Genomic DNA, 57000 nt, shown 5'->3' on the forward strand with positions numbered 1-57000 from the left:
GTGGCTGGACTGCCGTGCGGAGACTGGATTGGCAATGCCCTCGCTCGCTGGCCGAGCACCGGTGGGGCAGCGAGCGCAGCGAGCCTTGAACCCGTGAAGAAAGTTGTTACTCAGCGACTGGTGGGATGTGCCAGAGCGGGCCTTGGTATTGCTCCGGGCGGCTGCTGAGCAGGAGGGCTCTGAGGTCCTGGCGCTGCCTGCCGTTGAGGTCGAGTGCTTCGGTGAGGCGGCGGAATGTCGTGTGGGTGACTCCGCGGGTGCGGGCCTGGGCCTCGAACTGGTCGAGTTGGCGGAGAGTCGTCTCGGGGTCGAGTTTCTGCTCAGGCTGGGTGCTGAGCCAACTGGCCTTGTTGCGCTCGTAGTCGATCTCGGAGTAGCCGCAGATTTCGCGGCTGTGCTGCTCCACCTCGTCGAGGGTTTCCGTAACGAGGATGGCGCGGGCGAGCTCGTTGCGGGTGAGGGCGTCGTCCAGGTCGGCTTCGTGGACCGTCGGTCCGTTGTCGGTAAGGGGGACCGGGAGGCCGGCGTCGCGGACCTCGCACAGGCCGCGGATTCCTCGGGCTGTGGCTGCCAGCATGGCCGTCGCTTCCGAGGGGTGCCATTCCAGGACTGAGCTGACCGGCTCGACGTGTTCGGCATTGAGGGTCAGGAGCGTGGGGCCCATGCGGTCGCGCAGGTCCTCGGCGGGGATCTCGCCGTCGAGGCCGGGGCCTGCCACCAGCAGCCGTACAGGCGCGTTGACTTGGCAGCACGCTGCGAGCGTGAGGGCATCGGCGAGTGGGCTGCGCAATGTCGGTTCGTCGCCCCTCGCGAGGATGTCGCCTCCCACGTCCAGCAGGTCGATCGACTCGGGCTCCAGATGCTGGATGAGTTCTTCGAGCTGACGCGTGATGCCCTCGGCACCGTGGTGCGGATCGATCAGGGCGAAGGCCTGCGGGAGCTCCGCAGCGAGCCGCGGGAGGGTCGAGCCTGCGGGAGCTACCGGACGGGCATCGCCGGGTACCACCTGGACGCTTCTCGTCAGAGGGCGCAGGCCGGTGAAGCTCGCGGGACCTCGGGGGCCCGGGACCGGGTCGACCAGGAGGCGATCCCACGCGTAGGTGAAGACAACCGCTGGGCCCTCGTCGCCGTATAGGGCGGCGTCGAGCATTGCGGCGGCGACTGCGTCGCCCCCTCCACCTGCTGCCACGATCAAGCGCGTCACCCGCGTCAGCGTACGGGCTAGCGGCCTGGCCACTCACCCTATAGTGGCCAGAGGTAATAGCCACTTAGGGAAGGGCTCGGATGCCGCAGATTGAAGAGACCCAGCCCAAGTACCTGCAGATCGCGCATCACATCCGCGATCAGATCTTGCGCGGTGACTTGCGGCCGGGGGATGAGGTTCCGTCGGAGAGGCAGCTGGCGGCCGCCTGGAACGTGTCGCGGCCCACGGCTGCGCGCTCGCTGGAAGCCCTGAGTCATCAGGGCCTCGTCGAGAAGCGGCAAGGATCAGGAACGTACGTCCGCAGTCTGCAAGTGAACAGGCGGGCACGGGAGTTGTACGGCCGGGCCAGGCAGACGGGCAAGATCTACACGCCGGGCGAGTACGCGGTCATCACCTCGGCGGGCTGGTTGGACGCTCCCGACTACGTCGCCGAGGCGCTGAACCTGGCACCCGGCAGTCGTGCCGTGCAACGCCGGCGGGTGACCAGCAACGAGTCCGGGCCGATCACGCTCTCTACGTCGTGGTTCGCTGCCGCGGTCGGTGAGCGGGCGCCAAAGCTGCTGGAGCCGGACCGGATTCGGGAGGGCACTTTGATGTACGTCGAGAGCATGACGGGACGTCAAGGCAGCTACGCCGAGGATCGGATGTGCGCCCGAGTGGCCACTGAGGAGGAGGCTGCCGACCTCAAGTTGGCTGCCGATTCGGCTGTGTTGATCGTGCATCACATCGTCTTTGACATGCAGGATCGTCCGCTTGAGTTCGCCGAAGCGACCTACCCGCCTGGGCGTTGGGCCTTCGAGCAGGGCTACCCGATCACGTAGAAACCTGTGGCGCTGTCTGCGAACCACTTGCGCACGCCAAGTGGCCAATGCCACTATCCAGTAAGTGGCTAAGGCCACTTACGGAAGGGGCGCGGACGTGATCAAAGACGGCGCAGGGTTAGCGCGCGACGCGCATGCGCCATGCGTAGGTTGCCGGGGCCGAGGCTGGAAGCGCGTAGGTTCCCGCTCCGCCCTGGCAGCCTCCGCGGCTGACGGTCGCGCTCGCACTACGTCCAAGCGGCGCTGTCTCGACTGCGACGGCACCGGTAGGGAGCAGTGAAGCGCATGACTGATGCCGATGAACGGCGCGACGAAACGGGCTCCGGCCCGGTCTCGATCGGTCGCATGACCCTCTATCCGGAACCCGAATCAGTCGCTCGGGCCCGCCGGTGGTTCCGGAAGTTCCTGGATCCGTACGACCTGTCGTGCTCGCTCGACGACTGCGTCTTGATGATCTCCGAACTCGTCACTAACGCGATCCTGTACGGGGAGGCGGAGGAAGAGTGGCGGGTGCGCGTCGAGTGGTGGCGCGTGAATGCGGCGCTGCGGGTCGACGTCCACAATCCCGGATTTCCGGCGCACGTCAGGATGCGGCAGCCGACCGCCGACGAGGCGCACGGGCGCGGACTCTGCCTGGTCAATGAGCTGTCGGACTCATGGAGCGCTCGGCCCAGTCCCTTCGGCGGCACGGTGGTGTCCTTCCTCGTCGACGGCGCCTGGAAGTCGTGACCCTCGTCGGTCTTGCACGCGAGCTAGCCTGCATGCGTGCAAGCTAGCTAGACTGGTTGACCAGTTGACTAGGCCAATCCGGGACGGCGACGCTATGGCGTACGAAGTGGCTGCACCCAAGTACGTGCGGCTGGCGCAGGCGCTCCAAGGTCGGATCGAGGACGGCACGTACCCGCCCGGCACCCTCATCCCGAGCGAGAACCAGCTCGTCCAAGCCTTCGGCATGTCGCGACCGACGGTCGTTCGGGCCCTCGAACTCCTCAAGCGGGATGGTTGGCTTGAGTCCCGGCAGGGGTACGGCACCATCGTGCGCGGCCGGCCGGAAGCCGTCGAGCAGAAGATCCGGCGTGGTCGCGAAGTGCTGGAGCGCGACGAGTCCCAAGCTGCGGGCCGCCTGGTCGAGGTGAGGGAAGTGCCCGTGCCTCCGCGTGTGGCTTCGCTGCTCGGCGTACCCAGGCGGGTCAAGGTCCTCGTGCGGCGGCTGCTGATCGAAGATGAGGGCGAACCGTTCGAGCTGGCCTCGTCGTACTTCCCTGCAAGTCTGGTCCACGGTACGGACCTTGCCGGCCCCGCGCCCATTCAGGGCGGCCTCCGCGAGCACCTGGAGTCGCGGAAGCGCGTGCGCTTCGACCACGTGACGGAGCGCGTTTCCGCTCGACTGGCGACCAAGGAGGAGGGCGAACTTCTCGGCATGGCTGCCGGGGACGCGCTGCTCAGTGTGCTCGTCGTGGCCTTCGATGCGTCCGGGCAGGCCCTCCAGGTGACCGATGTGCTGCTGCCGGCGGACCGGCAGGAACTCGAAGACACGTACCGGCTCGGCTGAGATCCACCAACTGATCCATCCAGTACGCCACTTGAATCACTTGACAAGTCAACCTGGCATCCCTAACTTCGAACTTGCTAAGTCAACCTGTCAGGTTGGCAGGTGCCCACACAGAGGAGAAATTTCAGTGCGTGTGATGCGAATCGACGCCTCGACGGCCACGATCCTGATGACGGAAGCTCCGGCGCCGAAGCTGCGAGACCGGCAGACCGGTGAGATCGCCAAGGACGCCGTAACCGGCGAGGGTCTGATGACGATCGGCGTCGTCTACATCGACCAGGGGGAGTCCTCCTTGATCTCGGTGACCGTTCCGCAGAGCGGCGTCATGGACGGGCTCGCCGTGGGTGCGCCCGTCTCGCTGCCGGGCCTGGTCGCCCGGCCGTGGGAGAGCGTCTTCAACGGTCAGGCTCGTCACGGCATCGCCTTCCGTGCGACTGCGATCGCTCCCGGCGCGTACCCGGCCGGGCAGGAGGGCTGATCCCGTGGCTGACCTGGTGACGCTCGCCGAACTCGGCGGAGCACTTACCGCCGTTGGCGGGGTGGCCTACACCCGCAAGGCTCACCCCGCCGTCTACTGGTCCATGGTCGGCCTGCCCCTCTCCACGGCGCGGCTGCTGGTCTCGTACGGCTCCACCATGGATGCGTGCGGGCTCACGGTTCCGCCGTCCCGTCTGCGGGCGCTTGCTGTCAGGGCGACCACTCGGCGCGACGTGCGCCCGGTCCCTCCCCGTCGCGGTCTGGTTCGCCCGACTGCGACGGGGCTCCGGGTACGGCTCCGCCTCGCCCCCGGGCAGGAGCCGGCCGACGTGGCTGCCTCGTGCGAACGGCTCAGGCACGCCTGGGGCGTTCACGCCGTGCACGTCCGGAGCATCAAGCCGGGTGTCGTCGAGCTGCTGCTCGTAGGCTTCGACGTGCTGCGGGACGTGAAGATGCCGCGTCGGGTGGAGAGAGACCTACTCGCCGTACCCGTGGCTCTCCGGGAGGACGCGACGCCGTTCGTACGCGACTACCGGGCCATCCCTCACCAACTGGTCCTCGGAGCCACGCTCTCGGGGAAGTCCATGTTCCTTCGCAACCTGTTGGCGGCGCTGGCGGCTCAGCCCGTGGCGCTCGTCGGCATCGACTGCAAGCGCGGTGTGGAGCTCGCTCCCTTCACACCCCGGCTCTCGGCCCTGGCCACGGACCCCGATGAGGCCGCAGAGTTGCTGCCCGTACTCGTACAGGAGATGGAGGACCGGTACGACCTCATCCGGGCCCGGCAGAGCATCGCTCCCGGCGTTCCGGACGAGGAGATCACCTCCGATATATGGGGCTTGCCGGACGACGAACGACCCGCCCCGATCGTGCTCTTCGTCGACGAGGTCGCAGAACTCTTCCTCGTCGCCACACGTAAGGACGAGGAACGGCGCGACGAGATGGTCACTCAGCTGATCCGTCTCGCTCAGCTCGGACGGGCCGCGGGCATCTATCTGGAGGTCTGCGGGCAGCGCTTCGGGGCCGAACTGGGCAAGGGGGCGACCATGCTCCGGGCCCAGCTCACCGGCCGCGTGTGCCACCGGGTGAACGACGAGGCGTCGGCCAAGATGGCGCTCGGCGACATCGCTCCTGAGGCGGTGTACGTCGCGTCCGCCATCGCGCCCGAAGTGCCTGGGCTGGCGGTCGTCGGTGACTCGTCAGGCGGCTGGTCCCGCATTCGCACGCCGTACCTTTCCCTCTCCGACGCTGCGGCGACCTGCCGTGACTCGGCCCATCTCTCCCCGCACATACCAGCGTTGGAGTCTTTCCGGCCTCACGCCTCGGCGGACCTCAGTCCGGTAGCTGGCTGACCGTCCCATCCCCTCGGCTGGCGCGACCGCATCGCGCCGAGTCCCTACCCCCGCCATGCCCGAAACCGAAGGAGTCAGCCGTGCGTGCGCTGCCCGTTCCTGTCGACGCCGTACTGATCCAAGCGGTCATCGCCGCCGCGCTGTCCTTCGCGCATCTCCATGACCTGGCTGTGGCAGCGGGCCAGGACGGCTGGAAGGCGTGGGCCTATCCGGTCAGCGTCGACCTGCTGATGGTCGCTGCGTGGAAGCGGCTGCGGTCGGGGGGTTCCAGGGCCGCTGGCTGGTCATGGTTCCTGGTGGCCATCGCCGCGAGCCTCGGAGCGAACGTGGCCACCGCGGGACTGCTCGACCTCGACAACGTTCCGGCGTGGCTCCGGATCACCGTGGCGGGTTGGCCGGCGGTCGCCTTCCTCGGCGGCACGCTGCTCGCCCACGGGGCCAACGAGCGTACGGAAGCCGTCGACGAACCGGCCGCGCTGCCCGCTGACGAGCTGGATGCGCCCACACTGCCCGCGACTCCCGAAGCACTCCGCACGCCTGACCAGCTCCCGGCCGCTCTCGTCGACCACGCCCGGAAGGTCGCGGCGGAACACCGCACCCGCACGGGATCGCCGATCGACACCGCCACCCTTCGCGCCCGGCTCGGTGTCCCGATGCCGCTGGCCGAGGCCATCGCCGCCCAACTCACCTGACCGACAAGGAAACGCCGTTGCGTCCGTCCACGCTCCGCACGCTCAAGCGCGCGGCCGAACTGACCCGCCAGAACCACTTCGTTGAAGCCGTGCTCCTGGCCGAGCCGGTGATCCTCGGCGCCGACGAGCAGGAAGCCGCCGAGATCCGCCGCTGGCTCATCGACCACACCGCCCAACTCACCCAGGAAGGGACCCACTCATGCCCGCAAAGTCGCGCTTCCGACGCGTGATCCGCGTCGGCCCGGTCCAGGTCGGCACGTACTACGACGGCCGGGGCCGCGAGAAGCACGCCGCTGCCTGTACGGCTCCGCGGTGTGGCTTCTCCACCGACTTCGACAGTCGAGCCGCCGCCGAGCTGGCTGCCCGTACTCACCGCTGTTCCGTCCGCTGAGGAGCTTCCAGTGACCGTGAGTCTGCCGCTCGTCTTCGTCCTCGGCGTCATCGCCTGGGCTGCGATCAAGTTCCTAGGCATCCGCCTCTGGGTCGCTGTCGTGATCGCGCTCTTCGGCTTCTGGCTCTCCCAGACCTTCCTTGCACCGGCGATCGAGTCCGGCACGCGCTCCGGGGTCGACGTCGTCAACGGCACCAACAAGTGAGAGGAGAACTGCCGTGCTGTTCCGCCCGAAACTGCCCGACGCTCCGCCTGTCCCGACCGCGCACCTGATCACCTCGGCGCTGCCTGCCGAGCGGCAGCACTCCGCGGCCGTGTGCGCCTGCCAGCACGCTCCGGTGGCTCCTGCTGCCCGACCGGTCGCCCCTTACGCGGGCCTCGGCGTCGGGGCTGTCGCCGCCGTGCTCGTGGTCGGCGTCGTGCTGACCGCACTCCTGGCCACGGTCGCCATAACGGCTGTGTCCGTCTCCATCGCGGCCCTGGTGCTGCGCTCCCAGCTCAGCAGCGCGCGAACGCGCTGACCGGCCTGCCGGGGCGGCCTCGATACCGCCAAGCATCCCGCCGCCCCGGCAGGCACTGACCCTCCCGACCACTGTCGAAAGGACAGCTCCATTACTACCGGACACACTCCGCCCCCGCTCAAGGACCTGGGCGGGCTCGCCGCACTCGGCAACATGCCTGCCCTTGTCCGTCAACTGCGCGGCCTGGGCGGCTGCACGCACCCCGTGCGCCTCAACGGCCACCGCACCGAACACGAACTCAACCCGCGAACAGGTGAGATCGGCCGGGTCCTGCACCACCTCAACTCGGCAGAGCTCCCGGCCGGCCATCTCCTGGTGCGCTGCAACAACCGCCGGGCGACCCGCTGCGCGGCATGCGCAGAGGTCTACCGCCGGGACACCTACCAGTTGATCACCGCCGGACTGCGGGGCGGCAAGGGAAGCCCCGAGACGGTCGCCCAACACCCCAGGGTGTTCGCCACGTTCACCGCGCCCGGCTTCGGTCCTGTCCACAACCGGCCCACCGGTCGGCGCGGAACCGTACGGCCCTGCAGGTGCGGTGCACTGCACGACCAGGACGACGACGTGCTCGGCGTCCCGCTCGACTCGGCAACGTACGACTACGAGGCCGCCGTGCTGTGGAACGCTCACGCGGGGATGCTCTGGCGGCGCTTCTCCATCTACCTGCGCCGCGAGATCGCCAAGCGCGCCGGGCTCACCCAGCGGGACTTCCCGAAAGCCGCCCGAGTGTCGTTCGCCAAGGTGGCCGAGTACCAGAAGCGCGGCGCGGTCCACTTCCACGCGGTGATCCGAATCGACGGCCCGGAGGGTAGCCAGAGCGCCCCTCCGGCCTGGGCAACTGCTGAGCTGCTCACCGACGCGATCCGAGCTGCTGCTCGCCATGCGGTGGTCAGCGGGCCCGTGGTCGACGGCCGGCCGCACGCCTTCAGGTTCGGTCGGCAACTCGACGTACGCCCGATCCGCTCGGCCGACTTCGAGGGCCCGGCCGAACTGACCGAACGCGCCGTCGCGGCGTACATCGCCAAGTACGCCACTAAGGGCGCTGAGGCAGCGACCGGGACCCTGGACCGCCCGATCAAGTTCTTGGCCGAGCTGGCCCATGCGCGCATCACGGACCACGCCGCGCAGATGATCCGCACCGCCTGGCGACTTGGCGCCCGCAAGGACCTGGCTGAACTGCGGCTGAGGGCCTGGGCCCACATGCTCGGCTTCCGCGGCCACTTCTCGACCAAGACGCGCCGCTACTCCACCACCCTCGGCGCGCTGCGCAATGCCCGAGCGGAATGGAGGCGCGCCCAAGCGCTCGCCGCCCTGCCCGAGGAATTCCGTTCGGTCGAGGTCGACCAGGACGACGAGACGACGTATGTCGTCGCCCACTGGGCTTTCGCCGGTATCGGCATGACCCGCGGCGAGGAATGGCTATCCGCCTCACTCGCCCCCGCCCTCGGTACGGAAGGAGAACCCACCCATGTCTGAGCGGCTTCTGACCGTCGCGCAGGCTGCCGAGCGGCTTGGTACGAGCGAACGCTTCCCCCGTCGCCTGATCGCCGAACGACGCGTGACCTTCGTCAGGGTCGGTCGGCACGTCCGCATCCCGGAAGGCGCTCTTTCGGCGTTCATCGATGCCAACACCGTTCAGCCGGTCCGTCGCCGGCGCTCTCGCTACGGGAGGGCTGTCTGATGGCCAACAAAAAGGGCAGGCGGCGCACGTTCGGTGCAGTACGGAAGCTGCCATCCGGCCGCTACCAGGCTCGTTATCCGGGCGCAGACGATGTGATGAGGCCTGCTCCCGAGACCTTCGAGACTGCCCGTGACGCTGACGACTGGCTCGCCGAAAAGCAGACTGAGATCCGGCGGGGCGATTGGCAGGACCCAGACGCTGGTGCCGTCAATTTCGAGGAGTACGCGCTTCGCTGGGTCAAGGAGCGTCGGCTCTCCGACACCACAGATGAGCTGTACAGGCGGCTGCTGCGGCTTCACATCCTCCCCACCTTCCAAGCTCTGAACCTGGACGAGATCACCGGGCCGCGTGTGAGGAGTTGGCGATCGGAGCGTCTTGACTCGACCGGTGCCGAAACCACGGTCGCCAAGAGCTATCGGCTCCTCAAGGCCATCTTGGAGACGGCCTTCGAGGATGAGCTGATCCGCCGGAACCCCTGCCGTATCCGGGGAGCTGGAAAGGAGTCCGCGGCTGAACGGCCGGTCGCCTCGGTCGACCAGGTCGATGCGCTTGCCGACGCACTCGGGCCCCGCTGGCGGCTGATGGTTTACCTCGGCGCGTATGGACCGCTCCGGCCTGAGGAACAGGCCGAGCTCCGCCGGAAAGATGTGGACCTCGACAACCTGACCGTTCGCGTCCGGCAGGCCGCTCCGGAGCTGACTTCCGGTAAGCGGGCTGAAGGACCGACCAAGTCCGAGGCGGGCAAGCGCCTCGTCGTCCTGCCGGCCTTTCTTCACACCGAGCTGCGACGGCATCTCGACTGGTACGCCGAAAAGGGTCCGGACGGGCTGCTGTTCGTGGGGGAGAAGGGCAAGCCGTTCCGGCGGTCCACCTTCGGGCGGAAATGGCGCAAGGCCCGTGGCACGGTCGGCCTTCCTGACGGCTTCCGCTTCTACGATCTTCGTCACACCGGGCACACCCTCACGACCCGATCCGGGGCGACGCTCAAGGACACGATGGTGCGCGCCGGGCAGTCGACGGAACGCGCCGCGCTGATCTACCAGCACTCCGATCTGGAGCGTCAGAAGGAGGTCGCTGCCGGGCTTGACCAGCTGGTCCGTGGGCAGCGCAAGGCGGCGGACGATCAAGCATCTGGCACGGATCTGGCACGAGACGCTTAGACCGGTCTAGACAACAACAAAGCCCCGGGCCGCTGGCCTGGGGCTTTTCTATGGAGCGGGTGACGGGAATCGAACCCGCGCTCTGAGCTTGGGAAGCTCATGTTCTACCATTAAACTACACCCGCGTAGCGAGCCGTCGACCGGCACCGCATCGGCGCACACTCTACCTCATCGCAGGCCCCCGGCGAATGACGCCGCGGGGCCTGTGTGCTCTCCCGTGGGCCCGATGTAGCTGCGGGGCGCGGGAGTTGAGGCGTACCTTTGAACGACGGAGTGCCGCTCGTGGGTGCGTCCTGTTCATCCCTTAATGTGGGCGTTCGTCCGCATTCTTGGGGAAGGGACTCGATGGACTTGATGGAGCGCACCGTCGTCCGCTGTGCCGAGGGGCACGTCTTCACTACCGCTTCGTTCCCGATGCAGCAGCTCGGCGCCGATCGGATCGGGCCCGGGCGGCTCATCCGGTGTCCGCGTTGTGCTCGGCTTCGGAATGTCGTGCCTGTGGAGCCGGTCAAGCGGTAGGGAACGCGGCGGTCAGGGGGCGCGTGGGGCTGTCCGATTGGGGTGGGCCCGCGCGCTCTGCGTATCCTCGGGGCGTGCTTCTCTCTGACAAGGACATCCGGGCCGAGATCGACGCCGGACGGGTGCGCATCGACCCGTACGACGAATTCATGGTGCAGCCCTCGAGCATCGATGTGCGGCTCGACCGCTACTTCCGGGTGTTCGAGAACCACCGCTATCCGCACATCGACCCCGCCGTCGAGCAGTCGGATCTGACGCGGCTCGTCGAGCCCGACGGCGATGAGCCCTTCATCCTGCACCCCGGGGAGTTCGTGCTCGCCTCGACGTACGAGGTCATCTCGCTGCCCGACGACCTCGCCTCGCGGCTCGAGGGGAAGTCCAGCCTCGGGCGGCTCGGGCTCGTCACGCACTCGACCGCAGGCTTCATCGACCCCGGGTTCTCAGGGCACGTCACGCTCGAGCTGTCGAATCTCGCGACGCTGCCGATCAAGCTCTGGCCCGGGATGAAGATCGGCCAGCTGTGCATGTTCAAGCTGAGCTCGCCGGCCGAGTCCCCGTACGGGAGCGAGCGCTACGGGTCCCGCTACCAGGGGCAGCGCGGGCCCACGGCCTCGCGGTCGTTCATGAACTTTCACCGGACGCAGGTGTGAGCAATGAGTGATGTCCGCGAGAACCTGACGTACGAGGGGTTCGGCGGCGCGATCCGCGAGCTCGCGCAGACCATCGCCGACGACGGCTACGAGCCCGACATCGTGCTCTCCATCGCGCGCGGCGGGGTGTTCGTCGCCGGTGGACTGGCGTATGCGCTGGACTGCAAGAACATCCACCTGGTGAATGTGGAGTTCTACACGGGAGTCGGTACGACGCTCGAAATGCCCGTCATGCTCGCGCCCGTACCGAACACCATCGACTTCTCGGACAAGAAAGTCCTCATCGCCGACGACGTCGCCGACACCGGCAAGACGCTGAAGCTGGTGCACGACTTCTGTGTCGACCACGTCGCCGAGGTGCGCAGCGCCGTCATCTATGAGAAGTCGCACTCGCTGGTCAAGTGCGAGTACGTCTGGAAGCGCACCGACGAGTGGATCAACTTCCCCTGGAGCGTCGAGAAGCCCGTCGTGCAGCGATCTGGGCAGGTCCTGGACGCCTGAGTGCCGCCCGCTCATGACATGCCTGCGGAAAAGGCCCCTACCGGCGCGGTAGGGGCCTTCACGGTCGTACGGGTCAGATCGTGCCCAGCTTGATGATCGACAGCAGGGCGATCAGCTGGATCGCCGACGCACCCAGCGCCTTCGGCCACGGCAGATCGTGCGACTTGCTCACCATCGAGGTGAACAGCGCGCCCGCCGCCAGCCATGTCGCCCAGCCCAGCCCCTGCACCAGGGCGTTCTCGCCGCCCAGGAAGAGGGCGAAGACCAGGCGCGGGGCGTCCGTGATCGACATGATCAGCATGGAGAGGCCGACCGTCGGCTGCCACGCGCCGTCGCCGCCGAGCTGGCGGGCCAGGGTGTGGGTCACCGCGCCCAGGATCATGCCGCCGATGACGAACGCGACCGCCGTCGTCAGTACGTACGGGATGGCCGTGGAGATCGTCGCGTTGATCGTCTCCTCGCGGGCCTTGTCGAAGCCGAACAGCGCGAGCAGGCCGTACAGGAACGTGACGATCAGCGCTGGGCCCCACACGGGGTAGTCGCGCATCTGCCAGAACGTCGGGCCCGGGCGCAGCACGATGCCGCTCAGCAACTGCTTCCAGTGCAGGCGCGGGCCGGCCGGCGCGGGGGCAGCGCCCGCGCGGTAGGTCGCGCCGTTGCCGTACGGGTCCTCGTCGACGCTGAACGCCTGGGTGTGACCAGGGTTGTTGGCCGCGTACGGGTCGGGTGCGGCGGGGTGCTGCTGGTACGGGCCCCCGAAGTACTCCGGTTCGCCGTACGGGCCTTGGGCGCCCCGTGGTTGCTGATGGCCGCCGCCGCCCGCCTGGGGCCAGTTCGGCGGTGGTTGCTGCTGCGCATACGGCGGTGCCGCATGGCCGCCGCCGCCTCTGTAGGGCGGCGGTGCCTGCTGCGGTTGCTGCTGCTGCGAGGTGCGGTTGTCCCGGCCGCGTCCGATCCTGAATCCAGCCACGTAATCGAACGTACCCGGTCCGCGTCCGCCAGGTGGCAGGAGACCGGGAACGGGGGTGCCTTTGCGGCTGAGCTGTGACATCCCCTAGGGGAACCCTGAAGGGGATGCGTACCGGGTAATCCCGCCCCTTGAAACAGGTAAGCGGCCGGTTCTGCCTCGGGGCAGATCCGGCCGCTTACCTGTACTTACAGACGCACGAACTACTTCACTGGTTCAGGCTCCGGCGCGCCCGCCGGCTCCTCGTCGTTCGCCGGGTCCGCCGGAGGCGTGCGCACCGAGTCGAGCAGCAGCTGCGCCACATCGACGACCTGGAGCGATTCCTTCGCCTCCCCGTCGTTCTTCTTGCCGTTCACGGAGTCCGTGAGCATGACGAGGCAGAACGGGCACGCCGTCGACACGATGTCCGGGTTGAGGGACAGGGCCTCATCCACGCGCTCGGTGTTGATGCGCTTGCCGATCCGCTCTTCCATCCACATGCGCGCGCCGCCGGCGCCGCAGCAGAAGCCGCGCTCCTTGTGGCGGTGCATTTCCTGCTGACGCAGCCCGGGGACCTTGTCCATGATCTCGCGCGGCGGCGTGTAGATCTTGTTGTGCCGGCCCAGGTAGCAGGGGTCGTGGTACGTGATCAGACCCTCGACCGGGGTCACGGGGATGAGCTTGCCCTCGTCGATCAGGTGCTGCAGCAGCTGCGTGTGGTGGATGACCTCGAACTCGCCGCCCAGCTGCGGGTATTCGTTCGCGATCGTGTTGAAGCAGTGCGGGCAGGTCGCGACGATCTTCTTCGACGACTTGGGCTTCTTCGTCGACGGGTCTTCGTCGTCTTCTCCGTAAGCCATGTTCAGCATGGCCACGTTCTCCTGGCCGAGCTGCTGGAACAGCGGCTCGTTGCCAAGACGGCGGGCCGAGTCACCCGTGCACTTCTCGTCGCCGCCCATGATCGCGAACTTCACGCCCGCGATGTGCAGCAGCTCCGCGAAGGCCTTCGTGGTCTTCTTCGCCCGGTCCTCCAGCGCGCCCGCGCAGCCGACCCAGTACAGATAGTCGACCTCGGACAGGTCCTCGACGTCCTTGCCGACGATCGGGACCTCGAAGTCGACCTCCTTGGTCCACTCCACCCGCTGCTTCTTGGCGAGACCCCAGGGGTTGCCCTTCTTCTCCAGGTTCTTGAGCATCGTGCCCGCCTCGGACGGGAACGCGGACTCGATCATCACCTGGTAGCGGCGCATGTCGACGATGTGGTCGATGTGCTCGATGTCGACCGGGCACTGCTCCACGCACGCACCGCAGGTGGTGCAGGACCACAGCACGTCCGGGTCGATGACGCCGTTCTCCTCGAGCGTCCCGATCAGCGGGCGCTCGGCCTCGGCGAGAGCCGCCGCCGGGACACCGGCCAGCTGCTCCTCGGACGCCTTCTCCTCGCCCTCCATCGTCTTGCCGCCGCCGGCCAGCAGATACGGGGCCTTGGCATGCGCGTGGTCGCGCAGCGACATGATCAGCAGCTTGGGCGAGAGGGGCTTTCCGGTGTTCCAGGCCGGGCACTGCGACTGGCAGCGGCCGCACTCCGTACACGTGGAGAAGTCGAGGATGCCCTTCCAGGAGAACTGCTCGACCTGGGAGACGCCGAAGACGTCGTCCTCGCCCGGGTCCTCGAAGTCGATCTCCTTGCCGCCGCTCGTCATCGGCTGGAGCGCACCCAGCGCCGTCGAGCCGTCCGCGTTCCGCTTGAACCAGATGTTCGGGAAGCCGAGGAAGCGGTGCCAGGCGACACCCATGTTGGTGTTGAGCGAGACCGTGATCATCCAGATCAGCGAGGTGCCGATCTTGATCATCGCGGTGAAGTAGATCAGCGTCTGGAGCGTGGAGACGCTCAGGCCGTCGAAGGTCAGCACCAGGGGGTACGAGACGAAGTACGCCGGCTCGTAGTGCTCCACGTGGTGGATCGCGCCCTCGAGCCCGCGCAGGGCGAGGATCGCGAGTCCGATGGTGAGGATGACGTACTCGACGAAGTACGCCTGCCAGGCCTTGGAGCCCGCGAAGCGCGACTTGCGGCCGGCCCGCGACGGCAGGTTCAGCAGCCGGATCGCCATCAGGATGACGATGCCGACGACGGTCATCAGACCGATGAACTCGATGTACATCTCGAACGGCAGGAAGCCGCCGATGATGGGCAGCGTCCAGTCGGCCTGGAAGAGCTGGCCGTATGCCTGCGCCAGGGTGGGCGGCAGGGTGAGGAAGCCGATCGCGACGAACCAGTGGGCGAAGCCCACGATCCCCCACCGGTTCATCCGGGTGTGGCCGAGGAACTCCTTGACCAGGGTGATCGTGCGCTGCTTCGGGTTGTCGGTACGGCTACCCGCAGGCACGGGCTGGCCGAGCCTGACGAACCGGTAGATCTGCGCGACTGCTCGGGCGATGAGCGCAACGCCGACCACGGTCAGGACCAGCGACACGATGATCGCGGCGAGTTGCATTGGGGGCTCCTCGGGCCTGCGAGGTGGGGAATCCAGCACTACTAAGCGGTAACTTATTCAGTTCGATGCTGAGGGTACCCACTTATTCCGCCGCACTGTAGCCGGGCAGCCGGTGATCTGTGTCGCTCAGGCAACCCTGACCGGGCGGGCCGCGCGGCGTCCGGCGAGGGCGGTCGGCAGGGTGCGGGCCAGGATCAGCATGTCCAGTCCCAGCCAGTGTTGCTCCACATAGTGCAGATCGAGCACTGCCATCTCCTCCCAGGGGAGTTCCGAGCGGCCGCTGATCTGCCACAGCCCGGTGATTCCGGGGCGTACGCCGAGCCGTGCCCGGTCCGCGTGGTCGGAGTCGTCCGGGCCCGTCGGCCGCGGGCCGACCAAGGACATCTCGCCGCGCACCACATTGATCAGCTGCGGGAGGGCGTCCAGGAAATAGCGGCGCAGCAGTGGTCCGACGGGAGTGGGGCCAAGATCGCCCGACCGCTTCGTACGGAACGTCAGCATCGCAAACGAACGGCCGCCCAGGCCGGTGCGGTCCTGCCGGGTCAGGATGCCGCCGGGGGAGGTCGCCGCGACGGCGGCGGCGACAGCGAGCAGCAGGGGGGACAGGAGAAGCAGCAGAATCAGACAGCCCGCCAGGTCGACGGCTCGCTTCGCAGGCATGGATCCAGGCCCTTCATCACGATCTTCATCACGATCTTCACGATCTTCGTCACGATTGGTGTCTCTTGACCGTTTTTTGCGGCTATGACTCTCGCAGATGAAGGCCGGTTGAGCCGAAGCGCCACGCGTGTGCCACGGTGGCCGCGCAAGCTGCACGTAAGCGCCGGATAAAAGTTGAGTGGGGTCGACTCATGTCTGTTGACTCGTTGGAGCGGGTCATGCATCCTTGAGCCAGATCCACTCAAGTAGTCAGCTGGAGGAATTGAAATGGCACGTGCGGTCGGCATCGACCTGGGCACGACTAACTCCGTCGTCAGCGTTCTGGAGGGCGGCGAGCCCACCGTCATCACCAACGCCGAGGGTGCCAGGACCACGCCGTCCGTCGTCGCCTTCGCGAAGAACGGTGAGGTGCTGGTCGGCGAGGTTGCGAAGCGTCAGGCAGTCACGAACGTCGACAGGACCATCCGGTCGGTCAAGCGCCACATGGGCACCGACTGGAAGATCGAGCTCGACGGGAAGACCTTCAACCCGCAGCAGATGAGCGCCTTCATCCTGCAGAAGCTGAAGCGCGACGCGGAGTCCTACCTCGGCGAGAAGGTCACCGACGCGGTGATCACTGTCCCGGCGTACTTCAACGACTCCGAGCGCCAGGCCACCAAGGAGGCCGGCGAGATCGCGGGTCTGAACGTCCTGCGTATCGTCAACGAGCCGACCGCGGCCGCCCTGGCCTACGGCCTGGACAAGGACGACCAGACCATTCTGGTCTTCGACCTCGGCGGCGGCACCTTCGACGTCTCGCTGCTGGAGATCGGCGACGGCGTCGTCGAGGTGAAGGCCACCAACGGTGACAACCACCTCGGTGGTGACGACTGGGACCAGCGCGTCGTCGACTACCTGGTGAAGCAGTTCGCCAACGGGCACGGGGTCGACCTGTCCAAGGACAAGATGGCTCTGCAGCGTCTGCGCGAGGCCGCGGAGAAGGCGAAGATCGAGCTGTCGTCCTCGACCGAGACGACGATCAACCTCCCGTACATCACGGCCTCCGCCGAGGGCCCGCTGCACCTGGACGAGAAGCTCACGCGCGCCCAGTTCCAGCAGCTCACCACGGACCTGCTCGAGCGCTGCAAGACCCCGTTCCACAACGTCATCAAGGACGCCGGCATCCAGCTGTCCGAGATCGACCACGTGGTGCTGGTCGGCGGCTCGACCCGGATGCCCGCCGTCGCCGAGCTCGTCAAGGAGCTGACCGGCGGTCAGGACGCCAACAAGGGTGTGAACCCCGACGAGGTCGTCGCCATCGGCGCCGCCCTCCAGGCCGGTGTCCTCAAGGGTGAGGTCAAGGACGTCCTGCTCCTCGACGTGACCCCGCTGTCCCTCGGTATCGAGACCAAGGGCGGCATCATGACCAAGCTCATCGAGCGCAACACCACGATCCCGACCAAGCGTTCCGAGATCTTCACGACGGCCGAGGACAACCAGCCGTCCGTGCAGATCCAGGTCTACCAGGGCGAGCGTGAGATCGCGGCGTACAACAAGAAGCTCGGGATGTTCGAGCTGACCGGTCTGCCGCCGGCCCCCCGCGGGGTCCCGCAGATCGAGGTCGCCTTCGACATCGACGCCAACGGCATCATGCACGTGACGGCGAAGGACCTGGGCACGGGCAAGGAGCAGAAGATGACCGTCACCGGCGGCTCCTCGCTGCCGAAGGACGAGGTCGACCGGATGCGCCAGGAGGCCGAGCAGTACGCGGACGAGGACCACCGCCGCCGCGAGGCCGCCGAGACCCGCAACCAGGGCGAGCAGCTCGTCTACCAGACGGAGAAGTTCCTCAAGGACAACGAGGACAAGGTCCCGGGCGAGGTGAAGACCGAGGTCGAGATCGCCGTCGGCGAGCTGAAGGAGAAGCTCAAGGGCGAGGACACGGCCGAGATCCGCACGGCGACCGAGAAGCTCGCCGCGGTCAGCCAGAAGCTCGGCCAGGCCATGTACGCCAACGCCGCGCCCGACGGTGCCGCCGCTGCCGGAGCCGACGCCCCGGCCGGCGAGCAGGCCAAGGCTGAGGACGATGTCGTCGACGCCGAGATCGTCGACGACGAGAGGGACGCGAAGGGTGGTGCCGCGTGACGGAGGAGACCCCGGGTTTCGACGAGAAGCCTGACGTCCCCTCCGGCGCCACCTCTGACGACGCCGCCGAGTCCGCCGAGTCCTCCCAGAAGGAGGGCGCGGCGGCCTCGGCAGGGGACGCAGCAAAGATCGCCGGCCTGACGGCGCAGCTGGACCAGGTCCGTATGGCGCTCAGCGAGCGCACGGCGGACCTCCAGCGGCTCCAGGCCGAGTACCAGAACTACCGCCGTCGTGTGGAGCGCGACCGGATCACGGTCAAGGAGATCGCCACGGCGAATCTGCTGACCGAGCTCCTGCCCGTGCTCGACGACATCGGCCGCGCCCGTGACCACGGGGAGCTGGTGGGCGGGTTCAAGTCGGTCGCCGAGTCCCTCGAGACGGCGGCGGCCAAGATGGGCCTGCAGCAGTTCGGCAAGGAGGGCGAGCCCTTCGACCCGACGATCCACGAAGCCCTGATGCACTCGTACGCACCGGATGTCACCGAGACCACGTGCGTCGCGATCCTGCAGCCTGGGTATCGCATCGGCGAACGGACCATCCGCCCCGCGCGGGTGGCGGTGGCCGAGCCCCAGCCGGGTGCGACCCCGGCGGCAGGCAAGGAAGAGACGGTGAACGACGAGGAGAGCGGTGGCCCGGACGAGGGCTGACGCAATGATCGTCCGAGAGGAGGGACGTCGATGAGTACGAAGGACTTCGTCGAGAAGGACTACTACAAGGTCCTCGGCGTCCCCAAGGACGCCACCGAGGCCGAGATCAAGAAGGCGTACCGGAAGCTCGCCCGCGAGTACCACCCGGACGCCAACAAGGGCGACGTCAAGGCGGAGGAGCGCTTCAAGGAGATCTCCGAGGCCAATGACATCCTCGGCGACCCCAAGCGGCGCAAGGAGTACGACGAGGCACGCGCTCTCTTCGGCAACGGTGGCTTCCGCGCACCCGGGTCCGGCGGTCCCGGTGGCTCCTTCAACTTCGACCTGGGTGACCTCTTCGGGGGCGCCCAGGGCGGCACGCAGGGTGGCGCCGGGGGCTTCGGCGGCGGTATCGGCGATGTATTCGGCGGCCTGTTCAACCGTGGCACCGGCACGGGTACGCGTACCCAGCCGCGCCGCGGCCAGGACATCGAGTCCGAGGTGACGCTCAGTTTCACCGAGGCGGTCGACGGGGCCACGGTCCCGCTGCGGATGTCCAGCTCGGCGGCGTGCAAGGCCTGTTCGGGCACCGGCGACAAAAACGGTACGCCCAGGGTGTGCCCGACCTGTCTCGGCACCGGCCAGGTCTCGCGCGGCGGCAGCGGCTCCTTCTCGCTCACCGACCCGTGCGTAGACTGCAAGGGCCGCGGGCTGATCGCGCAGGACCCCTGCGACGTGTGCAAGGGCAGCGGGCGCGCCCGCTCCTCGCGCACCATGCAGGTCAGGATCCCCGCGGGCGTCTCCGACAGCCAGCGGATCCGGCTGCGCGGCAAGGGAGCCCCGGGCGAACGGGGCGGCCCGGCGGGCGACTTGTACGTCGTCGTGCATGTCGACCCGCATCCGGTCTTCGGCCGCAAGGGCGACAACCTCACGATCACCGTCCCCGTCACCTACGCGGAGGCGGCGCTCGGCGGCGAGGTGAAGGTGCCGACCCTGGGCGGTCCGCCGGTCACGCTGAAGCTGCCCGCCGGGACGCCCAACGGCCGTACGATGCGGGCCCGCGGCAAGGGCGCACTCCGCAAGGACGGCACCCGCGGGGACCTGCTGGTCACCGTCGAGGTCGCCGTGCCCAAGGACCTCGGCGACAAGGCGAAGGAAGCGCTGGAGGCCTACCGCGAAGCCACCGCGGACGAGGACCCGCGGGCCGAGCTGTTCCAGGCCGCGAAGGGAGCATGAGATGGACGGCCGGACCGGACGCAGCCGCAATCCCTACGAGCTGACCGAAGAGTCGCCGGTGTACGTCATCTCGGTGGCGGCCCAGCTCTCGGGCCTGCATCCGCAGACTCTTCGGCAGTACGACCGGCTCGGTCTGGTCTCCCCGGACCGCACCGCGGGCCGGGGCCGGCGCTACTCCGCCCGCGACATCGAACTGCTGCGCACCGTCCAGCAGTTGTCGCAGGACGAGGGCATCAACCTGGCCGGAATCAAGCGCATCATCGAACTGGAGAACCAGGTCGCGGCGCTCCAGCAGCGGGTCGCAGAGCTGTCGACGGCCGTCGAGGGCGCGGCGGCGGCGATGCAGCAGCGCGAAGCCCAGGTGCACGCCTCGTACCGGCGCGATCTCGTGCCGTACCAGGATGTGCAGCAGGCGAGCGCGCTGGTGGTCTGGCGGCCCAAGCGGTCTGAGTAGGGCAGGAGTTGTACGGCCGAAGGGGCCGGAGAGCGCGTCGCTCTCCGGCCCCTTCCGTATGCGCCAGATGATCAATTTCGGGATGAAATGAAACGGAGCTCCGGCCCAGGAGGCCGACCGCGAGATCAGGACGACCTTCTGCGTACCGTCGAAGCCCGCCCCGGCGTGCGGCGGACGCCGGGGCCGTCGCGGTCAGTCCTCGTGTTCCAGAATCCCCGACTGTGCGATGAGATAGCCGAGTTGGGTCCGGCTGCCACTGCCCAGTGCGGAGCCCAGCTTGGCGATGTGCGCACGGCAGGTACGGACGTTCATACCGAGGCGCCGGGCGATGGCCTCGTCGACATGCCCCTCGACGAGGAGCTTGGCGATCGAGCGCTGGACGCCTGTGATGCCGTCCAACTGGGGCCCGTAGGAGATCTGTTCCTCCCACGGGATGCCGTGCAGCCAGAACTGCTCGAAGACGCCGACGAGATACTCGACGATGCCCTTGTGTCGCAGTTCCAGGGCGGACAGACGGTCGCTGCTCGCGGGTATGAAGGCCACTTTCCGGTCGACGATGATCAGCCGGTCGATGATCTCCTCCAGCGTGCGCACCTCCACGCCGGACGGGCCGACCTGTTCCATGTAGGACAGCGTGGTGGGGTGGTGGCGGGCCGTGTGCTGGTAGAGCGTGCGCATCCGTACGCCGCGGTCGATCAGCGGCTCCACGCGGCGCAGCGCCTTCTCCAGGATGTGCGGCTGTCGCCCGCTGCCGGGCTGGACAGTGAGAAGCTCCTCGGTGCAGTCTGCGGTGACTTGGTCGAGGGTTGTGTTGATGCGGTTGAGGCCCTCGAGGACGGTTATCCCTTGTGGGACCGTGGAGTTCTGAGCGGTGAACGCCATGAATGGCTCAAGAGCATCGGTCAGAGCGACAGTTCGTCGTCGGCGCTCTTGGATCTCCCGCTCGATGGGGTGTATCAGCTGTGTCAGCGCAGTGGTCGGCGGGACCGGGCGGAGCCACTGGGCGTCGTCGGGATCCGGGTGCAGCAGGGCCAGGTCGAAGAGACAGGGCGTGAGTTCCGCTTCTGACCGGGCTATTCGCCCGGTACGCAGCGCGGTGATGTAAAGACCCTTCCCCGCCTCGCACAGCTCGCCGTCTGCGTGAGGGTGTCCGGATTCGCCCTCATTAGCTGGCATATGTACCCCCTCAGGCTCCTGCATTACAGGAACATGATGCCTGCCGTCGCTGGTGCAAGCGTTCGGAGTGAGACATCGTCTTATGCGCGGGGGAGGAGGAATGATCAAAAGAGGTGGAGATCACCCATGTCTAGGACGCTTCGTGCTCTTTGTGCTCTTGCCATAGCGGCGGCCGCGCTCGGTGCGGTGGCCTCCGGTGAGCCCTCCTGGGGTAGCTCTCCCGCCGACGCGGTGACGGCAGCCCCTGGCGAACCTTCGTGGGGCTTCGCTCCCGCGGACGCTGTGGCCAAAACGCCCGGAGAGCCTTCGTGGGGTGTCGGTCCGGCAGTCGTCACGGGTACGAACGGTGAGCCCTCCTGGGGTGTCGCTCCGGCCCGCACGGACGCATGACCGTTCCACCGGACGACCGGGTCTTCCGGCGTGAGATGGCTACGGCTTACAGATCGGGGTGGCATTTCATCGACCTCGTCACGGCAATCCCCCACCGTGGCGACTCGTTGATGGTCACCCTCTTCGGAGAGCCGATTGTCGTGGCACGCGAGGAGGACGAGGACGTCCGCGCGTATCGGTGCCTTCGCCGGCCCCGTGGAGCTCCGCAGCCCGTCCGCTGTGCCATCCGGTACGGCATGATTTTCGTCAATCTCGACCAGCGGGACCATCAGTTGGTCGAGCCCGATACCACCACCGCCACCCCCCGCAGTGCCTGAGCGGTTCCCCCGTCGTTGTAAATCGCTCGGGCGCTTCCCCCACACAGCGGCGCCATCGTGGACCTGAAACACGATGGCGCCGCTGTGCTTTTCTGTTTCCCCGGGGCCGCGGCTTCCCGGGCTTTCCCGGGGCCGGGTCAGGCCCGGCCCATCGCCCGTGTCAGGGCGATCTCGATCAGCACCCGGTCCGCGTTCGGGGTCGGGTTGCGTCCGTAGCGTTCCGCGTAACGCTCCACCGCCTCCGCGATGAGCTCCGGCTCCGTACGGACCGTCGCGCGGCCCTCCAGGGTCGCCCAGCGCCCCCTGTCGACCTGGCAGACCGCGACCGGCGCCCCGTCGGGGCCCGCTGCCAGGATGTTGTCGACCTTGTGGCTGTGCTTGTTGGTGATGACGCGGGCGAGTCCGCCCTCCGGGTCGTAGGTGACACCGACCGCGACGACGTGCGGGGTTCCGTCCTGGCGTGGGGTCGTCAGTGTGCACATGTGGTACTCACGCCAGAAGTCGAGATAGGACGCGTCGGGGTTGCGGGGGTCGATGGCCATGCCCGGAACCTACACAGGCGGCGGCTGTTCCGCGCTGGGTTGAGTGGAATAGACTCAACTTTGTGTAGGTTAAATGAGTCAGCGTTGAGGGAACAGCCCTACCCGCAAGGACGCAAGGAGGAGAGACCGCACGTGGACGCCGAGCTGACCAACAAGAGCCGGGATGCAATCAACGCCGCCACCACCCGGGCCGTGTCCGAGGGGCATCCCGATCTGACCCCCGCGCATCTGCTGCTCGCGTTGCTCGCGGGCGCGGACAACGAGAACATCATCGACCTGCTGGCCGCCGTCGACGCGGACCAGGCCGCCGTGCGCTCCGGGACCGAGCGGGTACTGGCCGCGCAGCCCAGCGTGACGGGGTCCACCGTCGCGCCACCGCAGCCCAACCGGGAGTTGCTCGCCGTCATCGCCGACGCCGCGCAGCGGGCCAAGGAGCTCGGGGACGAGTATCTGTCCACCGAGCATCTCCTCATCGGCATCGCCGCGAAGGGCGGGCAGACCGGGGAAGTGCTGGCCAAGCAGGGGGCCACGGCGAAGAAGCTGCTGGACGCGTTCGAGAAGGCAAGGGGAGGGCGCCGGGTGACCACCCCCGACCCCGAGGGGCAGTACAAGGCACTGGAGAAGTTCGGTACGGACTTCACCGCGGCGGCCCGCGAGGGCAAGCTCGACCCGGTCATCGGCCGGGACCAGGAGATCCGCCGGGTCGTCCAGGTGCTGTCCCGTCGTACGAAGAACAACCCGGTGCTGATCGGCGAGCCGGGCGTCGGCAAGACGGCGGTCGTCGAGGGGCTGGCGCAGCGCATCGTCAAGGGCGACGTGCCCGAGTCGCTGAGGAACAAGCGGCTGGTGGCGCTCGACCTGGGCGCGATGGTGGCGGGCGCGAAGTACCGCGGTGAGTTCGAGGAGCGGTTGAAGACCGTCCTCTCCGAGATCAAGGAGAGCGACGGGCAGATCATCACCTTCATCGACGAGCTGCACACCGTTGTGGGTGCGGGCGCCGGTGGGGACTCCGCGATGGACGCGGGCAACATGCTCAAGCCGATGCTGGCGCGCGGTGAGCTGCGGATGGTGGGCGCGACGACGCTCGACGAGTACCGCGAGCGGATCGAGAAGGACGCGGCGCTGGAGCGGCGCTTCCAGCAGGTGCTGGTGGCCGAGCCGACGGTCGAGGACACGATCGCGATCCTGCGCGGGCTGAAGGGCCGTTACGAGGCCCACCACAAGGTGCAGATCGCGGACAGCGCGCTGGTCGCGGCCGCGACGCTCTCGGACCGGTACATCACGTCGCGCTTTCTGCCCGACAAGGCGATCGACCTCGTCGACGAGGCCGCGTCCCGGCTGCGGATGGAGATCGACTCCTCGCCCGTCGAGATCGACGAGCTGCAGCGGGCCGTGGACCGGCTGCGGATGGAGGAGCTGGCGCTCAAGAACGAGACCGACGAGGGCTCCAAGCAGCGTCTGGAGAAGCTCCGCCGTGACCTCGCCGACAAGGAGGAGGAACTGCGTGGCCTCACCGCGCGCTGGGAGAAGGAGAAGCAGGGCCTCAACCGCGTCGGTGAGCTGAAGGAGATGCTCGACGAACTGCGCGGCCAGGCGGAACGCGCGCAGCGCGACGGCGACTTCGACACCGCTTCCAAGCTGCTGTACGGGGAGATCCCGGGCCTGGAGCGGGAGTTGGAGGAGGCCACGGTGGCCGAGCAGGAAGCGGCCAAGGACACGATGGTCAAGGAGGAGGTCGGCCCGGACGACATCGCGGATGTGGTGGGGTCCTGGACGGGCATCCCGGCCGGACGCCTCCTGGAAGGGGAGACCCAGAAGCTCCTGCGGATGGAATCCGAGCTGGGCAGGCGGCTGATCGGCCAGACGGAGGCGGTCCAGGCGGTGTCCGACGCCGTACGCCGCACCCGCGCCGGGATCGCGGACCCCGACCGGCCCACCGGCTCGTTCCTCTTCCTCGGCCCGACGGGGGTCGGCAAGACGGAGCTGGCGAAGGCGCTGGCGGACTTCCTCTTCGACGACGAGCGGGCGATGGTCCGCATCGACATGTCGGAGTACGGCGAGAAGCACTCGGTGGCCCGGCTGGTCGGCGCGCCTCCGGGCTACGTGGGCTACGAGGAGGGCGGCCAGCTGACGGAGGCGGTGCGCCGCCGCCCGTACTCCGTCGTCCTTCTCGACGAGGTGGAGAAGGCGCACCCCGAGGTCTTCGACATCCTGCTCCAGGTCCTCGACGACGGCCGTCTGACGGACGGACAGGGCCGGACGGTGGACTTCCGCAACACCATCCTGATCCTGACGTCGAACCTCGGCAGTCAGTATCTGGTCGAGCCGCTGACCAGCGAGGAGGAGAAGAAGCAGCAGGTCCTCGAGGTCGTACGGGCGTCGTTCAAGCCGGAGTTCCTGAACCGGCTGGACGACATGGTGGTCTTCTCGGCCCTGTCCAAGGACGAGCTGGTCCACATCGCGAAGCTCCAGATCGACCGCCTCGCCAAGCGCCTCGCCGAACGCCGCCTCACGCTGGACGTCACCCCGGCGGCCCTGGAATGGCTCGCGGACGAGGGCAACGACCCGGCGTACGGCGCCCGCCCGCTGCGCCGCCTGGTCCAGACGGCGATCGGCGACCGCCTGGCCAAGGAAATCCTGGCGGGCGAGGTCACGGACGGCGACACGGTCCGCGTGGACCGCTTGGAGGACGGCCTACTGGTGGGCCCGGCGCAGTAACGGGCCCGCGGCGCGCCGCGACGGGTGAGCGGGGGTGAGGGGCGGGCCCCCGCACCGCCATCCGGCGGCGTGGCTTCCCGAGGGCGCGTCGCGCCGTGGAGCGGCTCGCCGGTGGCCGATCGGCACCCGCGGCCGGGCTCGTCCTTGCGGCGCGAAGCTGCCGCAGCGGGTGCGGGGCCTGGCCGCGCAAGCTGCCCGCCGGTGGCCGATCGGCACCGGCGGCCGGGTTCGGCCTTGCGGTGCGAAGCTGCCGCGCCGGGGTGCGGGGCTCGCCCCGTGTTCCCCTTCCCGCCCGCCTGCCCCGGCAGGGGTTGCCAGTACCCGCCCGACATGGGAGAGGATGGCAGGAACCGTACGAAGGGAAATCCACGGTGACCATCGATCCGTCCTCGATTCCGAATTTCGGGGGCCAGCCCCAGCCTCAGGCCGCAGGACCGGCGGCGGGACCCGTCGTTCCCGACCAGGACCTGGTCAAGCAGCTCCTCGACCAGATGGAGCTGAAGTACGTCGTCGACGACGAGGGTGACCTTGCCGCGCCGTGGGAGGAATTCCGCACGTACTTCATGTTCCGCGGCGAGGACGACCAGCAGGTCTTCTCGGTGCGGACGTTCTACGACCGGCCGCACGCCCTCGAGGACAAGTCCAAGGTCCTCGACGCGATCGACGACTGGAACCGTCGCACCCTGTGGCCGAAGGTCTACACGCACATCCACGAGGAGGAGGACGGCCCCACCACCGTCCGCCTCATCGGCGAGGCGCAGATGCTGATCGGCACCGGCGTCAGCCTGGAGCACTTCGTGTCGTCGACCGTCAGCTGGGTCCGCGCTTCGATCGAGTTCGACAAGTGGCTCGTCGAGCAGCTCGGTCTGGAGCCGGCGGACGCGGACGAGAAGCCCGCCGACGACGCCTGACCCGCCTGGAGGCGGCCCCCGCCGCGCCCTACAGCGCGATCGGGGACAGCGTCAGCAGATACGCCCCGTAGGCGAACGAAAGCCCGGCCAGGACGACGGTCACCACGACCGCCGCCCTCGGCCGGGCTTTCGTCAGTGCGCACGCCGGCGGCAGCAGCAGCGGGAACGCCGGCAGCAGAAACCGCGGCTTGGACTCGAAGAAGCCGGACCCGCCGACCGTGATCAGCACCAGCACCACCGTGTACACGAGCAGCGCCGTCGGCGGCCGGTCCAGCGCCAGCAGCGCGAACAGCAGCAGCGCCGCCACGACGATCAGCATCGCCACCATCAGCGAGAGCAGCGTCGGACGCAGCACGATGTCCCGCACCACCTTCAGCGCCCCGATCCCGAAGTCGAACCGCGAGGTCCACCCCCGCTGCACGGCGAAGTAGCCGCCCAGCGGGTCGTCCGTGCGGAAGCCGACCCACAGCACATACCCGCACCAGCCGAGCGGAGCCAGCGCGGCGCCCGCCCAGATCCGTCCCAGCGCGCGGTCGCGCTCACGCCGCCGGTACGCCCGGACCAGTTCGTACGCCGCCACCACCAGCACCGCCGCCGCCACCGCGATCCCATTGGGCCGGGAAAGCCCCGCCAGCGCCGCCAGCACGCCCGCCCACACCCAGCGCCTTGTGAGCACCGCGTACAGCGACCACGCGGCGAACGCGGTGAGCACCGGCTCGGTGTACGCCATGGACAGCACGATCGAGTGCGGCAGCAGGCCCCACAGCAGCACCAGCACGGTCGCGGTGCGCCGCCCGTGCAGCCGCTCCACGACCGCGTAGATCCCCCACGCGGACGCCGCCGCCGCGGTCCAGGAGATCAGCAGCCCCGCCGTGCCGCTGGTCACCGGCAGCACGGTCGTCACCGCCCGGACCAGCGCCGGGTAGAGCGGGAAGAACGCCAGATCGCTCTGGACCGCGCCGTCCGGCCAGTACAGCGTGCGGCCGTAGCCGTGCTCGGCGATCAGCATGTACCAGTCGGAGTCCCAGGCACGCGCCACGATCGCCCGCGGCGAGCGCCCGAGGTGCCAGGCCCAGCCGGCCATCACCAGCAGCCCGGTCAGCCGCGCAGCCGCGAACAGTCCCAGAGCGGGGGCGGCTCGCAGCAGCGCGGCGCGCCAACGGGGAACGGGCCGGGAGCCCTGTGCCGGTGCGCTGTCGAAAGTCTCGGCGGACAGGGGGCACCTCCGGGCGCGCACAGGGTCGGTCAACCCGACCATGAGCGGCCAAGGCACCGCGCGCGAGCGCTGAGCAGCCGGACAGGGCCGGTTCTTACCCGGTCGGCCGAACGGACGCGTGTCGCCCGTGACAGCGGACGCTTCGGCCGCTAAAGAGGCGGCCGAGAGCCGGCCGTTGGGGAGCGGGCCGCCAGAGTGCCCCTGGAGGGCGTCACCGCCTGGTCAGCGGCTCCGGTGAAGGCTTGAACACGCTCACTGGTAGGCCGGTGTTCCGCGTGGTGCCTATCGTGAGGGCCGAATCTCCTGGTTGGTGGACTCGGGAAAGCGGGATCGCATGAACACGGTGGGGACGGCCGAGGCGCGCGGCGCAGTGGGCTCGGCAGGCTGGAGCCCTGCGGCTCGGGTGCAGGGCATGGGCACGTCGATCTTCACGGAGATGACGGAGCTGGCGCGGAGCACCGGAGCCGTGAACCTCGGGCAAGGGGTGCCGGAGCTGGCCAGTCCGCCCGTGCTTCTCAAGGGCGTGGCGGATGCGGTGCTGGCGGGCAGCAACCAGTACCCACCCGCTCATGGGTTCCCGGCGCTGCGCGAGGCCGTCGCCGCTCATCAGCTGCGCCGGTACGGCCTCGAATACCAGCCTCAGGGCGAGGTGCTGGTCACCACGGGCGCTACGGAAGCACTCGCTGCGGCCCTCCTGGCGCTCTGCGACCCCGGTGACGAGGTCATCGCCTTCGACCCCTGCTACGACGCGTACGCGGCGGATGCCCGGCTTGCCGGGGCACGGCTGGTCGCCGTCCCCCTCGTCCTTGACGGCGCCGCGTTCGCCCTCGACGCCGACGCCCTGCGTGCGGCCGTTTCCCCGCGTACCCGGGTGCTGATCCTGAACACTCCGCACAACCCCACGGGCATGGTCTTCAAGGCCGAGGAGTTGGAAGCCGTCGCGGATGTGTGCCGTGAGCACTCGCTGACGGTGATCACAGATGAGGTCTACGAACACCTCGTCTACAGCGACGGTGCGCGTCATCTCCCCATCGCGGCCCTCCCGGAGATGCGGCAACGGACAGTGGTCATCTCCTCGGCGGGCAAGACCTTCAACACAACGGGCTGGAAGGTGGGCTGGGTCTGCGGGCCCGCGCCGCTTGTCTCTGCGGTGGGCGCCGCAAAGCAGTTCCTGACGTACGCCTCGGGTACTCCGTATCAGGAAGCGCTGGCGCATGCGCTCGGCTCGGTGGAGGAGTGGGCGGGGGGTCTGCGGGACACTCTGCGCCGGAATCGGGACCTGTTGAGCGACGGCCTGGCGGAGGCTGGACTACGGCCCTTCCGTGCCGATGCCGGCTACTTCGTGCAGGCGGACGTGCGGCCGTGGGGCTTTTCGGACGGCGTGCAGTTCTGCCGGGACTTGCCGGAGCGCGCCGGTGTGGTGGCCATCCCTACGTCGGCGTTCTACCTCAGCCCGAATGCTCCGGCCTGGCTGGTCCGTTTCTCGTTCTGCAAGCGCGAGGATTCGATCCGCAAGGCGGTGGACCAGCTGATCAACGCGCGCTGATCGGTGCCGGTCCGAGCCATGCCTCGAAAGGCCTCGCGCGCGAGCACACTAAGGAATCCACCAAGGCGGTCGGTGACAAACTCGTAGACCGCGTAAATGAACGCCCACGCCCCCCGTGAAGAGCCGGCCCTCGCCCGTCCGCAGGCCAGCAATCTTTGGCCGCGGAGCACCTTGCGGTGTTAGAAAGGTCAATGTGGTCAAACGCTCTGACCGATCCCGGAGCGCACCGGTTCGGTCACTGACCGACAAGCATCCCCGGAGCGTCGCCGGGCAGGTCTTCGCTCTACAGGTGGCTGTGGTGGTGCTGCTCGTGGCAGCCGCAATGCTGGCGCTTGTGCTGCAGTCCCGGCACGACACCAACACAGAGGCGAAGCACCGTTCCATTGCCGTCGCGGAAACGTTCGCGCACTCTCCGGGCGTTCTGGCCGCGCTGAGGACCCCTGACCCCTCCAAGGTGCTCCAGCCACTCACCGAGAAGGCGCGGAGGGCGGCCGGCGTGGACTTCATCGTGGTGATGGACACGAAGGGGATCCGCTATACGCATCCCCAGCCGGACCGGATCGGGAAGAGGTTCGTCGGCACCATCGAGCCCTCGCTGGCCGGCCGTGTGTACACAGAGAGCGTCTACGGCCCGCTCGGCCACGAGGTCCAGGCGACCGTCCCCATCTACGATGAAAAGCGCAAAGTCGTCGCCTTGGTGTCCGCCGGCTTGAAGGTCAAGAACGTGACCAGCGTGGTGGACCGGCAACTGCCGATCATCTTCGGCGCCGGAGCGGCCGCGCTCGCCCTGGCCACCGCAGGGACGGCGCTGGTGGCCAGACGGCTGCGGCGGCAGACCCACCGTCTGGGCCCCGCCGAGATGACCCGTATGTACGAGCATCACGACGCCGTCCTCCATGCCGTCCGCGAGGGTGTTCTCATCGTCGGCAACGACGGTCAGCTGCTGCTGGCGAATGACGAGGCCAGGCGGCTTCTGGATCTGCCGCCCGATGCCGAGGGGCGGCACATCTCGGAACTGCCCAGCCTTGATCCCTCCACGGTCGAGCTGCTGACCTCGGGCCGCGTGGCCACGGACGAGGTACACCTGGCCGGGGAGCGGTTGCTTGCGGTGAACCAGCGGCCCACGGATCGTCACGGTGGCCCCAAGGGAACGGTCGCGACCCTGCGTGACTCCACGGAGCTGCGGACGCTGTCCGGCAAGGCGGACATGGCTCGCGAGCGGCTGAAACTGCTGTACGACGCCGGTCTGGGCATCGGCACCACCCTCGACGTGGTGCGTACGGCAGAGGAACTCGCGAAGGTCGCGGTCCCCCGATTCGCCGACTTCGTCACCGTCGACCTGGCCGACCCGGTCCTGCGAGGGGAGGAGCCGGCCGGCACGGGCACGGACATGCGCCGCACCGCCGTCCACGGCATCCGGGACGACCATCCCCTCTATGAACTCGACCGCCTGATCGACTTCCTCCCCTCCACACCGCAGGCACGGGGTTTCGACAGCGGCCGGTCGGAGCTGGTGCCCGACCTGTCCGCCGCGCCCGGCTGGCATGCCCAGGACCCGGAGCGGACACGGATGATCGTCGACTACGGCATCCATTCGCTCATCACCGTGCCCCTCCAGGCGCGGGGCGTCATCCTGGGCGTGGCCAACTTCTGGCGCTCGGAGAAGCCGCAGCCGTTCGAGGAGGACGACCTGTCCCTGGCCGAAGAACTGGTCGCCCGGGCGGCGGTCAGCATCGACAACGCCCGCCGCTACACCCGTGAGCACACCCTGGCCGTGGCTCTGCAACGCAGCCTGCTGCCGCGGGCCCTGCCCGAGCAGAGCGCCCTCGATGTCGCCCACCGCTACCTGCCCGCGCTGTCCGGGGTGAGCGGCGACTGGTTCGATGTGATCCCGCTTCCGGGCAGCCGCGTGGCGCTGGTCGTCGGGGATGTCGTCGGCCACGGCCTGCACGCGGCCGCCACGATGGGACGGCTGCGCACGGCGGTGCACAACTTCTCCACGCTCGACCTGCCGCCCGACGAAATCCTCAACCACCTCGACGACCTGGTCGGGCGCATCGACCAGGAGGAGGACGGGGCGGCGGCCGGTGCGGGGGTCACCGGCGCCACCTGCCTCTACGCGATCTACGATCCCGTCTCCCGGCACTGCGCCATGGCGCGGGCCGGGCACCCCGTGCCTGCGCTGGTCCACCTCGACGGCAGTGTGTCGTTCCCCGATCTGCCGGCCGGGCCGCCCCTGGGCCTGGGCGGTATGCCGTTCGAGACCGCCGAACTGGAACTGGCAGAGGGCACGCAACTCGTCCTTTACACCGACGGGCTCATCGAGGACCGCGCCCGGGACATCGATGTGGGTATGGAGCTGCTGCGTCAGGCCCTGGCGTCCCATCCGGACCGGCCGCCGGAAGAGAGCTGTCGGGCGGTGCTCGACGAGATCCTGCCCGGTCGGCCGAAGGACGACGTGGCGCTGCTCATCGCCCGCACTCGGGCGATCCCGCCCAACAACGTCGCTTGCTGGGACGTGCCGTTCGATCCCGCCGCCGTGGCAGTGATGCGCGCCGCCGTGGCCGAGAAGCTGGACGACTGGGGTCTGTCCGAGCTCGCGTTCGCCATGGAGCTGGTGCTCAGCGAGCTGATCACCAACGCTCTCCGCTACGGCTCCGAACCGATCACGATGCGACTGCTGCGCGACCGCACCCTGACCTGCGAGGTGGCCGACGGCAGCAGTACCTCGCCCCATCTGCGGTATGCGGCCACGATGGACGAGGGAGGCCGCGGTCTGTTCCTCGTCGCGCAGATGGCTGAACGCTGGGGCACCCGGTACACCCCCCAGGGCAAGGTGATCTGGGCGGAGCTGTCGCTGCCCTGATCCGACGGCTGAGTGAGTCTGACGGCGACGCCTTGTCGAACCCCGGCGAGGTCACGACGACCCTCGCCCCGCCCCCGAACAGCGCGAGCACGCAGCCCGGTCCAGGACAGCAGGAGTACCACTCAATCCCGGCTGCGAGAAGACGGCCCTGACGGAGGTCGGTCCGCCTCGCGGCGGGTCACGCAGGCCAGGCGTCAGCCGAACGGACGACCTGGAGCAGGCGCAGAGGCTGATGGAACGAGACGGGTGGGGCGGCAGGATGAGCTGCATGAGCCGCATGAGCACTCTGGACGCCGCCACGACCGCAGACTCCGTTGCGCCGCCGCCCCGTTGGGCGATCTGGGCCGCGCATCTGACCACGTTGGTTGTACTGCCGAGCGGGCTATGGCGGATCGCCCTGGTGCTCGGCTATCCGGCCGGTTACCTGGACGAGAGCTTCGCGGACTTCGAGACGCTCGGCGCGAAGGTCTGGATGCTGACGCTGAGCGTGGTCTGCGAGCTTCTGGCCTTCCTGACGATCGGTCTGGTGCGGCCCTGGGGCGAGGTCGTGCCCCGCTGGATACCGCTGATCGGAGGGCGCGCCGTGCGCCCGGTGGCCGTCGTCGTCGCAGCCGCCCTCGGCGCTGTGGCACTGACCGTGATGTGGGGCAATGTTCCCTGGTGGTGGACGTACCCGCACGATGACATGACGGACACCGGCGACCTCGTGGTCGGCATCCTCTACCAACCGCTGGTCCTGTGGGGCCCCCTACTCGCCGCCGTCACCGTCTCCTACTACCGCCGTCACCGCTCCCCGCGCAGCCGGGACACAGAGTCTTGATCGCAGTCCTGTGCCGAAGCTCTGGAGTTGCTCAAGTCTGCTTTGGGCCCGCGGGGCCGGGGGCATCCCCCTGACACGCAAGACTTCGGGGGAACGGAAGGACGGTGGGGGCAGTGGCAGCTTTCTTCGGGATTCTGATCGTCGGGTTCGTGCTCGTCTTGATCATCAAGATGGCGTCCGGCTCGAAGAGCGGTAAGAGCCGCAAGGGCCGTCGGCGCGGGACCGCGGGTAGTGGTGGCGGCAGCTGGTGGGCCGGCAGCGACGGCGGGGGCTCATCGTGCGGGGGCGGTTCCTCGTGCGGCGGCAGCAGCTCGTCCTGCGGCGGCGGGGGCGGCGGGGGCGGATGCGGCGGCGGAGGCAGCTGACACGGGGCAGCTGGTCCGCAACCACTGAAGGCACCCGGCGGGTGAACTCCCGCCGGGTGCCTTCTTGTTGACCGCCCCAGTGACCTCCCTGACATTTTTTAGTTGAACAGTTGAACCGTGAGGCCCCCGGGGGGATGGAAACCCCTTCAAGTTGGGTAAAAACGCTGTGGGCGCCGCATAGTTCATGATTCCCTCGCTGTCGGAACCTGTTGGAACCATCCAGCCCTCGGACCTGATGTGGACCCGAGCAGGCGGTCCCCGGATCTTGTTCAACTCCCTCTCAGGGGCGCCCCTGGTCCACGTGTCCTTCACCCGCCAAAGCGTGTTTGCGGAGCCGACCCATGCTCACGACCCTCCATACGGCCTACACCGACACCCGTGCCGACGACCTCGCCTGGGCGTTGGGACGGGAGCCGCTGCCTGCCCTGGCCGTCCTCGACCTCGAACTGTCCGGAGCAAAGCTGCAGTTGAGACTGTTGGGCGCGTCCCACCAGGTGCTGCTGGAGGAGGAGCAGGGCAGCTGCTCCGAGACCGTCGCCTGCATGCCCGGCAGCAGTACGCCCCTGCCGCTCGGCGTGGCCAAGCGGCTCGGTGGGTGGGAGTACGAGTTCGCGGCCCGCGTCGAGACGCTCTCGAGGGGCTCCTTCGCGGGGCGCGCGCAGGAGTTGCTCGCGCTGGTCGCCGACCACCCCCAGGGTCTCGCCGGCACGTTTCCCGGCTCGCCGCACGCCTTTACCGCCATGCTGGCGCAGCGGCGCGAGGGCCAGGTGCGGTGGCGCACATGGCACGCATATCCGCAGGAGGGCCGTCTCGTCGTCACCCGTACGCGTGTCGGTGCCCGTATGCCTGCAACGCTGTAGTTATGCCTCCCGCGCTCCAGTAGCACCCTTGTGGGTGACAGGCGGCGCACTACCCCTGACGTAGCGTTACAAACATGATCGATCGGCTGCCGACCTCACCGCCCCCGCAAGCGGTTCGGCTGCCCGTGCGCCCCGACGCCGGCCGGTATCTCGTGTTGACGGCTGTCTTCGTCTGCGCCGCGTGTGGATTGGTGTACGAGCTCGAACTGGTCGCCCTCGCTTCGTACTTGATCGGCGACTCCGTCACCCAGGCCTCCGTCGTGCTGTCGGTGATGGTCTTCGCCATGGGCATCGGCTCGCTCCTCGCCAAGAGGCTGAGCTGCCGGCCCGCGGTCGGCTTCGGTCTGCTGGAGGCGGCACTCGCGCTGGTCGGCGGCTGCTCGGCGATGGTGCTGTACGCCGCGTTCGCCTGGATCGGCGAGTCCCGCGTCGTCCTGGTGTGTTTCTCCCTCGCCATCGGGGTGCTGATCGGCGCGGAGATCCCGCTGCTGATGTCCCTGATCCAGCGCATCTCGCGGCGTGACGCGGAGGGCACGGTCGCCGACCTGTTCGCTGCGGACTATGTGGGGGCGCTCGTCGGCGGACTCGCGTTTCCGTTTCTGCTGCTGCCGTGGTTCGGGCAGCTCACGGGCGCGCTGTTGACGGGCGGCGTCAACGCGGTGGCGGGCGGCGCGCTCGTGCTGTGGCTGTTCCGGCGGGATCTGACGGTGCGTTGGCGCGCGTGGCTGCTCGTCGCCAATGTGACGGTGCTGGCGCTGCTGGCGACCGCGACCGTGCTGGTCGACGACTTCGAGCGGGCGGCGCGGCGGGCGGTCTACGGCGACGAGGTGCGGGTCGCCGTCCACACCGATCTGCAGGAAGTCGTCCTCACCGGCGACTCGTCGGGGCCGCTGGACCTCTTCATCGGCGGGCGGCTGCGGGTCAGTGGGCGCGATGAGTACCGCTACCACGAGGCGCTGGTACACCCGGCGATGCGGGGGCCGCATGCGCAGGTGCTGATCCTTGGCGGGGGCGACGGGCTGGCGGCGCGCGAGGTGCTGCGCTACCCGGGCGTCGAGTCGGTGACCGTCGTCGAGCTCGACCCGGGCGTCGTCCGGCTCGCGCGAACGGATCCGGCGCTGGCCGTGCTGAACGAGTATGCGTACCGGGATCCGCGGGTTCGGGTCGTCGCCGCGGACGCGTTCTCCTGGCTGCGGGAGCCAAGGGGGGCGTACGACGTGGTGATCTCGGACCTGCCCGATCCGGGCATCACGCCGAGCACCAAGCTCTACTCCCAGGAGTTCTACGGACTCACCGCGCGGGTCCTCACGGACGGCGGGCGGCTCGTGGTGCACGCCGGACCGGCGCACTCCCGACCGCATACGTTCTGGACGGTCGAGGCGACACTGCGGGGCGCCGGGTTCGGGACGCGTCCGTACTGCGCCACCGGACGGCCCTCCGGCTTCACGGCGGGCCCGGACCGCTCGACCGGCACGGCGTCCGCGCCGCACGACTGGGGCTTCCTGCTAGCCGGGGCGGGGTGGGCGCCGGGGCTCGGCCTCGACCCCGAAGCGCCGCGGCTGCGGACGCTGGGCCCGTCCGCGCTCGCCGCGGGGGCGCGGGATGCGGAGCGCACGAGGCTGTCGGCGCTGCCGCCGTCGACGCTGGTGCACCCGCGGTACATGGACTGAGCCGTTCATGGACCGAGTCGTACACGGGCTGAGCTGTACCCGGGCCGAGTCGTACACGGGCTGAGCTGTACACGGGCTGAGCTGTACAGACTGAAACGCTGACGTGGCGGTCGTGTCTGAGTAGGCTCGACTTCCATGGAGCATGAGGTGTTCGTTCCGGTTGTGCCAGAGACCGTCCGCCAGGCACTGAGGGACCCTGCCCGGGTCGCCCGCTGCGTGCCGGGGCTCCAACAGGACGCGGACGAGTCGGCAGGCCCGCTCTCCGGCCGCCTGAAGGTCCGCATCGGCGGTCACACGATCACCTACCGCGGCACGCTGCGCATCGTGGAGCAGGGCGAGGTCTTCGCGGTCGAGGGTGAGGGCGTGGAGGCGCGCGGAACGGGCTCGGCGAAGGTGACCCTGACGATCCGTCCGCAACCGGCGGAGGGCGGCACGGCGCTCACGTTCACGGCAACGTCCCGCGCGGAGGGCCGCCTGGCGGAGTTGGATCCCGCACAGACGACCGCGGCGGCCCACCGCCTGCTGGACCGCTTCGCGGACCGGCTGGGTGAGGATGCTGGGACCACGCCGGGGGCTGCGAGTGTGCCGGAGCCCGCGAGCGACGCCCACGATGCGAGCCCGTCCGCTACGGCCGACGCCAACGCGCCCGACGCCACTGCGCCCGACGCCGACGCCACCGCGCCCGACGCGGACCTCGACGACGAGGCGAACGCGTCCGTGTTTGACGCTCCCGTGCCGCCGCCCTCCCTCGATCCCGTCGCAGAGGAGCAGTTCGGCGCACTGGACGGCCCCGACGCAGCGGAGGCGGAGGAACTGCACGAGATCCCCGGCATCCCAGACGAGCCCCCCGCCGAGGCCGCCCACGCACGGCGGACCATGATCGGACGGAGCGCCGAGGAGGTCGATCACGCGCCGCCGCGCGGGCGTTACGCGCCCACGCCCCCGCCCGATGCCGGCGGTGCCGGTGCCACTCTGCGGTGGGTCGCGCCGGCCGCTGCCCTCGCGATCGCCTCCGCCGTGGTCGTCGGACGCGTGCTGCGCCGGCGCAAGTAGTGTCGTGGTGTGAGTAGCAGCGAAGAGAGCATCCGGCTGGCAGCCGGAGACGCCGAGTTGACCGTGCACCCGCGAAACGGCTGCCGCGTCGCGAGCCTGATCATCGGCGGCACCGAGGTGCTGCGCCAGGGGGAGCGGTACGGCTCCTTCCCGATGGTCCCCTGGTGCGGCCGCGTCGCGAACGGCCGGTTCCGCAACGGCGACGTACCGCATCAACTCCCGCTCAACTCCCCGCCGCACGCCATCCACGGCACCGGCCGCGACACCGCCTGGCGCACCGCGCGTACGGCCAAGAGCGAGGCGGCCTTCACATACGACCTCGCCGAGCCCTGGCCGTACACCGGGCGGGTCACCCAGACCTTCGAGCTGGCGGAGAACTCGCTCACGCTCACCATGGGCGTCGAGACGTACGAGACGTCCTTCCCGGCCCAGGCCGGCTGGCACCCCTGGTTCCTGCGCAACCTCGGCGGCGAGGGCGCACCCGGCGAGGACGTGCGCATCGACTTCACCGCCGCATGGCAGGAGGAGCGTGGCGACGACCACCTGCCGACCGGCCGGCGCACCCCGCCCCTCCCCGGCCCCTGGGACGACTGCTTCGGCATGCCCGACGGCGTCTCGGTCACCCTCACCTGGCCCGGGCAGCTGGAGCTCACGATCGCCAGCCGCGCCGAATGGGTCGTGATCTACGACGAGCAGCAGGCGGCCGTCTGCGTCGAACCGCAGTCCGGCCCGCCGAACGGCCTCAACATCCACCCCCAGCTCGTCACCCCGATCGAGCCCCTGGAGATCGCGACGACCTGGAGCTGGCGCCGCCTTTAAGCTCATGGCATGACTGACGTACGCGCCGATCTGCTTCAGCAGATCAAGGACAAGGCCGTGGTGCACGGCAAGGTGACCCTCTCCTCGGGTCTTGAGGCCGACTACTACGTGGATCTGCGCCGGATCACGCTCGACGGCGCGGCCGCTCCGCTCGTCGGTCAGGTCATGTCCGACCTCACCGCGGAGCTGGACTACGACTGCGTGGGCGGCCTCACGCTCGGCGCCGACCCCGTGGCGACGGCGATCCTGCACGCCTCCGCAGCGCGCGGAGAGCGAGTCGACGCCTTCGTCGTACGGAAGGAGGCCAAGGCGCACGGCATGCAGCGCCGGGTCGAGGGCCCGGACATCAAGGGCCGGCGCTGCCTGGTCGTCGAGGACACCTCCACCACCGGCGGCTCCCCGCTGGCCGCCGTCGAGGCCGTACGCGAGGCCGGCGGCGAGGTCGTCGCGGTGGCCACGATCGTGGACCGGGCGACGGGTGCCGGCGAGAAGATCAGCGGTACGGCTGGGGTCCCGTACCTCTACGCGTACTCGCTCGACGAACTCGGTCTCGCCTGAGCGAGGGCTCTGACCTGCGGTGATGGTGAGGGGTGTGGTGTTTCACGTGAAACGCCACACCCCTCACGCACATGCATGCCGCACGCCTGGTGGAGTCGCGCGAAGAGTCTGGAAAGATAGGCGCCGACGATGACGTCGCCCCCAGGTCAGGGCCAAGCACCACACACCCGCACATCACAAGGAGCGGACACATGCCCATCGCGACTCCCGAGGTCTACAACGAGATGCTCGACCGGGCGAAGGCCGGCAAGTTCGCCTACCCGGCGATCAACGTGACCTCGTCCCAGACTCTGCACGCTGCGCTGCGCGGCTTCGCGGAGGCCGAGAGCGACGGCATCATCCAGATTTCCACCGGCGGTGCCGAGTTCCTGGGCGGCCAGTACAACAAGGACATGGTCACCGGCGCGGTCGCCCTCGCCGAGTTCGCGCACATTGTCGCCGCCAAGTACGACGTCACTGTCGCGCTGCACACCGACCACTGCCCCAAGGACAAGCTGGACGGCTATGTCCGCCCGCTGCTCGCCATCTCCGCCGAGCGCGTCGCCAACGGTCAGAACCCGCTGTTCCAGTCCCACATGTGGGACGGTTCGGCCGAGACCCTCGCCGACAACCTGGCCATCGGCCAGGAGCTGCTGGCGCAGGCCGCCGCCGCGAAGATCATCCTCGAGGTCGAGATCACCCCGACCGGCGGCGAGGAGGACGGCGTCACCCACGAGATCAACGATGAGCTGTACACCACGGTCGACGACGCGCTGCGCACCGCCGAGGCGCTCGGCCTGGGCGAGAAGGGCCGCTACCTGCTGGCCGCCTCCTTCGGCAACGTCCACGGCGTCTACAAGCCGGGCAACGTCGTCCTGCGTCCCGAGCTGCTGAAGGACCTGCAGCAGGGCGTCGGCGAGAAGTACGGCAAGACCTCGCCGTTCGACTTCGTCTTCCACGGCGGCTCCGGCTCCACGGCCGAGGAGATCGCCACCGCGCTGGAGAACGGCGTCGTGAAGATGAACCTCGACACCGACACCCAGTACGCCTTCACCCGCCCCGTCGCGGACCACATGTTCAAGAACTACGACGGCGTCCTGAAGGTCGACGGCGAGGTCGGCTCCAAGAAGACCTACGACCCGCGCACCTGGGGCAAGTCGGCCGAGGCCGGCATGGCCAAGCGTGTCTCCGAGGCCTGCGCGGCCCTGCGCTCCACGGGCACCAAGCTGAAGTAAGCGCGCTCTGTACGCAGCCGGGCCCGGCACCCCCTTCGCGGGGTGCCGGGCCCGATGCATGTCCCAGAAGGTTCCATCGTGAACGCCCGGATCCGTGCCCTCCGCCGACTCGTCCGAGCCGGGGGCGGCTGGGATGATCCGGGTATGGACAACAGTCCGGGTGACAGTCCGGGGGGTATCCGGCTCTCCACGGCCACCGGCCGTTGGGTGATTCTCACGACCGTGCTCGGGTCCAGCATGGCGCTGCTGGATTCGACCGTCGTCAATGTGGCCCTGCCCCGCATCGGGGAGGACCTCGACACCGACATGGCGGTCCTCCAGTGGACCGTCAACGCATACACGCTCACTCTGGCCGGGCTGATCCTGCTCGGCGGGGCGCTCGGCGACCGCTACGGGCGGCGGAGGATCTTCGTCCTCGGCACGATCTGGTTCGCCATCGGCTCGCTGCTCTGCGGCCTCGCCCCCAACGACCTCCTCCTGGTGGGCGCCCGCGCCTTGCAGGGCATCGGCGCCGCGCTGCTGACGCCGGGGTCGCTCGCCCTGATCCAGGCGAGCTTCCACCCGGACGACCGGGCCCGCGCGGTGGGGCTCTGGTCGGGGCTCGGCGGCGTCGGCGCGGCGGCCGGGCCGTTCCTCGGCGGCTGGCTCGTCGACGGGCCCGGCTGGCGCTGGATCTTCCTGATCAATGTGCCGCTGGCCGCGCTGTGCGTACCGGTCGCACTGAAGCATGTGCCGGAGTCGCGCGACCCGGAGCACCACGGCCGGTTCGATGTTCTGGGGGCGGTGCTCGGCGCGACGGCGCTGGCGATGGTGACGTACGGGCTCATCGCGCCGCAGGTGTGGGTGGGCGTCGCGGGCGTGGTCGTCGGGGTGGCCTTCGTGGTGGTCGAGCGGCGCCGGCCGGACCCGATGCTGCCGCCGTCGATCTTCCGCTCACGGCAGTTCACCGCGGTCAACCTGGTGACGCTGTGCGTGTACGCGGCCTTCGCCGGGTTCTTCTTCCTGGTCGCCCTGCAACTCCAGGTGGTGTCTGGCTACTCGGCGCTCGGCGCCGGGACCGCGCTGCTGCCCACCACCGTGCTGATGCTGCTCCTGTCCGCGAAATCGGGCGAGCTGGGGGAGCGGATCGGCCCGCGCATCCCGCTCACCGTGGGCCCGCTGCTCTGCGCGGGCGGGATGCTGCTGATGCTGCGCGTGGGAGAGAACGCGTCGTACGTAGGCGATGTGCTGCCCGCGCTGGTGGTGATGGGCCTGGGCATGGTGACCCTGGTCGCGCCGCTGACCGCGACGGTGCTGGCGTCCGTGGAAACCGGGCGGGCGGGGCTCGCGAGCGGCATCAACAACGCGGCGGCGCGCGTGGCCGGTCTGCTCGCGGTGGCGGCGCTGCCGCTGCTGGCCGGGATGGGGCCGGAGGCGTACCGCTCGGCGGAGGAGTTCGGGGAGACGTTCCGGCGGGCGATGCCGATGTGTGCGGGGGTGCTGGTGGTGGGGTCGCTCATCGCCTGGTCGACGGTGCGGAGGGGGGTGCGGGGGGCGGTGGGGCCGCGGCCGGAGTGCAGGGTCAACTGCGGGGTGGTCGCGCCGCCGCTGGAGCAGGCGCCCGCGCCCGAGCACTGACCGGGGGCTCCGCGCCTCAAACGCAGGCGGGGCTGGATTTCGCGTCCGGGACCGCGTCTCAATCGCCGGACGGGCTGAATCTTCAGCCCGTCCGGCGATTGAGGACAACGCCCGAAGGGCGTGCGAGGGTCTGGGGATCATCGCCTCCGGCACGTACCCCCCCGCACCGGTTCCACGGATCCTCATGGACCTGTGACACTGGAACCCATGGTCATCCATGAAAATCTGCTGGGGGGACCTCCCCCGACCCACCTGCCCGACGAACCCGAGCCGCGCGAGCTTCTCGCCGCCGGCACGGACCCGGCCGACGTCGCCGCCAAGTACCCCACCTCCTCGCTGGCCTGGGCCCGGCTCGCCGACGACGCCTTCGAGGGCGGCCGGGTCGTGGAGTCGTACGCCTACGCCCGCACGGGCTACCACCGCGGCCTCGACTCGCTGCGGCGCAGCGGCTGGAAGGGCCACGGCCCGGTGCCGTGGGAGCACGAGCCGAACCGCGGCTTCCTGCGCGCGCTGCACGCGCTGGCCCGCGCGGCTCAGTCGATCGGTGAGCAGGAGGAGTACGAGCGCTGCACGACATTCCTGCGCGACTCGTCCCAGACGGCGGCGGACACGCTGGGCTGAAGCGGCGGACACGCTGAGTCGAAGATGGAACCGAAGGCCCGTATCCCCTGTCTAGACCACCGGATACGGGCCTTCGGCCTGTCGGATCGCAAGCGTGGGAGGTCTGCCGTGGGCAAACGCGCCGCCGCCCGTCGTGGGCGCAGCCGCAGCCGCAGCCGCAGCCGCGGCAGCAGATCCACCCGCCGCCCGCTGGCCCGGATACGCCCGCTCTGCGCGGCCCTGGTCGTCCTCTCGCTCGGCGGCGGCGCCGCCCTCGCGCACTGGCACGGCACCAAAAAATCCGTGCCCGAGACGGCAGACGACCCCATCCGCACCCCCGTGTCCCCGCCCGTGACTCCGGAGGTGTCCGACCCGGCCCGCGCCGACCGCTCGATGCCGGACCAAGGCCGGACGCCCCCGTCTTCCAGGCCGTCCACGCCGAAGAAGCCGCCGGTCAAGGTCCCCGCATCCGGCGCGGGCACCTTCACCACCGCGCAGGCATCCGGCGGCGCCGCCGGTTCGGGCCCGCTGCGCCGCTACCGCGTCCAGGTCGAGGACGGTATCGACATCTCCGCGAGGGACGCCGCAGCCGAGATCCAGCAGATCCTCGCCCACCCGCGCGGCTGGGCCGCGCACGGCCGTGGCTCCTTTCAGCTGGTCTCCGGCGACGCCGAGGCCGACTTCGTGATCAGGATCGCCACGCCGTCCACCGCGGACCAGCTCTGCCTGGCGCAGGGCTTCGACACCGGCGGCGAGCTGAACTGCGAGACCGCCGACGGCGTCGTGGTGAATCTGCGCCGCTGGATGCTGGGCTCGCCGACGTTCGCCGGCCCGGCCGCGGAGTACCGGCATCTGATCATCAACCACGAGGTCGGGCACGAAATAGGCAACCGCGAGCACCTGGGCTGCCCGGGCCCGGGGAAGCTCGCGCCTGTGATGATGCAGCAGATCAAGGGGCTGAACGGCTGCCGGTCCAATGCCTGGCCGTACGACGGGGACGGGACGTACATCACAGGCCCGACGCTCTGACCTGCCCGATGACCCCCGGCTTATGATGCCCGTGGGGACCGGGGCTCCCGAGCCAACAGGAAGGGGCGGACCGCTACCCGGACACGTCGAGGAGACAGCAATGTCACATGACGCGGCCCCGAACCTGGATTTCGCGGGCACCACTCCGTACGAGGACTATGTCCAGGCGGACGTCCTCACCCACCTCCAGAAGCCGCTCTCGGACGACCCGGGAGAGATGGTCTTCCTCGTCACCACGCAGGTGATGGAGCTGTGGTTCACCGTGATCGTCCACGAGTGGGAGACGGCGGCGCGCGCCCTGCGCGAGGATGATCTGCCGGTCGCCCTCGCCGCGCTGAAGCGCAGCACGTACGAACTCGAGTCGCTCAACGCCTCCTGGAAGCCGCTCGCGCATCTGACGCCCTCTCAGTTCAACGCGTACCGCAGCGCTCTGGGCGAGGGTTCCGGCTTCCAGTCCGCGATGTACCGGCGGATGGAGTTCCTGCTCGGCGAGAAGTCCGCCTCCATGCTGGTGCCGCACCGGGGCGCGCCGCGCGTCCACGCGGAGCTGGAGAAGGCGCTGCTGGAGCCGAGCCTGTACGACGAGGTGCTGCGGCTGCTCGCGCGGCGCGGGCTGCCGGTGCCGTCCTCGGTCCTCGACCGGGATCTCTCGCAGAAGTACGAGCCGTCGGAGGAGATCGAGGAGATCTGGGCCGCGGTGTACGGCGGCGCCGACCAGGACACCGAACTGGTGCGCATCGGCGAGGCTCTGACGGATGTCGGCGAGCTGGTGTGGCGCTGGCGCAACGACCATCTGGTGGCGACGCGGCGGGCGATGGGCTCGAAGGCGGGTACCGGCGGTTCGGCGGGGGTGGCCTGGCTGGAGAAGCGGGCCCGCAAGAACGTCTTCCCGGAGCTGTGGACGGCGCGCAGCCATGTCTGAGTCACTGGCCGCGAAGGCCGCGGCGCTGGACGCCGCAGACGAACTGGCCGGGGCGCGCAAGCTGTTCGCGCTCGACGAGACGGTCTATCTGGACGGAAACTCCCTCGGCGCGCTGCCGGCGCATGTGCCCGAGCGGGTCGCGGATGTGGTGACCCGGCAGTGGGGCGAGCTGCGGATCCGCTCGTGGGACGAGAGCGGCTGGTGGACGGCGCCGGAGCGGATCGGTGACCGGATCGCACCGCTGGTGGGCGCGGGCCCGGGCCAGGTGGTGGTCGGCGACTCCACAAGTGTCAACGTTTTCAAGGCGGTTGTGGGCGCGGTGCGGCTGTGCGGGGACGACTCCCGTACGGACGTCGTGGTCGACGCGACGACCTTCCCCACGGACGGCTACATCGCCGAGTCGGCGGCCCGCCTGACGGGCAAACGCCTGGTCCCGGTCGCGCCTGCCGACCTGCCCGCCGCGCTCGGTCCTCGTACGGCGGTCGCGCTGCTCAACCACGTCGACTACCGCACCGGCCGTCTCCACGACCTGCCGTCCCTCACGGCGGCGATCCACGAGGCGGGCGCCCTCGCGGTCTGGGACCTCTGTCACACGGCGGGCGCCCTTCCCGTCGGCCTGGACGCCCACGGCGTGGACCTGGCGGTCGGCTGCACCTACAAGTACCTGAACGGCGGCCCGGGTTCACCGGCGTATCTGTACGTCGCCCAGCGCCACCAGGCCGCATTCGACTCCCCACTGCCGGGCTGGAACTCACACACGGACCCGTTCGCGATGACGGCCGACTTCACGCCGGCGCCCGGCGCGATCCGCGGCCGGGTCGGGACGCCCGACATCGTGTCGATGCTGGCCCTGGAGGCGGCGCTCGACGTCTGGGACGGCGTCTCGATCGACTCGGTACGGGCGAAGAGCCTGGCGCTGACGGACTTCTTCCTGGAGTGCGTCGAGTCGTACGTCCCGGAGGGCCGGGTCACCTCCCTGACCCCGTCGGCCCATGCATCGCGCGGCAGCCAGATCGCGCTGCGCTGCGCGGACGCCCCTTCGGTGATGGAGAAGCTGATCGCCCGCGGGGTGGTGGGGGACTTGCGCAGGCCGGACGTGCTGCGGTTCGGGTTCACGCCGCTGTATGTGGGCTTCGGCGACACAGAGCGGGCGGCTGCGGTTCTGGCGGAGGTTCTTGCCGCCTGACGCCGCGCCGAGCCGACCAGCGGGAGACTGGTACCGTCCCCGCTGGTCAGCTCAATTTCGCGGTCAATTTCGCGGTCAACTTCGCCGTCAGTACCGCGGTCGGCTCCGCGGCCAGTTCCGGAGTCGGTTCCGCGGTCGATTCCGCCACTCCGTCGGAAGGTTGGAGCAGCAATGCCGGACCCCGTCGCCCGTGACGCCGCCGAGGCCGAGTCGGTCTTTTCGCATCCTGCCGTCGCGCCGGACGCCTCCGTCGCGTACGGGGAGCATCCCGACCAGGTCGTCGACTTCTATGCGCCGCGTGGGGAGCAGGCCAGTGCGCCTCTCGTCGTCGTGCTGCACGGTGGGGCGTGGCGGGCAGCGTACGACCGGCAGCATGTCACTCCCTTCACGGACTTTCTGGCCCGGCGTGGGCTCGCAGTCGCCAATGTCGAGTACCGGCGGGGGAGCGAGATTCCGCAGCAGCGGGGGAGCGGGCCGGTGGCCGGGCGGTGGCCGGCGACGTTCGACGATGTCGCCGCCGCGATGGACGCGCTGCCCGGGCTCGCCCGGCGGGCGCTGCCGCAGGCGGATGTCCGGCGCATCGTGGTGACGGGGCATTCCGCGGGCGGACAGCTCGCGCTGTGGGCCGCCGCGCGGCATGTGCTGCCCGTCGGGTCGCCGTGGCGGCTGTCCGCGCCGCCCGCGCTGCGCGGGGTCGTCGCGCTCGCGCCGATCGCGGACTTCGCGCAGGCCGTCGAGCTCGATGTGTGCGGCGGCGCGGTGGTCCAACTCCTGGGCGGGGAGGAGGAGTTCGAGTCGAGGAGCGCGCACGCCGATCCGGCGGCGCTGCTGCCCACCGGCATCGCCACCACCGTCGTGCAGGGGCGCGTCGACATCGTCGTGCCGTATGCCGTCTCCGAGTCGTACGTCGACGCCGCGGCGAAGGCCGGGGAGACCGTCGGGCTCACGCTCCTCGAGGAGGTCGGGCACTTCCCGCTCATCGACCCGGCCGCGGACGCGTGCGCGGTCGTCGCGGAAGAGATCGCCCAGCTCGCCTGGTGAGTACCCGTAATACTTCGGAGCTACCTCACAGGTGCGCTCTCCAGCGGGACGCCGACCACCGGCCGTGATCCATAACTTCTGTTCCAGAGACAGCGTCTGGAACGGAAGGAAGAAACCTCATGGCGTCCCGCCTGCGTCGTACCCTGCTCGCCGCGCTCGTCGCCGCCGCGGTGGCCGTGCCGGTGTCGGCGGCGGCGCGGCCCGCAGCCGTCCCCGCGCCCGCCCCGGTCGCGCTCGCGCCGGTCACCGCCGCCGAACTGCCCGCTCTCGGCAACCGCTACGCAGCCAACCGCGGCAATATCCGCGAGGCCGCGCGGACGGCCGCCGACCACGGCGACCGGGGGAGGGCCGCCCGGCTGCGCGTCATGGCGGACCCGACGCGGCACTTCCTCACCTTCGACGGACGTGACGGCGGCCGCACCGCCGAGGTGTTCGGCGATCTCGCGGGCGCCGAGCGGATCGCCGTACTGGTGCCGGGCTCGGACACCAACCTCGATACGTACGAACGCTTCCGGGCCGGAGCTGCCGCCCTCCACGGCGAACTGGGCGGCCGCGCGGCGGTCGTCGCCTGGCTGGGCTATGCCACGCCGGGGACCGTCAGCCCCGAGGTCCTGACCGAGGGGCGCGCGGAAGGTGCCGCTGGCCAACTGCACTTATTCATAAGCGAGTTGGTAGGGGCAAAGCCCGATGCGCGAGTCGGTCTCCTCTGTCATTCGTACGGCTCCGTCGTCTGCGGGCGCGCCGCCGCCTCCGTCGACGTTGCCGACATCGTCCTCTACGGCAGCCCCGGCGCGGGTGTCGACCACGTGGCCGAGCTGCGCACCCGCGCCGCCGTCTGGGCCGGTCGCGGCAGCGACGACTGGATCGCGGACGTGCCGCACCAACGGCTCGAACTCCTCGGTACCACGGTGGGTTTCGGCGCCGACCCCGTCTCGCCCGGCTTCGGCGCGCGCACCTTCGACGCGGGCGACGGCGGGCACAGCGACTACCTGAAGCCCGGCTCCCCGTCCCTGCGCAACCTCGCCCGGATCGTCCTCGGCCGCGCAACGGAGGTCACCCATGCGTGAGTTGGCATGCCGTATCGACGTGGCCACCCCGCCCGGCCGGGACCGTGCCGTCGACGCCCTGCGGGCGCTCGCGATCCTCGGGGTGGTCCTCGGCCACTGGTTGGTCACCGCCCTCGTCACCGACGGCGGCGGCGTGCTCCACGGCGCCAGCCCGCTCCAGCACATGCCGTGGCTGAGCCCGGTCTCCTGGATCTTCCAGACCCTGGCAGTCTTCTTCCTGGTCGGTGGGCATGTGGCCGCCAAGAACCATGCCGCTGCGCGGGCCCGCGGCACCGGCTACCGGCAGTGGCTGGCTACCCGGCTGGCCCGGCTCTTCGCGCCGGTCGCGGCCGTCCTCGTGCTGTGGGCGGTCGCCGCGATCGGGATGCTCGCCACGGGCGCGGGCCTGCAGACCGTACGCACCCTGCTGACCCTCGCCCTCTCCCCGCTCTGGTTCCTGCTGGTCTTCGCCGCGCTCACCGCCGCCACCCCGCTCGTCGCCAGGCTGCATCCGCTCTGGCCGCTCGCCGTCGTCCTCCACATCGACCTGTTCCGTTTCGGCTTCGGCGGACCGGCCTGGCTGGGCTGGATCAATGTGGCCGCGGGCTGGCTGGTCCCGTGCTGCCTCGGCGCGGCGTGGGCCCGCGGCGGCCTGCGGGGCAGTGCGATCCGATGGGCGCTGCTGCTCGGCGGCGCCGCCGCCACCGCCGCACTCGTCCTGTGGGCCGGCTATCCCGCGTCCATGGTCGGGGTGCCCGGCGCCGAGATCTCCAACCTCAACCCGCCGACCCTCGCAGCCGTTGCCTTCGGGCTCGCCCAGTGCGGAGGTGCCCTTCTGCTGCTCGGCCCGCTGCGCAGGGTGCTTCAAAGACCCGCGGCCTGGGCGGCGGTGGCGCTGGTCAACCTCTCGGCGATGACCGTCTTCCTCTGGCACCAGACCGCGCTGATGGCGGTCACCACGACAGGCCTGCTCGCGGGCGCGCTTCCCGGACTGCACACCGCACCCGACAGCCCGGGCTGGGTGCTGGCCCGCCTTGCCTGGCTACCGGTCTTCGCGCTTGCGCTGTCGGTCTGCTGGGGTGCGTTCCGGCTGTACGAACAGGGGCGGCGGCCCGCCCGCCCGAAGGTGGTGCGCGATGCCTAGGCTTCATCCTGTGGCGGACGAAGACAACCTCAACAGATGGGAGCGCGCGGCTCTGCGCCCTCCTGAGCTGTGGAACTTCGAAGCGATGCCGCTTCCGCCGATGGCCCGCCCCCGCTGGCTCCGCCGGCTGCCGCATGTCCTGATCGGCTACGGCGCCCTCACTCTGGCGATCCTCGGTTCCGACGAACTGGTCTATCAGTTCCGCCTGCACGGCCAGTACGGCATCCCGCTCGGTGTCGCCACCGCCGCCGTGGTCGGGTACGCGATGCGCCGGCCGCTGGCCGCTTGGTGGATGTCGCTGGGGATCGCCGCACTGACCGCGTTCGCCGTGGCCGGTCAACTGCCCGGCGGGCAGCCCTGGCCGTGGACCGTACCGGGTGTCATCGCCAACGCGGCCGTGCTGTTCCTTCTCGCCCTGCGCGTCCGGACCCGTATCGCGGTCAAGGCCCTGGTGGTCACCGTCGGGGTCGGGTTCGTCTTCGACGCCTTCGGGCTCGGGATGCCTCCGTACAACTCGTCGGCCGCGACGGCCGCACTCGTGTACGCGGTCGTGGTCCTCGTCGGTGTATCGCTGCACGGCCGTCGCGAGGCCCGTGACCGGCTCGCCGAGCAGGAGTCGCTCACCGCCGAGGAGCGGTCCCGGCGCACGCTGCTCGAAGAGCGCAACCGGATCGCCCGCGAGCTGCACGATGTCGTCGCCCACCACATGTCGGTGATCTCCATCCAGGCGCAGGTCGCCCCGCACCTCGTGCAGAATCCGTCCGACGAGCTCAAGGAGAACCTGGAGGGCATCCGCGAGAACGCCCTCGAAGCGCTCACCGAACTCCGCCGCGTGCTCGGCGTGCTGCGGTCCGAGAACCCGGAAGGCGCGCCGCACGCACCGCAGCCCACCCTCGACCGGCTGGACTCCCTCGTCGAGAATGTCCGCAACGCAGGGCTGAGCATCACCACCGACAGCTCCGGCGAGCCGCACCCGCTGTCGCCCGGCGTCGAACTGTCGGCGTACCGGATCATCCAGGAGGCCCTCAGCAATGCGATACGGCACGCGCCCGGGTCCGAGGTACGCGTGGAGATCGTGTACAAGCCGAGCGTGCTGGGCGTCCGGGTGATCAACACCGCTCCGGCGAAGCCCGCCCCGCCGTCCCCCGGCGCAGGCCACGGTCTGCTCGGGATGCGCGAACGCGCCGCCATGCTCGGCGGCGGCCTCGCCGCGGGACGCACCCCCGACGGCGGCTACGAAGTCACCGCGCACCTGCCCCTGCAAGTCTCGAAGGACAACGCATGACGATCCGGGTGGTGATCGCCGACGACCAGGCGATGGTCCGGCAGGGCTTCACGGTACTGCTCAATGCCGAGCCGGGCATCGAGGTGATCGGCCAGGCCGTGGACGGCCGCGAGGCGGTCTCCAAGGTCGCCGAACTCGATCCCGACGTCGTCCTGATGGACATCCGGATGCCCGAGCTCGGCGGCATCGAGGCAACCCGCCGGATCACCAGGGCCCCGGGTGCCACCGTCAAGGTCCTCGTGCTGACCACGTTCGACCTGGACGAGTACGTCTACGAGGCGCTGCGCGCGGGCGCGTCCGGCTTTCTGCTGAAGGACGCCTCCGCCGGTCAACTCGCCGAAGCGGTAAGGGTGGTGGCGGCCGGCGACGCGCTGCTCTCGCCGAACATCACCAAGCGGCTGATCACCGAGTTCTCCCGGACGGCCGGTGCGCCGCGCACCCCGCTCAAGGAGCGCGTCGGGGATCTGACGGAGCGTGAGACGGAGGTGCTCAACCTGATCGCACAGGGCCTTTCGAACGCGGAGATCGCCGCGCGGCTGGTGGTGGCGGAGCAGACCGTGAAGACGCATGTGAGCCGGATCCTGGTGAAGCTGGGGCTGCGCGACCGTACGCAGGCGGCGGTTTTCGCGTACGAGACGGGACTCATACGTCCCACCGGCTACTGAACCCACGGTCTTGCCTTGCGGACAGAAGCTGACCGCAAGCCTTCCTACGCTGGCCACATGACGAATCGAGAGAGCACTGAAGGAATCGTCCTGGTCACCGGAGCAACCGGAACCGTTGGCCGCCAGGTCGTCGCCGAACTCCTCCGCCGTGGACACTCCGTCCGTGCCCTGACCCGTGACCCCGCCAAGGCGGACTTTCCGGGCGGCGTCGAGGTTGTGCAGGGCGACCTCACCGACCCCGAATCCCTCGCAGCCGCTCTGGAGGATGTGACCGGCCTTCATCTGATCACCTTCGGCGGGCCGTACTTCGCCCCTCTGGAGACCGGCCCACAGATCCTTGAACTGGCCCGCAAGGCGGGTGTCCGCCGGGTCACCGTGCTGCACGGCGGCGGCCCCAGCCTGCTGGAGGACGCGGTGCGGGCTGGGGGCCCCTCCCACGCCGAAGGCTGTGGGGGAGAGTTCGCGTGGACCGTGGTCATGCCGGTGGAGTTCATGTCGAACGCGCTGGAGTGGGCGGACGGCATTCGCGGCGACGACGAGGTGCGGGAGCCGTTCACCGGCCGGCTGAGCGCGATGGTCCACGAGGGCGACATCGGCGCGGTCGCCGCGGTCGCGCTCACCGAGGACGGCCACGGCGGCCAGGAGTACGTGATCACCGGCCCGGAGGTGCTGACCCTGAAGGACAAGACGGACGCCCTCGCGGCTGCTCGCGGCCGGGAGATCCGGCTCGTCGAGTTGAGCGAGGAGCAGGCGGTCGAGCAGTGGCGGGCGGCCGGCCAGCCGGACGAAGTGATCGGCTTCCTGCTGGAGGCGTACGGGAACACACCGCTCGTCGGACGTACCGTCGTCGACACCGTCGAGAAGGTCACGGGGCGCCCGGCGCGGACCTTCGCCCAGTGGGCGGCGGAGCACGCGGACGCGTTCCGCGCGTAAGAGCGTCCCAGCGCCGAATAGCGTGGGACGCGTTCCGCGCGTAAGAGCGTCCCACCGCCGAATAGCGTCCCGTACCGCTACATACCACCCGTACCGCTTCGTCTCGCTTCGTAGCGACTCGTAGCGCCTCGTAGTACTCAGGACGGACGCGGCAGGATCCGCAGCGATGCTGACGACCGCGTCCGTCCTTCCGCATACCGTTCTGTACGTGACCGAGAAGACCCGCAGCCCCGAGTTCCACCTGGCCATGGGAGCCGTGAGCGGCCTCCGCCAGGACCTCTTCCACGATGCCTTCGCCTACCGCCCCCTGCCGCGCAGGCGGACGGACGGGCCGATCACCCGCCGGCTCCCGGGCCGGATACGCGACTGGGCGGGGTGGACCCCGCACGCCGTGCTCGTGGTCGGGGCGTTCATCGTGCTCGTCGCGGCGTATGTCGCCGGCGACACTGGGGGCGCCGGACCGGAATTCGTCGTGACCGGGTTCGTTCCCGCCGCCGCGATGGTGATGACGCTGCTCAGGCCGGTCGGCGCATGGTGGCTCTCCCTGCTCAGCACACCCGTCGTCGGCGTGCTGGCCAACTACGGGGACGGCTGGCCGTGGACGCCAAGCTCGTTCATGTCGCACCTGACGGTGATGACGGTCGTGGCGGTGCGGACGCGGCCGCGGACCGCCGCCTGGATGTGGCTGCTGACCGCGGCGTACGGATTCTTCGCCGAGGTCCTGCTCTCCCAGGGTGAAATGTCCGACACCCCGCAGATGCTCTTCATCTCGGCGATGGTGCTGCTGGTGACCACCGTGCGGCACGTCCGCCGCGAGGCGAAGCAGGAGGTCGCGGCGCAGCAGACCGTCACGGCCGTCGAACGCGACAGGCGCACACTCCTCGAGGAGCGCACGACCATCGCCCGCGAGCTGCACGACGTGGTGGCCCACCACATGTCGGTGGTCGCGATCCAGGCGGAGGCCGCGCCCTACCGGGTGGAGAACCCGCCGCCCGAGCTGGAGAAGGCCTTCGCCACGATCCGCGAGAACGCGGTGGCGGCGCTGACCGAGCTGCGCCGGGTCCTCGGTGTCGTACGGGCGGAGGACTACCAGGCCCCCGACGCACCGCAGCCGGTGCTCGCAGACATCGAGAACCTGCTCTCCAACGTCCGCGAGGCGGGGCTGGAGGTGGAGAAGACGGTGACGGGCGCGGTCCGCGATCTGCCGCAGGGCGTCGAGCTGTCGGCGTACCGGATCATCCAGGAGGCGCTCAGCAACGCGCTGCGCCACGCGCCGGGGTCCTCGGCGAAGGTCGAGATCTCCTACGTACTCGGCGGCCTGGGCCTGCGCATCGTGAACACCGCGCCCCAGGGCCTGGTCAAGCCGTCGCCGGGCGCGGGCCACGGCATCACGGGCATGCGGGAGCGGGTGACGATGCTGAGCGGCGAGATGACCGCGGAGCCGACGCAGGACGGCGGCTACCAGGTGACCGCCTTCATCCCCGTCGCAGCCGTCCCCACCGACGCCGCCCCTGCCACCGCCACCGAGGAGCCGTCATGACAATCCGCGTTCTTGTCGTCGACGACCAGATGATGGTCCGCGAGGGCTTCTCGGTCCTGCTGAACGCGATGCCCGACATCGAGGTCGTCGGCGAGGCGGTGAACGGCCGCGAGGCGATCGCCAAGGTCGCCGAACTCGCGCCCGACGTGGTGCTGATGGACATCCGTATGCCGGAGCTGAACGGCATCGAGGCGACCCGCGAGATCGCCGCCGCGCACGCCGGGTCCAAGGTGCTGGTGCTGACGACGTTCGACCTCGACGAGTACGTGTACCAGGCGCTGCGCGCGGGGGCGTCCGGCTTCCTGCTGAAGGACGCGTCCGCGCGTCAGCTCGCGGACGGCGTACGGGTGGTGGCGGCGGGCGAGGCGCTGCTGGCGCCGACGGTCACACGCCGTCTGATCACGGAGTTCTCGAAGCTCTCCCAGAACCCGCGCCCGCCGGCCCTGGCCCAGGTGGGCGATCTGACGGAGCGCGAGACGGAGGTGCTGGTGCTGATCGCGCAGGGTCTGTCGAACGCGGAGATCGCCTCGCACCTGGTGGTCGCGGAGTCGACGATCAAGACGCATGTGAGCAGGGTGCTGGTGAAGCTGGGGTTGCGGGACCGGACGCAGGCGGCGGTGTTCGCGTACGAGGCGAGACTGGTCACGCCGGGCTGAGCGTTCCCCCGGAAGCCCGTTGGGGGTCTCCCCCGGACGAAGTCTGAGGGAGTTCGAGGACAACGCCCGAAGAGCGTACGGGGTCTGGGGCTTGCCCCCCAGTTACGGGAAGGGGCGGGACTGGGGAAAGAACACCCCGCCGGGTAGCGTCAGCCCATGGCCGACTTCACCCCCTGGTCACCCGCATTCGTCGCCGACCCCTACCCCGCCTACGCCGAGCTCCGCGCCCGCGGACGCGTGCACTACTACGAGCCCACCCGCCAGTGGCTGATCCCCCACCACGCCGACGTCTCCGCGCTGCTGCGCGACCGCCGGCTCGGGCGGACCTACCTGCACCGTTTCACGCACGAGGAGTTCGGGCGTACGCCCCCGCCCGCCGCGCACGAGCCGTTCCACACGCTCAACGACTACGGGATGCTCGACCTCGAAGCCCCCGACCACACCCGCATCCGGCGTCTCGTGTCGAAGGCCTTCACGCCGCGCACCGTCGAGGCGCTCGTGCCCACCGTGCGCAGGCTCGCGGCCGAGCTTGTCGCCGGGCTCAAGGACAACGGCGGGGGCGATCTGCTCGCCGAGGTCGCCGAGCCGCTGCCGGTCGCCGTCATCGCGGAGATGCTCGGGATTCCGCCCGCCGACCGCGCGCTGCTGCGGCCGTGGTCGGCGGACATCTGCGGGATGTACGAGCTGAATCCGCCGGAGGAGACAGCCGCCCGCGCGGTCCGCGCCTCGGTCGAGTTCAGCACGTACCTACGGGAGTTGATCGCCGAGCGGCGCACGGCGCCAGGCGATGACCTGATCTCCGCGCTCATCGCCGCGCACGACGAGGAAGACCGGCTGAGCGAGCAGGAGATGATCTCGACCTGTGTGCTGCTGCTGAACGCGGGCCACGAGGCGACGGTCAACACCACCGCGAACGGCTGGTGGACCCTCTTCCGCAACCCCGTCCAGCTTGCCGCCCTCCGCGCCGACCACACACTTCTGTCCACAGCTGTGGAGGAGCTGATGCGGTACGACACCCCGCTCCAGTTGTTCGAACGCTGGGTACTCGACGACATCGAGATCGACGGGACCCTCGTCCCGCGCGGCTCCGAACTCGCCCTGCTCTTCGGCTCGGCCAACCGGGACCCGGAGAAGTTCGAGAACCCGGACACCCTCGACCTCGCCCGCGCCGACAACCCGCACGTCAGCTTCGGCGCGGGCATCCACTACTGCCTCGGCGCGCCGCTTGCGCGTATCGAACTGGCCACGTCGTTCGGGGAGTTGCTGCGGGAGGCGCCGACGATGCGGCTTGCGGCGGAGCCGGAGTGGAAGGCGGGGTTTGTGATCCGGGGCGTGAAGGAGCTGCGGGTCGAGCTGTGACCTTCCCCCACCCCGCCCCTTCCCGTAACCGGGGCTCCGCCCCGGACCCGCACGCCCTTCGGGCGTTGTCCTCAATCTCCCCCAGACTTCGTCCGGGGGAGTTTGAGGCGCGTTCCCGGTCGCGAAATCAAGCCCCTCCGGCGATTGAGGCGCCGGGTACGGGGCGGAGCCCCGGTTGCCGGGGCCAGCCCCCCGCCCACCGTCAGGATCAGCACCGGCGCCCACCGAGTCTCCGGCCCCGGCAGCGACGGCAGATGCAGGCCAGCTCCAGCCCGTCGGCCGGAATCCAAGCCGGTCCGGCGCTTGAGGACGCCCGGAATCGAAGCCGGTCCGGCGTTCGAGGACGTCCCGTCTGCGGGACGGGCCGGGGAATCCAAGACGGTCCGGCGTTTGAGGACGTCCCGTCTGCGGGACGGGCCGGGCAAATCAAGCCCGTCCGGCGTTTGAGGACAAACCGTCTGGCGGACGGCCCGAGCCAGAGCGCCGCCGGGTAAATCAAGCCCGTCCGGCGTTTGAGGACAAACCGGCAGCCGGACGGCCCCGGCTACCCCCCCGCGCCCGCCACCACCGCCCCCGACGGCAGCGTCAACCCCCACGCCCCCGCCCGCAGCGTCCACGTCCGCGTCCTCACCGGCCCCGTCACCATCGCGTCCGCCCGGTAGCGGAAGTCCGCCCCCGAGACCGTCACCGTCAAGGCGCGGGCCATGACCGGCTCCGCATGCGCGCCGTGCCGGACGACCACCTCCGCGCGGCCGTCGCCCGCCCGCACCGTCACCGCCTCCACCACCCGGTCCAGGTCCGTCAGCAGCACCCCGTCCGCCTCCACCCGCAGCCGGTGCGTCCGCACCACCGGAGCCGGGGGCGTGCGGACCAGCGTGCGGACCAGCGAGCGGCAGGTGTTCCACACCGACACGCCGTTCGCCCCGGGAGCCGCCCGCGCCGACGTCGCCGGGATCGACAGATCCCCCAGCACGACCCCGTCGCTCTCGTCCACCAGCAGGTCAAGACGGCGTACGGCTCCGTCGAGCACCGCCCGCGCCGCCGCCACCGCTCCCCGGGGCACGCCCAGCGAATGCGCCAGTTCCACGGAGGCGGACGGACCCACCGGCACCAGTGCCAGCGCCCCGTCACCCAGCCAGCGATCCCGGTGCAGCAGAGCCACCGCACGCAGCAGCGCCCGGTCGTCACCGATCACCACCGGCCGCCGCGACCCCCTGCGGGCCAGTGCCCGCGCGAATTCCTCCGGCCCCTCGGGGAGGCAGATCTTCGCCTCCGACCCGCCACACAGCACATCTTTCGCGATCCGCACGGACTCGCCGTCACTTCGGCGGGCGACCGGGTCGATGACCACCAGTAGCTGGTCGTGAGCCGACACCTCGGTCCTTCCTCGGGTAGCATCTTTGTGCAAGAGCCCCTTGCGCTATTGCGCCAGGGGCTTCGTCTATTCCGGGGCAACCGGTCCGAAGACTCAGGCACGGCTCAGGCCCCCTGACCTTGGTCTTGCCCCGCCCGGAAGGGGTGTACGCCTGTGCCCGCACTTGTGCTGCTCGGTGCTCAGTGGGGTGACGAAGGCAAGGGAAAGGCCACCGACCTGCTCGGTGGATCCGTGGATTATGTAGTGCGCTATCAGGGCGGCAACAATGCCGGCCACACGGTCGTCGTGGGCGATCAGAAGTATGCGCTGCATCTCCTCCCTTCCGGAATCCTCTCGCCGGGATGTACTCCGGTCATCGGCAACGGCGTCGTAGTGGATCCGGCGGTTCTGCTCTCCGAGCTGAGCGGGCTGAACGACCGTGGCATTGACACGTCCAAGCTGCTGATCAGCGGTAACGCGCATTTGATCACTCCGTACAACGTCACCCTCGACAAGGTGACGGAACGGTTCCTCGGCAAGCGGAAGATCGGCACGACCGGCCGCGGTATCGGCCCGACCTACGCCGACAAGATCAACCGCACCGGCATCCGCGTCCAGGACCTCTACGACGAGTCGATCCTGGAGCAGAAGGTCGAGGCGGCGCTGGAGTCCAAGAACCAGCTCCTCGCCAAGGTCTACAACCGCCGCGCCATCGAGGCCGGCAAGATCGTCGAGGAGATGCTCCAGTACGCGGAGCAGATCAAGCCGTACGTCGCCGACACCACGCTGATCCTGAACAGCGCGATCGACGAGGGCAAGGTCGTCCTCTTCGAGGGCGGCCAGGGCACGCTGCTCGACGTCGACCACGGCACGTATCCCTTCGTCACCTCGTCGAACCCGACCGCGGGCGGGGCCTGCACCGGCGCCGGCGTCGGCCCGACGAAGATCAGCCGGGTCATCGGCATCCTCAAGGCGTACACGACCCGCGTCGGCGCGGGCCCGTTCCCGACGGAGCTCTTCGACAAGGACGGCGAGGCGCTGCGCCGCATCGGCGGCGAGCGGGGCGTGACCACCGGCCGCGACCGCCGCTGCGGCTGGTTCGACGCGGTCATCGCGCGGTACGCGACCCGGGTCAACGGCCTCACCGACTTCTTCCTCACCAAGCTGGACGTGCTGACCGGCTGGGAGCAGATCCCGGTGTGTGTCGCGTACGAGATCGACGGCAAGCGTGTCGAGGAGCTCCCGTACTCCCAGACCGACTTCCACCACGCGAAGCCGGTGTACGAGTACCTGCCGGGCTGGTCAGAGGACATCACCAAGGCGAAGACCTTCGCGGACCTGCCGAAGAACGCGCAGGACTATGTGAAGGCGCTGGAGGAGATGTCGGGCGCGCCGATCTCGGCGATCGGTGTGGGCCCCGGCCGTACCGAGACGATCGAGATCAACTCCTTCCTCTAGTACGGCTTACGGACAGGGGAGCCCCGGATGGTGCGGGGCTCCCCTGTCGCCCCTCGGCGTTGCGC

54 protein-coding genes and 1 tRNA gene are annotated in these 57000 nt (G+C 69.5%); 46 read left to right on the forward strand and 9 right to left on the reverse strand.

Annotated elements, in window-relative coordinates:
- Positions 1–106: 106 nt before the first annotated feature.
- Positions 107–1204 (reverse strand): DUF1152 domain-containing protein, encoded by a 1098-nt coding sequence (locus ACH492_RS28420; RefSeq protein ID WP_398990517.1) that lies wholly within the window; start codon positions 1202–1204, stop codon positions 107–109.
- An 80-nt stretch (positions 1205–1284) separates the two neighbouring features.
- Here ACH492_RS28420 and ACH492_RS28425 point away from each other — a divergent pair, with 80 nt between their 5' ends.
- From ACH492_RS28425 to ACH492_RS28485, 13 genes are all read left to right on the forward strand, one after another.
- On the forward strand, positions 1285–2025 hold the full coding sequence (locus ACH492_RS28425) for a GntR family transcriptional regulator (protein WP_398990518.1): 741 nt from the start codon (positions 1285–1287) through the stop codon (positions 2023–2025).
- Between the two features lie 285 nt (positions 2026–2310).
- Entirely contained in the window at positions 2311–2754 is a 444-nt protein-coding gene (locus ACH492_RS28430; protein ID WP_398990519.1) for an ATP-binding protein, read from the forward strand.
- A gap of 94 nt (positions 2755–2848) precedes the next feature.
- Positions 2849–3577 (forward strand): GntR family transcriptional regulator, encoded by a 729-nt coding sequence (locus ACH492_RS28435; RefSeq protein ID WP_398990520.1) that lies wholly within the window; start codon positions 2849–2851, stop codon positions 3575–3577.
- A gap of 127 nt (positions 3578–3704) precedes the next feature.
- A complete protein-coding gene (locus ACH492_RS28440) occupies positions 3705–4055 on the forward strand; it encodes a hypothetical protein (RefSeq protein ID WP_398990521.1) in 351 nt (116 codons plus the stop codon).
- A 4-nt stretch (positions 4056–4059) separates the two neighbouring features.
- Positions 4060–5403, forward strand: coding sequence for an FtsK/SpoIIIE domain-containing protein (locus ACH492_RS28445; protein ID WP_398990522.1), 1344 nt, complete (start codon positions 4060–4062; stop codon positions 5401–5403).
- An 80-nt stretch (positions 5404–5483) separates the two neighbouring features.
- The gene (locus tag ACH492_RS28450; protein ID WP_398990523.1) at positions 5484–6095 is read left to right on the forward strand and encodes a DUF2637 domain-containing protein; all 612 of its coding nucleotides are present in this window, start codon (positions 5484–5486) and stop codon (positions 6093–6095) included.
- A gap of 17 nt (positions 6096–6112) precedes the next feature.
- Complete coding sequence (locus ACH492_RS28455) at positions 6113–6325, forward strand: hypothetical protein (protein WP_398990524.1); 213 nt, start codon at positions 6113–6115, stop codon at positions 6323–6325.
- Positions 6295–6486, forward strand: coding sequence for a mobile element transfer protein (locus ACH492_RS28460; RefSeq protein WP_398990525.1), 192 nt, complete (start codon positions 6295–6297; stop codon positions 6484–6486). Before ACH492_RS28455 ends, ACH492_RS28460 begins: the two co-directional genes overlap by 31 nt.
- Before the next feature lie 10 nt (positions 6487–6496).
- Positions 6497–6691, forward strand: coding sequence for a hypothetical protein (locus ACH492_RS28465; protein WP_142214576.1), 195 nt, complete (start codon positions 6497–6499; stop codon positions 6689–6691).
- A 16-nt stretch (positions 6692–6707) separates the two neighbouring features.
- Positions 6708–7007, forward strand: coding sequence for a hypothetical protein (locus tag ACH492_RS28470; RefSeq protein WP_398990823.1), 300 nt, complete (start codon positions 6708–6710; stop codon positions 7005–7007).
- Between the two features lie 153 nt (positions 7008–7160).
- Positions 7161–8483, forward strand: a complete 1323-nt coding sequence (locus tag ACH492_RS28475) for a replication initiator (RefSeq protein WP_398990526.1) — start codon at positions 7161–7163, stop codon at positions 8481–8483.
- Positions 8476–8688: an excisionase family DNA-binding protein gene (locus tag ACH492_RS28480; protein ID WP_398990527.1), complete on the forward strand. Its 213-nt coding sequence runs from the start codon at positions 8476–8478 to the stop codon at positions 8686–8688. The genes ACH492_RS28475 and ACH492_RS28480 overlap by 8 nt, the downstream gene beginning before the upstream one ends.
- Positions 8688–9848 (forward strand): tyrosine-type recombinase/integrase, encoded by a 1161-nt coding sequence (locus ACH492_RS28485; protein ID WP_398990528.1) that lies wholly within the window; start codon positions 8688–8690, stop codon positions 9846–9848. Before ACH492_RS28480 ends, ACH492_RS28485 begins: the two co-directional genes overlap by 1 nt.
- A gap of 51 nt (positions 9849–9899) precedes the next feature.
- Here ACH492_RS28485 and ACH492_RS28490 read toward each other — a convergent pair.
- Positions 9900–9973 (reverse strand) — tRNA-Gly (locus tag ACH492_RS28490).
- A gap of 468 nt (positions 9974–10441) precedes the next feature.
- On the opposite strand from ACH492_RS28490, the gene dcd reads away from it, so the two are divergent.
- Together dcd and ACH492_RS28500 are read left to right on the forward strand one after the other, a co-directional pair.
- A complete protein-coding gene (gene dcd, locus ACH492_RS28495) occupies positions 10442–11017 on the forward strand; it encodes a dCTP deaminase (protein WP_398990529.1) in 576 nt (191 codons plus the stop codon).
- Between the two features lie 3 nt (positions 11018–11020).
- On the forward strand, positions 11021–11518 hold the full coding sequence (locus ACH492_RS28500; RefSeq protein WP_398990530.1) for a phosphoribosyltransferase: 498 nt from the start codon (positions 11021–11023) through the stop codon (positions 11516–11518).
- 73 nt (positions 11519–11591) lie between these two features.
- Here the strand turns inward: ACH492_RS28500 and ACH492_RS28505 are convergent, their stop codons facing one another.
- From ACH492_RS28505 to ACH492_RS28515, 3 genes are all read right to left on the reverse strand, one after another.
- Positions 11592–12488: a Yip1 family protein gene (locus tag ACH492_RS28505; protein WP_398990531.1), complete on the reverse strand. Its 897-nt coding sequence runs from the start codon at positions 12486–12488 to the stop codon at positions 11592–11594.
- Positions 12489–12688: 200 nt separating this feature from the next.
- The gene (locus ACH492_RS28510) at positions 12689–14959 is read right to left on the reverse strand and encodes a heterodisulfide reductase-related iron-sulfur binding cluster (protein ID WP_398990532.1); all 2271 of its coding nucleotides are present in this window, start codon (positions 14957–14959) and stop codon (positions 12689–12691) included.
- A 126-nt stretch (positions 14960–15085) separates the two neighbouring features.
- Positions 15086–15619, reverse strand: coding sequence for a sugar transferase (locus ACH492_RS28515; protein ID WP_398990533.1), 534 nt, complete (start codon positions 15617–15619; stop codon positions 15086–15088).
- Between the two features lie 267 nt (positions 15620–15886).
- Here ACH492_RS28515 and dnaK point away from each other — a divergent pair, with 267 nt between their 5' ends.
- The 4 genes from dnaK to ACH492_RS28535 are packed head-to-tail and all read left to right on the forward strand — an operon-like array spanning position 15887 to position 20059.
- Positions 15887–17743 (forward strand): molecular chaperone DnaK, encoded by a 1857-nt coding sequence (gene dnaK / locus ACH492_RS28520; RefSeq protein WP_398990534.1) that lies wholly within the window; start codon positions 15887–15889, stop codon positions 17741–17743.
- Positions 17740–18390, forward strand: a complete 651-nt coding sequence (gene grpE / locus ACH492_RS28525) for a nucleotide exchange factor GrpE (protein WP_398990535.1) — start codon at positions 17740–17742, stop codon at positions 18388–18390. The genes dnaK and grpE overlap by 4 nt, the downstream gene beginning before the upstream one ends.
- Positions 18391–18420: 30 nt before the next feature.
- Positions 18421–19605 (forward strand): molecular chaperone DnaJ, encoded by a 1185-nt coding sequence (gene dnaJ, locus ACH492_RS28530; RefSeq protein ID WP_398990536.1) that lies wholly within the window; start codon positions 18421–18423, stop codon positions 19603–19605.
- A gap of 1 nt (position 19606) precedes the next feature.
- Positions 19607–20059 carry a heat shock protein transcriptional repressor HspR gene (locus tag ACH492_RS28535; protein ID WP_398990537.1) on the forward strand — a complete coding sequence of 151 codons (453 nt, stop codon included), beginning with the start codon at positions 19607–19609 and terminating at the stop codon, positions 20057–20059.
- Between the two features lie 192 nt (positions 20060–20251).
- Here ACH492_RS28535 and ACH492_RS28540 read toward each other — a convergent pair whose 3' ends face one another.
- Positions 20252–21235, reverse strand: a complete 984-nt coding sequence (locus tag ACH492_RS28540) for a helix-turn-helix transcriptional regulator (protein ID WP_398990538.1) — start codon at positions 21233–21235, stop codon at positions 20252–20254.
- A 386-nt stretch (positions 21236–21621) separates the two neighbouring features.
- Between ACH492_RS28540 and ACH492_RS28545 the strand changes: the two genes are divergently transcribed.
- On the forward strand, positions 21622–21942 hold the full coding sequence (locus tag ACH492_RS28545; protein ID WP_142214562.1) for a (2Fe-2S)-binding protein: 321 nt from the start codon (positions 21622–21624) through the stop codon (positions 21940–21942).
- Positions 21943–22079: 137 nt separating this feature from the next.
- Here ACH492_RS28545 and ACH492_RS28550 read toward each other — a convergent pair whose 3' ends face one another.
- Entirely contained in the window at positions 22080–22484 is a 405-nt protein-coding gene (locus ACH492_RS28550; RefSeq protein WP_398990539.1) for a pyridoxamine 5'-phosphate oxidase family protein, read from the reverse strand.
- Between the two features lie 132 nt (positions 22485–22616).
- On the opposite strand from ACH492_RS28550, the gene clpB reads away from it, so the two are divergent.
- A complete protein-coding gene (clpB, locus tag ACH492_RS28555; RefSeq protein ID WP_398990540.1) occupies positions 22617–25202 on the forward strand; it encodes an ATP-dependent chaperone ClpB in 2586 nt (861 codons plus the stop codon).
- A gap of 371 nt (positions 25203–25573) precedes the next feature.
- Positions 25574–26113: a YbjN domain-containing protein gene (locus ACH492_RS28560; protein ID WP_356230344.1), complete on the forward strand. Its 540-nt coding sequence runs from the start codon at positions 25574–25576 to the stop codon at positions 26111–26113.
- A 28-nt stretch (positions 26114–26141) separates the two neighbouring features.
- Here the strand turns inward: ACH492_RS28560 and ACH492_RS28565 are convergent, their stop codons facing one another.
- Positions 26142–27371 carry a glycosyltransferase family 39 protein gene (locus tag ACH492_RS28565; protein WP_398990541.1) on the reverse strand — a complete coding sequence of 410 codons (1230 nt, stop codon included), beginning with the start codon at positions 27369–27371 and terminating at the stop codon, positions 26142–26144.
- A 292-nt stretch (positions 27372–27663) separates the two neighbouring features.
- On the opposite strand from ACH492_RS28565, the gene ACH492_RS28570 reads away from it, so the two are divergent.
- From ACH492_RS28570 to ACH492_RS28680, 23 genes are all read left to right on the forward strand, one after another.
- A complete protein-coding gene (locus tag ACH492_RS28570) occupies positions 27664–28875 on the forward strand; it encodes an aminotransferase class I/II-fold pyridoxal phosphate-dependent enzyme (protein WP_398990542.1) in 1212 nt (403 codons plus the stop codon).
- Between the two features lie 289 nt (positions 28876–29164).
- Entirely contained in the window at positions 29165–31741 is a 2577-nt protein-coding gene (locus ACH492_RS28575) for a SpoIIE family protein phosphatase (protein WP_398990543.1), read from the forward strand.
- 268 nt (positions 31742–32009) lie between these two features.
- A complete protein-coding gene (locus ACH492_RS28580; protein WP_398990544.1) occupies positions 32010–32561 on the forward strand; it encodes a hypothetical protein in 552 nt (183 codons plus the stop codon).
- A 706-nt stretch (positions 32562–33267) separates the two neighbouring features.
- Positions 33268–33786, forward strand: coding sequence for a DUF2617 family protein (locus tag ACH492_RS28585; protein WP_398990545.1), 519 nt, complete (start codon positions 33268–33270; stop codon positions 33784–33786).
- A gap of 74 nt (positions 33787–33860) precedes the next feature.
- Complete coding sequence (locus tag ACH492_RS28590) at positions 33861–35456, forward strand: polyamine aminopropyltransferase (RefSeq protein WP_398990546.1); 1596 nt, start codon at positions 33861–33863, stop codon at positions 35454–35456.
- Between the two features lie 135 nt (positions 35457–35591).
- Positions 35592–36509, forward strand: a complete 918-nt coding sequence (locus tag ACH492_RS28595) for an SRPBCC domain-containing protein (RefSeq protein ID WP_398990547.1) — start codon at positions 35592–35594, stop codon at positions 36507–36509.
- A gap of 9 nt (positions 36510–36518) precedes the next feature.
- Positions 36519–37328 carry an aldose 1-epimerase gene (locus ACH492_RS28600; RefSeq protein ID WP_398990548.1) on the forward strand — a complete coding sequence of 270 codons (810 nt, stop codon included), beginning with the start codon at positions 36519–36521 and terminating at the stop codon, positions 37326–37328.
- A gap of 9 nt (positions 37329–37337) precedes the next feature.
- Positions 37338–37886: an orotate phosphoribosyltransferase gene (gene pyrE, locus ACH492_RS28605; protein WP_307662087.1), complete on the forward strand. Its 549-nt coding sequence runs from the start codon at positions 37338–37340 to the stop codon at positions 37884–37886.
- Positions 37887–38077: 191 nt separating this feature from the next.
- The gene (gene fbaA / locus ACH492_RS28610; protein WP_307662086.1) at positions 38078–39100 is read left to right on the forward strand and encodes a class II fructose-bisphosphate aldolase; all 1023 of its coding nucleotides are present in this window, start codon (positions 38078–38080) and stop codon (positions 39098–39100) included.
- 144 nt (positions 39101–39244) lie between these two features.
- Positions 39245–40717 carry an MFS transporter gene (locus tag ACH492_RS28615; RefSeq protein ID WP_398990549.1) on the forward strand — a complete coding sequence of 491 codons (1473 nt, stop codon included), beginning with the start codon at positions 39245–39247 and terminating at the stop codon, positions 40715–40717.
- A gap of 207 nt (positions 40718–40924) precedes the next feature.
- Positions 40925–41338, forward strand: a complete 414-nt coding sequence (locus ACH492_RS28620) for a DUF3151 domain-containing protein (protein WP_398990550.1) — start codon at positions 40925–40927, stop codon at positions 41336–41338.
- Between the two features lie 108 nt (positions 41339–41446).
- Positions 41447–42346: a DUF3152 domain-containing protein gene (locus ACH492_RS28625; RefSeq protein WP_398990551.1), complete on the forward strand. Its 900-nt coding sequence runs from the start codon at positions 41447–41449 to the stop codon at positions 42344–42346.
- 100 nt (positions 42347–42446) lie between these two features.
- Entirely contained in the window at positions 42447–43268 is an 822-nt protein-coding gene (locus ACH492_RS28630; RefSeq protein ID WP_398990552.1) for a tryptophan 2,3-dioxygenase family protein, read from the forward strand.
- Positions 43261–44454, forward strand: coding sequence for a kynureninase (gene kynU, locus ACH492_RS28635; protein WP_398990553.1), 1194 nt, complete (start codon positions 43261–43263; stop codon positions 44452–44454). The genes ACH492_RS28630 and kynU overlap by 8 nt, the downstream gene beginning before the upstream one ends.
- A gap of 171 nt (positions 44455–44625) precedes the next feature.
- Positions 44626–45495 (forward strand): alpha/beta hydrolase, encoded by an 870-nt coding sequence (locus tag ACH492_RS28640; protein WP_398990555.1) that lies wholly within the window; start codon positions 44626–44628, stop codon positions 45493–45495.
- A gap of 119 nt (positions 45496–45614) precedes the next feature.
- Positions 45615–46562 carry an alpha/beta hydrolase gene (locus tag ACH492_RS28645; protein WP_398990557.1) on the forward strand — a complete coding sequence of 316 codons (948 nt, stop codon included), beginning with the start codon at positions 45615–45617 and terminating at the stop codon, positions 46560–46562.
- Positions 46555–47685, forward strand: a complete 1131-nt coding sequence (locus ACH492_RS28650) for an acyltransferase (protein ID WP_398990559.1) — start codon at positions 46555–46557, stop codon at positions 47683–47685. Before ACH492_RS28645 ends, ACH492_RS28650 begins: the two co-directional genes overlap by 8 nt.
- A gap of 10 nt (positions 47686–47695) precedes the next feature.
- A complete protein-coding gene (locus ACH492_RS28655) occupies positions 47696–48970 on the forward strand; it encodes a sensor histidine kinase (protein WP_398990561.1) in 1275 nt (424 codons plus the stop codon).
- Positions 48967–49635 carry a response regulator gene (locus ACH492_RS28660; protein ID WP_398990564.1) on the forward strand — a complete coding sequence of 223 codons (669 nt, stop codon included), beginning with the start codon at positions 48967–48969 and terminating at the stop codon, positions 49633–49635. The genes ACH492_RS28655 and ACH492_RS28660 overlap by 4 nt, the downstream gene beginning before the upstream one ends.
- Positions 49636–49692: 57 nt before the next feature.
- The gene (locus tag ACH492_RS28665; protein ID WP_398990566.1) at positions 49693–50568 is read left to right on the forward strand and encodes an NAD(P)H-binding protein; all 876 of its coding nucleotides are present in this window, start codon (positions 49693–49695) and stop codon (positions 50566–50568) included.
- 166 nt (positions 50569–50734) lie between these two features.
- Positions 50735–52108 carry a sensor histidine kinase gene (locus ACH492_RS28670; protein ID WP_398990568.1) on the forward strand — a complete coding sequence of 458 codons (1374 nt, stop codon included), beginning with the start codon at positions 50735–50737 and terminating at the stop codon, positions 52106–52108.
- Positions 52105–52764, forward strand: a complete 660-nt coding sequence (locus ACH492_RS28675; RefSeq protein ID WP_307662072.1) for a response regulator transcription factor — start codon at positions 52105–52107, stop codon at positions 52762–52764. Before ACH492_RS28670 ends, ACH492_RS28675 begins: the two co-directional genes overlap by 4 nt.
- Before the next feature lie 156 nt (positions 52765–52920).
- Positions 52921–54123, forward strand: coding sequence for a cytochrome P450 (locus ACH492_RS28680; RefSeq protein WP_398990570.1), 1203 nt, complete (start codon positions 52921–52923; stop codon positions 54121–54123).
- 544 nt (positions 54124–54667) lie between these two features.
- Here ACH492_RS28680 and ACH492_RS28685 read toward each other — a convergent pair.
- Positions 54668–55498 carry a diacylglycerol kinase gene (locus ACH492_RS28685; protein WP_398990572.1) on the reverse strand — a complete coding sequence of 277 codons (831 nt, stop codon included), beginning with the start codon at positions 55496–55498 and terminating at the stop codon, positions 54668–54670.
- A 153-nt stretch (positions 55499–55651) separates the two neighbouring features.
- Between ACH492_RS28685 and ACH492_RS28690 the strand changes: the two genes are divergently transcribed.
- On the forward strand, positions 55652–56935 hold the full coding sequence (locus ACH492_RS28690; protein ID WP_398990574.1) for an adenylosuccinate synthase: 1284 nt from the start codon (positions 55652–55654) through the stop codon (positions 56933–56935).
- Positions 56936–57000 lie beyond the last annotated feature (65 nt).

This window comes from Streptomyces sp. NPDC019443, assembly GCF_044389785.1.
GTDB lineage: Bacteria > Actinomycetota > Actinomycetes > Streptomycetales > Streptomycetaceae > Streptomyces.

Excerpts from the sequence above, each read along its gene's own strand:
- ACH492_RS28425 (WP_398990518.1), top strand. The coding sequence starts at position 1,285 with ATGCCGCAGATTGAAGAGACCCAGCCCAAGTACCTGCAGATCGCGCAT.
- ACH492_RS28430 (WP_398990519.1), top strand. The coding sequence starts at position 2,311 with ATGACTGATGCCGATGAACGGCGCGACGAAACGGGCTCCGGCCCGGTC.
- ACH492_RS28435 (WP_398990520.1), top strand. The coding sequence starts at position 2,849 with ATGGCGTACGAAGTGGCTGCACCCAAGTACGTGCGGCTGGCGCAGGCG.
- ACH492_RS28460 (WP_398990525.1), top strand. The coding sequence starts at position 6,295 with ATGCCCGCAAAGTCGCGCTTCCGACGCGTGATCCGCGTCGGCCCGGTC.
- ACH492_RS28475 (WP_398990526.1), top strand. The coding sequence starts at position 7,161 with ATGCCTGCCCTTGTCCGTCAACTGCGCGGCCTGGGCGGCTGCACGCAC.
- ACH492_RS28480 (WP_398990527.1), top strand. The coding sequence starts at position 8,476 with ATGTCTGAGCGGCTTCTGACCGTCGCGCAGGCTGCCGAGCGGCTTGGT.
- ACH492_RS28485 (WP_398990528.1), top strand. The coding sequence starts at position 8,688 with ATGGCCAACAAAAAGGGCAGGCGGCGCACGTTCGGTGCAGTACGGAAG.
- ACH492_RS28500 (WP_398990530.1), top strand. The coding sequence starts at position 11,021 with ATGAGTGATGTCCGCGAGAACCTGACGTACGAGGGGTTCGGCGGCGCG.
- ACH492_RS28510 (WP_398990532.1), bottom strand. The coding sequence starts at position 14,959 with ATGCAACTCGCCGCGATCATCGTGTCGCTGGTCCTGACCGTGGTCGGC.
- ACH492_RS28515 (WP_398990533.1), bottom strand. The coding sequence starts at position 15,619 with ATGCCTGCGAAGCGAGCCGTCGACCTGGCGGGCTGTCTGATTCTGCTG.
- dnaK (WP_398990534.1), top strand. The coding sequence starts at position 15,887 with ATGGCACGTGCGGTCGGCATCGACCTGGGCACGACTAACTCCGTCGTC.
- dnaJ (WP_398990536.1), top strand. The coding sequence starts at position 18,421 with ATGAGTACGAAGGACTTCGTCGAGAAGGACTACTACAAGGTCCTCGGC.
- ACH492_RS28535 (WP_398990537.1), top strand. The coding sequence starts at position 19,607 with ATGGACGGCCGGACCGGACGCAGCCGCAATCCCTACGAGCTGACCGAA.
- ACH492_RS28540 (WP_398990538.1), bottom strand. The coding sequence starts at position 21,235 with ATGCCAGCTAATGAGGGCGAATCCGGACACCCTCACGCAGACGGCGAG.
- ACH492_RS28545 (WP_142214562.1), top strand. The coding sequence starts at position 21,622 with ATGACCGTTCCACCGGACGACCGGGTCTTCCGGCGTGAGATGGCTACG.
- ACH492_RS28550 (WP_398990539.1), bottom strand. The coding sequence starts at position 22,484 with ATGGCCATCGACCCCCGCAACCCCGACGCGTCCTATCTCGACTTCTGG.
- ACH492_RS28565 (WP_398990541.1), bottom strand. The coding sequence starts at position 27,371 with ATGGTCGGGTTGACCGACCCTGTGCGCGCCCGGAGGTGCCCCCTGTCC.
- ACH492_RS28570 (WP_398990542.1), top strand. The coding sequence starts at position 27,664 with ATGAACACGGTGGGGACGGCCGAGGCGCGCGGCGCAGTGGGCTCGGCA.
- ACH492_RS28580 (WP_398990544.1), top strand. The coding sequence starts at position 32,010 with ATGAGCCGCATGAGCACTCTGGACGCCGCCACGACCGCAGACTCCGTT.
- ACH492_RS28585 (WP_398990545.1), top strand. The coding sequence starts at position 33,268 with ATGCTCACGACCCTCCATACGGCCTACACCGACACCCGTGCCGACGAC.
- ACH492_RS28590 (WP_398990546.1), top strand. The coding sequence starts at position 33,861 with ATGATCGATCGGCTGCCGACCTCACCGCCCCCGCAAGCGGTTCGGCTG.
- ACH492_RS28595 (WP_398990547.1), top strand. The coding sequence starts at position 35,592 with ATGGAGCATGAGGTGTTCGTTCCGGTTGTGCCAGAGACCGTCCGCCAG.
- pyrE (WP_307662087.1), top strand. The coding sequence starts at position 37,338 with ATGACTGACGTACGCGCCGATCTGCTTCAGCAGATCAAGGACAAGGCC.
- fbaA (WP_307662086.1), top strand. The coding sequence starts at position 38,078 with ATGCCCATCGCGACTCCCGAGGTCTACAACGAGATGCTCGACCGGGCG.
- ACH492_RS28615 (WP_398990549.1), top strand. The coding sequence starts at position 39,245 with ATGGACAACAGTCCGGGTGACAGTCCGGGGGGTATCCGGCTCTCCACG.
- ACH492_RS28620 (WP_398990550.1), top strand. The coding sequence starts at position 40,925 with ATGGTCATCCATGAAAATCTGCTGGGGGGACCTCCCCCGACCCACCTG.
- ACH492_RS28630 (WP_398990552.1), top strand. The coding sequence starts at position 42,447 with ATGTCACATGACGCGGCCCCGAACCTGGATTTCGCGGGCACCACTCCG.
- kynU (WP_398990553.1), top strand. The coding sequence starts at position 43,261 with ATGTCTGAGTCACTGGCCGCGAAGGCCGCGGCGCTGGACGCCGCAGAC.
- ACH492_RS28640 (WP_398990555.1), top strand. The coding sequence starts at position 44,626 with ATGCCGGACCCCGTCGCCCGTGACGCCGCCGAGGCCGAGTCGGTCTTT.
- ACH492_RS28645 (WP_398990557.1), top strand. The coding sequence starts at position 45,615 with ATGGCGTCCCGCCTGCGTCGTACCCTGCTCGCCGCGCTCGTCGCCGCC.
- ACH492_RS28650 (WP_398990559.1), top strand. The coding sequence starts at position 46,555 with ATGCGTGAGTTGGCATGCCGTATCGACGTGGCCACCCCGCCCGGCCGG.
- ACH492_RS28660 (WP_398990564.1), top strand. The coding sequence starts at position 48,967 with ATGACGATCCGGGTGGTGATCGCCGACGACCAGGCGATGGTCCGGCAG.
- ACH492_RS28665 (WP_398990566.1), top strand. The coding sequence starts at position 49,693 with ATGACGAATCGAGAGAGCACTGAAGGAATCGTCCTGGTCACCGGAGCA.
- ACH492_RS28670 (WP_398990568.1), top strand. The coding sequence starts at position 50,735 with ATGCTGACGACCGCGTCCGTCCTTCCGCATACCGTTCTGTACGTGACC.
- ACH492_RS28675 (WP_307662072.1), top strand. The coding sequence starts at position 52,105 with ATGACAATCCGCGTTCTTGTCGTCGACGACCAGATGATGGTCCGCGAG.
- ACH492_RS28680 (WP_398990570.1), top strand. The coding sequence starts at position 52,921 with ATGGCCGACTTCACCCCCTGGTCACCCGCATTCGTCGCCGACCCCTAC.